Raw genomic sequence first — 54,210 nt, 5'->3', positions numbered from 1 at the left:
GGCGAGCTTCTCCACGCGGCCCCAGTCGCCGGCCGCCAGCGCGTCGGCCGGGGTCAGCCAGGTGCCGCCGACGCAGCCCACGTTCGGCAGCGCGAGATAGCTGGGCGCGGTGTCGACCCGGATGCCGCCCGTCGGGCAGAACCGCACGTCGGGCAGCGGGCCGCCCATCGACTTCAGGTAGGGCACGCCGCCCGCGGCCTCGGCAGGGAAGAACTTCAGCTCCTTGATCCCCCGCTCGACCAGCGCCATCACCTCCGACACGGTCGCCGCGCCCGGCAGGAACGGGACACCGCTGGAGTCCATGGCCTCGACCAGCGACAACGTCGTGCCCGGCGAGACCAGGAACTTCGCTCCCGCCGCCACCGACGCCGCGATGTCGTCCGACGTCCTGATCGTGCCGGCCCCGACGGTCGCCTCCGGCACCTCGGCGGCGATCCTGGCGATGGCCTCGCGCGCGGCAGGCGTGCGCAGGGTCACCTCGATGACCGGCAGGCCACCGGCGACCAGCGCCCTGGCCAGCGGGACGGCGGTCTCGACGTCCTCGATCACCACGACGGGGACCACGGGGGCGAGATCGAGCAAGCTCATGAGTTCCTTCTCCTCGTCGGCCAGTCACGGCCGTCTAGTCCTGTACGAACGGGCCGGCCCGGAAGCGCCGCAGGCACACCCGCGCGGGGCGGCGCGGCCGGGCCCGGCGGCTTCATCCCACCAGTTCCGTCCGGGCGCGCTGGCTCAGCCAGGCGGCCGCGCCGGTCAGGGCCGGCTGGGCCGCGACGATCAGCGCGGTCCCGATGTCGCCGAGATAGTGGGCCATGTCGGGATTGCTGGTGAACCGGGCACGGAAGTTGCTGGTGCGCACCCGTTCCACGATACGGGGCAGCACTCCGCCGCCCAGATAGACCCCACCCCGAGCGCCCATGGTCAGCGCCACGTTCCCGGCGAAGCCGCCCAGCAGCCCGCAGAACACCTCCACCGTCTCCGCGCAGAGCGAGTCGTCCAGCCGGGCCACGATGTCGGAGGCGTTCAGGTCGGGTGCGGCGACGCCGTTGACCTGGGCCAGCGCCCGGTGCAGCCGGACGAGCCCCGGCCCGGACAGCAGGTGCTCGGCCACCACGTGCGGCAGCCCCTGGGACCGCAGCACCCGGACGATCTCCACCTCGCGCGCTTCCACCACCGGCACCGTGACGTGCCCGCCCTCGCCGGGGACGGCCGTCCAGCCGTCCCGGGACGGCACCAGCCCGCCGACGCCGAGCCCTGTGCCCGGTCCCAGCACGGCCTTGACCCCGTGGCGGAGCTCGGGGCCGCCCAGCGACACCAGGTCACCGGGGTCGAGGTGCGGCAGCGACACGGCCAGCGCCTCGAAGTCGTTGAGCAGCCGGACGTAGGGCAGGTGCAGATCGCGTACGGTCCCGGCCCACGGGGAGTTGGTGAGCTGGTAGTGCTCGCCGTCGATGGGGCCCGCCACGGCCAGGCAGGCCGCGCCCGGCCGCACGCCGCCCGCGTGCTCGGCGAGATAGGCGGTCACGGCGTCGCCGAGGGTCGCGTAGTCGGCGCCGGCCAGCACCGCGACGTTCGACGGCCGTGCTCCCGGCGAGGTGACCAGGCCGAACCGGGCGTTGGTCCCCCCGATGTCGGCCACCAGCCACGGAAGGTCAAAGGCACTCACCGCATACCTCCGGCGTTCAGGGCGGAGTCAAGATCGCTCGCCATATACCGAAGGATGCCACGGACGATCACAGCGCCTGATCGGGGGGCGTGAGCACCCACCGGCACAGGGCATGGTAGAGAACCGGTCACCGCACCAGTCCGGCCGATCGTGCGCCGCTGACGGCGCCTGCCTCCAGGTGCGAGGCGCCGGCCTCGGCGGGGAAGCCGAGGCCGGGCCCGTGGTCCGGCGACTCGGCGCCGCTCACCCCGAAGATCCCGGCGCCCTGCTCGGCGTGTCCCGCCATGCGGCGGAACGTCGCGAACAGCTCGCGGCCCGTCCCGACCCACTGCGCGTCGCTCAGCGGCCGGCCCTCGGGCCGGCGCCGGGCCAGCTCCTCGGCGGGCACCAGCAGCTCCAGCGTCCCGGCCGTGGAGTCCAGCCTGATCACGTCGTTCTCGCGCACCAGCGCGAGCGGCCCGCCGTCGGCGGCCTCGGGCGACAGGTGGATGGCCGCGGGCACCTTGCCGGAGGCTCCGGACATGCGCCCGTCGGTGACGATCGCCACCCGCTGCCCCCGGTCGAGCAGCACGGACAGCGGCGGCGTGAGCTTGTGCAGCTCCGGCATGCCGTTCGCGCTGGGCCCCTGGTAGCGGATGACGGCCACGAAGTCCTGCCCGTCCAGCTTGCCCGCCTCGAACGCGCTCAGCAGGTCGAGCTGGTCGTCGAAGACCTTGGCCGGCGCCTCGATCACCAGGTGCTCGGCCTTGACCGCGGACACCTTGCTGACGGCGCGGCCCAGGTTGCCCGTGACCATGTGGATCCCGCCGTCGGCGGAGAACGGCTCGGCGACCGGGCGCAGCACGTCCAGGTCCGAGCTGCCGCCCGTGACCGGCGACCACACCAGCTCGCCGTCCACCAGGGCCGGAGCCTCGCGGTAGCGGTCGAGCCCGCGCCCGGCCACGGTCAGCACGTCGGCGTGCAGCAGCCCCTCGTCGAGCAGGTCGCCGATGAGGACCTGCATGCCGCCGGCGTCGCGGAAGTGGTTCACGTCCGCCTGGCCGTTCGGGTACATCTTGGTCAGCGACGGCACGGCGCCCGAGAGCCGGGCCAGGTCGTCCCAGGTCAGCACGAGGCCCGCGGCCGCCGCCATGGCCACCAGGTGCAGCGTGTGGTTCGTGGAGCCGCCGGTGGCCAGCAGGGCCACGCAGGCGTTCACGATCGACTTCTCGTCGACCAGCTCGCCGATCGGCGTGTACTCCGAGCCGTGCGCGGTGATCTCCACCGCCCGGCGGCCGGCCGCTCCGGTGAGCGCGTGGCGCAGCTCGGTGTGCGGGTTGACGAACGTCGAGCCCGGCAGGTGCAGGCCCATGACCTCCATCAGCGCCTGGTTGGAGTTGGCGGTGCCGTAGAAGGTGCAGGTGCCGGGGGAGTGGTACGACTTCGACTCGGCGTCGAGCAGCTCGTCCCGGCCGACCTTGCCCTCGGCGAAGAGCTGGCGGGTGCGGGCCTTGACCTTGTTCGGCAGGCCGGAGGTCATCGGGCCCGCGGGCACGAAGATCGCGGGCAGGTGCCCGAAGTGCAGCGCCCCGATGAACAGCCCCGGCACGATCTTGTCGCACACGCCCAGCAGCAGCGTCGCGTCGAACATGTCGTGCGACAACGCGATCGCGGCCGCCATGGCGATCACGTCGCGGCTGTAGAGCGAGAGCTCCATGCCGGCCCGGCCCTGCGTGATGCCGTCGCACATCGCGGGCACGCCGCCCGCCACCTGCGCCACGCCGCCGGCCGCGCGCACGGCCGCCTTCAGCTCCGGCGGGTACGTCTCATACGGCTGGTGCGCGGAGAGCATGTCGTTGTAGCTGGTCACGATCGCCACACCGGGCTTGGCCGAGCCCGTCAGCGCCGGCTTGTCCGCGGCCGGGGCGGCGGCGAAGCCGTGCGCCAGGTTCGCGCAGCCCAGGTGGGCGCGGGCCGGGCCCTTGGCGCGGGCGGCGGCGCCGTCGCGGCGGATCCGCTCCAGGTAGGCGGCCCTGCTGGCCGCGCTGCGCTCGGCGATCCTGTCGGTGACTTCCTGAATGACGGGGTTCATGGACCCTCCTTCGCCGCGTCTGCTGATTCGCTCGTTCACGCTTCCTCCTCGTGCCAGGCGCGACCGCTGCGACCGAGCAGCTCGTGGGCTCCGGCGGGGCCGGTGCTTCCGGCGGGGTAGGGCTCGGGCAGGCCGGCCGAGGACTCCCAGGTCTGCAGGATCGGGTCGATCCAGCGCCAGGCCGCCTCCACCTCGTCCCGCCGCATGAACAGCGTCGGGTTCCCGGCCAGCACGTCGGTCAGCAGCCGCTCGTACGCCTCCGGCACCCGCGCCGTGAACGTCTTGCCGAAGCTGAGCGACAGCGGCACAGGCTTCAGCGCCACCTCGCCCGCGCCCGGCTCCTTGGCCATGATGTGCAGCTCGATGCCCTCCTCCGGCTGCAGCCGGAGCACCAGGCGGTTCGGCGTGCCGCCGGGGAAGATGGAGTGCGGCACGTCCTTGAACTGCACCACGATCTCCGAGCGCCGGTGCGGCAGCCGTTTGCCGGTGCGCAGGTAGAACGGCACCCCCGCCCACCGCCAGTTCTTGATCTCCGCCCGGATCGCGGTGAACGTCTCCACCCGCCGCGAAGCCTCGGTCGTCGGCGTGGACGCGGGCTCGTCGAGGTAGCCCGGCATGCCATCGGCCTCGACGTACTGGCCGCGCACGGTGAACCGGTCGACCTCCGTGCCGGTGATCGGCCGCAGCGCCTGCAGCACCTTGACCTTCTCGTCGCGGATGGACTCGCGGTCGTTGCGGGCCGGCGGCTCCATCGCGGTCAGCGTGAGGAGCTGGAGCAGGTGGTTCTGCACCATGTCACGCAGCGCGCCGGCGTCGTCGTAGTAGCCGCGCCGCCCGGGCGTGCCGACGGTCTCGGCGGCGGTGATCTGGACGTGGTCGATCCACAACGAGTTCCAGATCGGCTCCAGGAAGGCGTTGGCGAAGCGCAGGACCAGCAGGTTCTGGACGGTCTCCTTGCCCAGGTAGTGGTCGATGCGGAAGATCTGGCGCTCGTCGAAGATGGCGCCGACCTCGTCGTTGATCCGCTGCGCGCTCGGCAGGTCGTGGCCCAGCGGCTTCTCCAGCACCACCCGCGAGCGCGGCGTCACCAGCCCGGCCTCCGCCAGCTCCCGGCAGAAGGGCCCGAACGTCCGGGGCGGGCTGGCCAGGTAGAAGACCCGGTCGCGCTGCTCGTGGCCGGCCAGCAGCCGGGTGAGCGCGCTCCAGCCGGAGGGGTCCGCGCCGCCGACGTCGACGGACACGTGGTGCAGGCGGCCGAGGAAGCGCTGCCACACGGCGGGATCGTCGGTGGGGACCTGGTCGCGTACCTCGGCGTCCACCTTGCCGCGGAAGTCGGCGTCGGTCAGCCCGCCCCTGGACATGGCGATGACGCGGGTCTCCGGAGAGAGCCGGCCGTCCCTGTCGCTGTGGTACAGCGCCGGGAGCAGCTTGCGCATGGACAGGTCGCCGGTGCCGCCGAAGACGACGAGGTCGGCGGTGTAGGTGGGGGTGGCTGGCGGGTGGGTGGACACGGTGGATGCTCCGATGATCTACCAAGCAGGGACAGAACGGACACTAACCAGAGTTTCGGTCATACACAAGCGGAGTTTTGCTATTTGAGATGAAAAAGTCGTGACTTTTCATGACACAAGCCGTGTGGTTCACTTAGCCGATGGCACGACGTACCGCCGCGACCCTTGCCACAAGTGGCGAGGTGCTCCGGCTCATCCGCACCGGCGAGGCCGTGACGCGAGCCGATCTCGGCCGGGTCACGGGCCTGTCGCGCCCCGCGGTGCAGTTGCGCGTCGGTGAGCTGCTGGAGCGCGGCCTGGTCGTGGAGCGCGACGACGCGCCGTCCACCGGCGGGCGGCCGCCGGTCCGGCTGGAGTTCAACGCCTCGGGCGGCGTGGTGCTGGTGGCGGCGCTCGGCGCCAGCCGGACCCGGGTGGCCGTCTGCGACCTGGCCGGGAACGAGCTGGCCGGCCGCGAGTTCACGATGGACGTGGAGCTGGGTCCCGGCAGCGTGCTGCCGCTGATCATGGACACCTGGGACGAGCTGCTCGGCGACCGGCCGCGCTCGATGCTCAGAGGCGTCGGGATGGGCGTGCCCGCGACGGTCGAGTTCGCGCAGGGCCGCACGGAGAGCGCCCGCGTGATGGCGTCGTGGACCGGCGTGGTCATCCCGCCGATCATCCGGGCCCGCTTCCCCGTCCCCGTGCTGGTGGACAACGACGTGAACGTGCTGGCCATGGGCGAGCACCGCGGCGCGTACCCCGACCTGGACGACCTGATGTTCGTGAAGATCTCCACCCGGATCGGCGCGGGCGTGATCGCCGGGGGCGGCATCCTGCGCGGCGCGATGGGCGCGGCCGGCGAGATCGGGCACATCCCGGTGCTGGACGGCGGCGCCGTGTTGTGCCGCTGCGGCAACACCGGCTGCGTCGACTCCGTGGCCAGCGGCACCGCGCTCCTGCGCGACCTGCGGGCGGGCGGCAAGGACGTCAAGACGATCGCGGACGTGACGGCGCTGGTGCGGGCCGGTGACGCCGAGACGATGGCCATGGTGCGTGAGGCCGGGCGCCGGATCGGCGAGGTGCTGGCCGGGGCGGTCAACATCCTCAACCCGTCGGTGGTGGTGCTCGGCGGCGACATGGCGGAGGCGTTCGGGCCGCTGGTGTCGAGCATCCGCGAGGTCGTCTACCGCCGCTCCACGGCCCTGGCCACCCGGCGGCTGCGCATCGAGCCGAGCCGGCTGGGCGCGGGCGCGGGCATCAGCGGCTGCGCGGTGATGGTGCTGGACCACGTGTTGTCGCCGGACGCGGTGGACGAGACCATGACGGTCACGGCGCTGCGCCGCGACCGCGTCGCCACCAGCTGACCGGCACCAGTTGACGGCCACCGGTTGACCGCCGCCTTCTGACCGGCGCACGCCACCGGGGTGCCCTCGGCTACCTGCCGGCCGGCAGGGGCCTGGCATGCCGAACCGGCCGGCCCGGATGAGCCGGCCGGTCGATCGGGATCACTGCTCGCGCGTCTCCCTGGGCAGCAGCAGCCCCACCGCGAACGTGACCGCCATCATCCCGGCCGCCAGCGCCAGCGTGACCTCGACGCTGCCGGTGCCGAAGTAGACCGTGCCCAGCAGCGCCAGCCCCAGCGCGCCGCCGACCTGCTGCAGCGCCGAGAGCGTCCCCGAGGCCGAGCCGGTCTCCTGCGGCTCGACGGCGGTCATCACGATGCTGAAGTACGGGCTCATGATCAGGCCGCTGCCCAGCCCGGCCACCACGAGCGCCGGAGCGAGCTGCCACGGCGTCACGCCGGGCGAGGCCACCACGATGACGCCCGCGATCCCGGCGCCCATGACCAGCGCGCCGGCCAGCAGCACCTTGCGCCCGTGCCGCCTGGTGGCTTGCGCGACCGCCATGCCCGCGATCATGCCGAGCGAGGAGGGAACGCCGGTCAGCGCGGCCTTGAGCGGCGAGTAGTGCAGGCCGAGCTGGGTGTAGAGACCGATCACCAGCAGGAACCCGGCGAAGGCGGCGAAGTAGATCATGCCGGTGGCCATCCCGGAGACGAACGCCCGCTTGGCGAACAGGCTCGGCGCCACCAGAGGGTCACCGCCGCGCCGCGCCCTGCGCCGCTCGTAGGCCGCGAAGCCCGCGAACACCACGGCGGAGGCGGCCAGCATCGCGAACGTCCACGCGGGCCACCCGCTCTCGCCGCCCTGCACCAGCGGGAAGACGGCCAGCACGGTGCCCGCGGAGGCCAGCAGCGCGCCCGGCAGGTCGAGCCGCACGCCCTTGACGGGCTGGGAGGCGGGCAGGAAACGCAGCGCGGCCAGCGCCGCACCGGCGCCGATGGGCAGGTTGATGACGAAGATCAGCCGCCAGTCCACCGTGGTCAGCGCGCCCGCCAGGATGGGGCCGCCGACCGCCGACAACCCCATGACCGGCCCGAACAGCCCGAACGCGGTCTGCAGCTCCTTGGGTGGGAACATCTCCTTCATCAACCCCATGCCCTGGGGGATCATCGCGGCCCCGAAGAGCCCCTGCACGACCCTGGCGGCGATGATGGTCTCGGGGGAGAAGGCGAGCGCGCACAGCAGCGACCCGACGGTGAACCCGGCGACGCCGATGAGGAACATGCGCCGGCGTCCCACGATGTCACCGAGCCGCCCGCCGGTGAGCAGTCCGGCGGTCATGGCCAGCGTGTAGGCCGCGCCCAGCCACTGGATCAGCGAGGTGCCTCCGCCGAGCTCGGCCCGCATGGTGGGCCCGGCGACGTTGGTGACGGTGGCGTCGAGCAGCTCCATCACGGACCCGGCCAGGATCACCGCCAGGGCCGCCCACCGATGGCGGTAGGGCTGCGGAGCGGTGGTAACCGGACGGATGTCAAGGGCGGTCATCGCTGCCTCCTATCGGAATGGCGTGTTCTGTTCCAGAATAACAGAACGGAACGCTTTATTCCACTAGAAGTCCGGCAACCCACGTTGGGATGACACCGGCAGAGCGGCGGACCGGTAAGGGGCGGCGGCGCGTGACGGCGGCGGCGCGGACAGGAGTTACGGGTTGGCGCCGGGAACCCGGCCGCCGGGGCCGCGGGTCCGGCGGGAGGCGCGCGGAGCGGCCGGAGACGGCTCGACCGCGGACTGCGTGGCCGTCGCGAGCGTGCGGGTGACGGCGGGGGCCGGGGAGCGGCCGGGCTGCGGCGTCACGCTCTCGGTGGGGACGGCCGCCGGGGTGCGGCTCGCGGCGGCGGCACGCGGCGACCGCGAGGCGGTGGGCGTGGGCGAGTGGGCGGGCGCGGTGAGGGCCGACCGGATGGGCGCCGATGAAACGGGCACGGACGGCATGACCGGCGCGGACGAGGTGGGGGCGGGGGAGGCGGTGAGCGTGCGGGATCCGACGGCGGCCGAGGTGATCCCGTTCAGGGGGGCGGCGGCGCCGGGCAGGCGGAGCGCGTCCAGCGTGCGGCCGCCGAACGCGCCGCCCACCAGCAGTGCGGCCGCGGTCAGCATGACCGTCCCGAGCAGAACGCCACTCGCCATCAGCACGCGCCGGCCCCGCCCGCCCTGGTCGGCGGGTGTGCCGGGGTGGCTCGGCGGCGCAGGCGTTCCACTCACGCCTCAAATGCTAGAGACGCCCGCGCACTCGTGGAGCCGATGCGACGGCAAGTCCCGATAATCACAGGCAAATGTGATCATTTCCCAGAGCGCCGGCCCGGTTGGTGCGGCGCCGGGCCCGCAGATGTGGCCCGCCGCGTCAGCGGGTGCGGAGCGGCCCGCGCAGCGCCGCGTCAGCAGGCGCAGAGGAGTCCGCGCAGCGCCGCCGTCAGCAGGTGCAGAGCAGGCCGCGCAGCGCCGTCTCCAGGGACAGGTCCGAGCGTGCCGGCGTCGGCCACGGGAAGCGCACCAGCGACTCGTCCACCCGAACCGTCGCCCCGAACCGGTCCAGCTCCCACAACCACACGTCCCCGGGCTGCTCCCCGAGCTGCTTCGCCACGCCCGCGGCGAGCTGCGCCCGATGGGAGGCGTTGACGTGGGCGAGCACCCGCTCGGCCGTCTCGGTCAGCGGGTCGGGCACCGCCTCCAGGTAGTCGTCGGCGTCCAGCAGCCCCGACTCCTGGCCGGTCAGATAGACCACCTGGGCCACGTCCATCCGCAACAGCCGGGGCGCCCCCGGCTCCCCGAACCGCTCCAGCGCCGCGAACAGGCTCTCGTCCGGGCAATGGGCGGCCACCGCCACCGCTGCCGAGCGCGCCTCGTTCTCCGGTACGGCCTCGGCCCAGCCCTGCACCTCGATCAGTCCGCGCGGATGCGAGGCGGGTCCCAGTTGCCGCATCGCGGTGAGGTTCACCGCCACGACGGCATCCGTGCTCAGGCCGTGCAACGACTCGCCGGGCAGCACCAGCAGCACGGGCCGGCCGCGCTCGTCCACCCCGCCCCGCGCCCGTGAGGGGGCGCCGTCCACGGACAGCTTGGCGACGCTCGACGTCGCGGCGAGAGTGCGCACCCGCTCGGGTATCGACAACATGACGCCTCCTTGAGATCAACGTAAGTGATAGGTTAGGCTTACCTAAGTAAGGACTACCTAATCACATTGAGGTGAACGTGCGCTACACCGGCCCGAAGGTGCGATTGTCACGTCGTGCGGGCGTCCCGCTGACCAAGAAAGCCATCCGCTACTTCGAGCAGCGCCCCTACCCGCCGGGCGAGCACGGCCGCAAGACCAACCGCCGCACCACCGGCGACTATGGGCTGCGGTTGATGGAGAAGCAGAAGCTGCGCTGGTACTACGACGTGTCCGAGCGTCAGCTCCGCCGCTACTGGGACCTCGCCGTGCGCAAGTCGGGCGCCTCCGGCGCCGAGCTCGTCACGCTGCTGGAGAGCCGCCTGGCCTCGGTGGTGCTGCGCTCGGGGCTGGCGCCGTCGATCTACGCGGCCCGGCAGTACGTCAACCACGGGCACATCGCCGTGGACGGCCGCAAGGTGGACATCCCCAGTTACCTGGTCAAGCCGGGTCAGGTGATCACGGTCAGGGAGCGCTCCCGCCGGATGCAGCCGTTCGTGGCCGCAGCCGAGGGGGTCAACGCCGACGAGCGCACCGCGCCGTACCTCTCGGTCGACCTCGCCGACCTGCGCGTCATGCTGACGGAGCGGCCGGCCCGCGAGCACATCATCATCCCCGTCGACGAGCAGCTCGTCGTGGAGTTCTATTCTCGGTAGCCGTGAGCGCGGCAGAGCGTCATGTTCCCGGCGCGCACCTGCACGGCGGCGTCGGCTGGGCGCTGGGCTGCTGCTCGTCGTGACCCTGTGGCGGATCAGCTACCGGCCGCGCCGCGGCTCAGTCGAGGACGTCGCGCCCGCGTAGCTCGGCGACCTCCTTGCGCAGCGCGGCGAGCTCGTCGAGGATGAGCCGGGTGTGGGCCGGGCCGTCGGCCAGCGCGGCGCGCTCCTCGGCGCTCTCCTCGTCCATGGCGCTGACCACCACCGCGAGGAACAGGTTGAGCACGACGAACGTGCACACCAGGATGAAGATGGTGAAGAAGATCCAGGCCGACGGATGCTCGCTCATCACCTCCCTGGCGATGTTGCCCCAGTCGTCGCCCGTCATCGTCTGGTAGAGGGTGAACAGCGAGGTCGGCAGGCTGCCGAAGCGCTCGGGCGCGGTCTGGCCGTAGAGCTTGGTGGACATGACCGCGGCCACGTAGAGCACCAGGGAGAGCAACACCACGATCGAGCTCATCCCGGGCATCGCGCGCAGCAGCGCCGACACCACGCGGCGCAGGCTCGGCACGACCGACAGCAGGCGCAGCGCGCGCAGGATGCGCAGCGAGCGCAGCACCGACAGGCCACCCGTGGCGGGGGCCAGGGCGATGCCCACGATGACGGCGTCGAAGATGTTCCACGGGTCCCGGACGAACGCGGACCGCTCGGCGTAGATCTTGGCCAGCAGCTCGGCCACGAAGATGTAGAGCGCGACGTGGTCGATCGCGGTGAGCAGAAAGCCGTGGCGCTCGACGATGGGCGGGAAGGTCTCCAGACCGAGGGTGCCCGCGTTGACCAGGATGACACCGACGATGAATCGCTGGAAACGCCGGTGGGCGAGGAAGGCGCGGGTGCGGTCACGCACGGTGGCAGACTCCTAAAAGATCGATCAGGTGCCTGCCATGATGGCGTAAGATGATCAAGGGGAAGACTGTGGTATAAATCCCACCTGACCGCGAATGGCTAGGGGGGCCGAGCGAGCAATGTCTTATCCGAACTACGGTCCGTCCTACTACGGTCCGCCGCTCCAGACCCACCCCAATGGCACCACGATTCTCGTGCTGGGCATTCTCAGCCTGGTGGTCTGCGGCTTTCTCGGCCCGTTCGCGTGGGTGATGGGCAACAAGGCGCTGAGCGAGATCGACGAGAGCGGCTACGCCTACGACAACCGCGGCATGGTGCAGGCCGGCCGCATCTGCGGCATGATCAGCTCGATCCTGATGATCCTCGGCGTCGGGTTCTTCGTCCTCATGATCGGGCTCGGCATCGTCACCGGCGGCTTCTCCTCCTAGCGACGCGCAGACGCGCCGGCGCTCTGACGGCCGGCGACGATCGTCGGCGGCCCTAGCGACCGCCGACCCCCGACTCCAGCAGGTCGAACGCCTCCTCCGCCTGCGCTCTGAGGTCGGGCTCGATGCTCGCCCACTCCTCGCCGGCCAGCCGCCGGCGCACCGAATGGTCGGTCAGGATCAGGGTCGTGTCGAGGAGGTGGGAGGCGATCAGCAGCGGCGTGAGGTCGTCGGGGCCCGCCTCCCACTCCTCGGCCAGCGCCCGCGCGAGCGCTCCCACCCGCGCCTCATGGAGCTCGCGCATCCGCGCCACCAGTGACGGGCTCTCGCCGACGATCCGGGCGAACAGATCGGCGCCCGGGTTGAACCCGTAGCGCCAGTCGCGCGTGTCGATCGCGTCCAGGAAGTCGCGGCGGAACGCGGCGACCACGCCCTCTCCCGGCCCGCGCTCGGCCAGCGCCCGCGTCGCCGCCCCGACGGCCAGGTCCTGCCGGTCGGCGAACAGGTCCTCCTTCGTCGCGAAGTAGTTGAACACCGTGTTGACCGACACGTCGGCGGCCCGCGCCACCTCGGCGACGGTGACGTTGTCGAACCCCTTCGCCATGAACAGCCCCATCGCGATGTCCGCGACGCGCTGCCGGGTCTCGCGCTTCTTCCGCTCCCGCAGCCCCTCTTCCATGCCTCCATCGTACCAAGTTTGCAGTGACACCAAATTTGTAGTTACTCTAATTTTGGAGGCGATTAAATGATCAACACTTCGGGTCTGAGCAAGACCTTCGCCGGCGGCGTGGCCGCCGTTGACGGCGTGGACATCGCGGTGGAACCCGGCGAGATCGTCGGCTTCCTCGGCCCCAACGGCGCGGGGAAGACCACGACCATGCGCATGCTGACGACTCTGCTGCGCCCCACGTCCGGCACCGCCACGGTGGCCGGCCACGACCTGCTCGGCGACGCCAGGCAGGTGCGACGGCGCATCGGCTACGTCTCCCAGGGCGGCGGGGTGCCGCCCGCGGTGCCGCTGCGCGGGGAGCTGGAGCTGCAGGGCATGCTCTACGGCCTGAGCCGCCAGGAGGCCGCAGCCGCGACCGCCGGGGTGCTGGCCAGGCTGGGGCTGACCGGGCTGGACGCCAAGCCGGGCGCCGCGTTGTCGGGCGGTCAGCGCCGCCGCTTCGACATCGCGTTCGCCCTGCTGCACGAGCCCGTCCTGCTCTTCCTCGACGAGCCCACGACCGGGCTCGACCCGCAGAGCCGGGCCGGCCTGTGGGACCACATCCGCTCGCTGCGCGCCGAGCAGGGCACGACGATCTTCCTCACCACCCACTACCTCGACGAGGCCGACGCGCTCTGCGACCGGCTGCTGATCATCGACCACGGCCGCATCGTGGCCGAGGGCACGCCGGCGGAGCTGAAGAGCGGCGGGCGCACGCTCGACGACGCGTTCCTCGACATCACCGGCAGGTCGCTGCGCGAGGGGGCGGGGCTGTGATGCTGAGGGACACCTGGATCCTGTTCCGCCACGGAGTGGGCGCCACGCTGCGGCAGAAGGCAGGGATCGTCTTCGGCGCGATCCAGCCGCTGCTCTTCCTGGTGCTGTTCGGGCCGATCTTCACCACGTTCGGCACCTGGGAGACGCTCGTCCCGGGATTGATCATCCAGCTCGGGCTGATGAGCATGGGGCTGGCCGGGTTCGGGGTGGTGTTCGAGAAGCGTTCGGGCGTGCTGGAGCGGATGCGCGTCACCCCGGCCAGCCGGGCGGCGTTGCTGCTCGGGCGGGTGCTCAACAACGCGGTGACGCTGGTCGTCCAGACGCTGCTGCTGCTCGCCGTCGCGTTCGCCTTCGGCCTGCGCGCCCCCGTGCTCGGGCTGGTGGCCGCGTTCGTGCTGGTCGTCGTGCTCGGGATCAGCCTGGCGGCGCTCTCGTACGCCGTCGCGCTGACGATGAACGAGCAGCTGTTCGCGCCCGTGATGTCCACGGCCGTGATCCCGCTGATCCTGCTGTCCGGCTCGTTCCTGCCGATGTCGATGGCGCCGGGCTGGCTCGACGCCATCTCCCGCGTCAGCCCGTTCAGGTACGTCCTGGAGGCGATGCGCGACCTGTTCCAGGGCCACTACCTGACGAGCACCGTGGGCGCCGGGGTGGCGGTCACCGCCGTCTTCGCGGTGATCACCCTCACCTTCGGGACCCGGGTGTTCAACCGGGAGAACGCCTGAGGGCGCGCCGGGCCGGCGGGGGGTGGCCGGCCCGGCGATCGACGGCCCTCCGGCTCAGGCCGCGCTCTTGGCCCGGCGCTGGAGCGCCGCGATGATCCCCGCGGGATCGACGGTCCCGTAGCCGTAGTCGTAGTCGAACCCGACCTCGCTGCGGTCCTCCGCGGTGCGCCGCAGCAGCGCCCGCAACTGGGCCGGCGACAACCTCGTCGACGGCCAGAGCGTGCGCACGGCCGCCACGAGCCCGGCGGCCACCGGCGTGGCCGCCGACGTGCCCGAGTCGGGCTCCCCGTCGCCGAACGCCTTGGAGCCGGAGAAGTGCGTGTAGGCGCAGATGTCCGGCTTGCGGGCCGTCAGCCGCCCCGGCCCCTGCGAGGAGTAGCCCACCCGCGCCCCGTTGACGTCGATGCCGCCGATCGACAGCGCCTTCGGATGGGAGTTGGCGCCCACGATGGGCCTGCGCGGATAGACACAGCGGCCGTCCGGGCACTCACGCCCGCAGTTGCCCGCCGCGAACAACACGTCCGCGCCCGCCCGATCCAGGCTGGCCACCATCAGGTTGAACGGGTGGGCGGCGTTGTCGGAGTAGTTGCCAGGATGCCCGACGGGGAAGTCCCACTCGGGGGAGAACGACCCCCACGAGTTGTTCACCACCAGCGCCCTGGTGGTGGCCGGCTGGGCGTCGAGCACCGTGCGCAGGTGCGCGAACGCCGAGACCGCGTCCGACAGCAGCCCGTCCAGCGCCGAGCCCCCCGGCCGGGTGGACAGCAGCAGCGGGATGTCGATCAGCGTGGCCTGCGGAGCGACGATGAGCGTGTCGAACGCGCACATCGTCCCGTGGTCGACCTCGAACTCGCCGGGTCTGCCCACCACGCCGGCCGGGCTCCAGCTTCGCGGGGCGTCCAGCGTGACGCCCCGGCCGAGCTGCCTGGCCGTGTGGGCCGCGTTGATCCCGGTGTCGAGCACCGCCAGCGCCACGCCGGTGCCGTCGAGTCCTTCGGCGTGCAGGCCGGGCACGTTCAGCAGGCGCTCCAGGTCGTGCCAGTCGCCGACCGGCGGATCGCCTCCGCACGTCGGCGTGGACTCGATGACCGGGTCGGAGAAGACGCCCACCACGTCGGGCCTGAGCGTGGGCAGCAGGGTGACCCGGGAGGCCAGCTCGTCGTCCGAGATCGTGCCGCGCACCAGCACGGAGGCGTCCTCGGCGGCGAGCGAGAAGTCGAGCGGCTGGTTGAGCGAAAGGGGGTCGCCGCCGGCCGTGGGCACCGGCCGGGGCAGGGCCACGGGCACGAAGCCCAGGTCGAGCTCGACGCCGGGCAGGCCGTCGGCGACGTCGGCCGTGGTGGCGGTCTGGCCGGGATCGGCGACTGCCGCGACCAGGTCTGGAGAGGGGCGGAGCTGGATGAGAACCCGCATGTGTCACCACCGAGCGTTTTGGAGGGAATGAACCTCCCAACATTCCTTCATCCGGCGGTGCGCGTCCAGTGCATCTCGGGGGTTTTGACCTGCGAGAATGCCGCATTCGCCGCGAAGCGGACGACATTTGTTCTGGGGCGTCAGACTTCCTTGTTTTCGGTCTGTTCACTACGGTGAATCCTCATGACGCTCCAGGCGCAGAAGCCGGTCACTGGCGGGGAGAAGGATCACTGGCTGGCGGTGCGGCCGAGGCTCATCCTCGCCAGCGCCTTCATGCTCTTTCTCGAGCTGGCGCTGATCCGGTGGACCGGATCCAACATCGTCCACCTCAGCTATTTCACCAATTTCGTGCTGCTCGGCTCGTTCCTGGGCATCGGGCTCGGCTTCCTGCGGGTGGGGCGCTCCCGGCGGCAGCCGTACTACTCGCCCGTCGTGCTCGCGGTCCTGGTCATCGTGGTGCTGACCTTCCCCGTGACCGTCGACCGCAACACCGAGGGCGTCCTGTACTGGACGAGCCTGTCCACCAGCGGCCCGCCCGCCTGGCTGATCCTGCCGGTGATCTTCGGCGCCGCCGCGCTGATCCTCATGGGGCCCGCCGAGCTCGTCGGGCGCTGCTTCCCCGAGCTGCCGCGCCTGGAGGCCTACCGCTACGACCTCATCGGCAGCCTCTCCGGCATCGCCGCGTTCACGGCGCTGTCGTTCCTGAGCGCGCCGCCGGTGTTCTGGGGCCTGATCGCGGCCATCTGCTACGGCGTGCTGCTGCTGCCCAGGCCGCGGACCCTGTACGTGGCGCTGGTGACCGTGCCCTCCCTGGCCGTCGTCGGGCTGCTGCTGGCCGAGACGCTGACCGCCGGGGCGATCTGGTCGCCCTACTACAAGGTCACCACCCGGCAGCTCCAGCAGCTCGGCATCCTCGTCACCGACATCGCCGTCAACGGCATCCCGCACCAGCAGGCCGTGCCCGCCGCCGCCCGGCTGCAGTGGGAGCGCCAGTACGGCCTGCCGTACGAGCGCACCGCCAAGCCCCCGCAGAACGTGCTCATCGTCGGCGCGGGCAGCGGCACCGACGTGGCGATCGCGCTGTCCAAGGGCGCGGGCCACGTGGACGCCGTGGAGATCGACCCCAAGCTGCGCGAGCTCGGCGGCTCCGTCCACCCCGACCGGCCCTACGACGACCCGCGCGTCACCACCCACGTCACCGACGGCCGCGCCTTCCTGGAGCGGGCCGACGAGAAGTACGACCTGATCCTGTTCGCCCTGCCCGACTCGCTCACCCTCGTCTCCGGAGCCAGCTCGCTGCGCCTGGAGAGCTACCTGTTCACCGAGGAGGCCATGCGGGCCGCCCGCGCCCACCTCAAGCCCGGCGGCACGTTCTCGATGTACAACTACTACCGCGAGAGCTGGCTCGTCGACCGCCTGGCCCTGACCATGCAGAACGCGTTCGGCCACAAGCCGTGCGTCGACGTGGTCAGCACCGCCGGCCAGCAGGCCGTCATCACCGCGGGCGTGACCCCGGCGGACCAGCGCTGCGCGAGCGAGTGGCCCGGCGCCGCCGCCGGCACCCCGCCGCCCGCCGACGACGACCGTCCCTTCCTCTACCTCAAGGACGCGACGATCCCGTCCCTCTACCTCATCACGCTCGGCCTGATCCTCATCGTCAGCCTGCTCGCCGTCCGCGCCGTCGCGGGCCCCTACGCCCGGATGCGCCCGTACGCGGACCTGTTCCTGCTGGGCGTGGGCTTCATGCTGCTGGAGACCAAGAGCGTGACGGGCTTCGCGCTGCTGTTCGGCACCACGTGGGTGGTCAACGCGATCGTCTTCGCCGGCGTCCTGGTCGCCGTCCTGGCCGCCGTCGAGGTCACCCGCCGCTTCCGCGTCCCGCCGCTGCCCGTCATGTACGCCGTGCTGCTGGCGGGCCTCGCGCTGGCCTGGCTGGTGCCGAACGCGTGGTTGTTGTCCCTGCCGCTGCCCCTGCGCGCGGTGGCGGCGGTGACGGTGGCCTTCCTGCCGATCTTCGCCGCCAACGTCGTCTTCGCCAAGCGCTTCGCCGACACGGCCGACGCGACCACCTCCTTCGGCGCGAACCTGCTGGGGGCCATGGTGGGCGGCTGCCTGGAGTACGCGGCGCTGGTGATCGGCTACAAGGGCCTGCTCATCGTGGCGGCCGTCCTCTATGTCGGAGCCTTGGCGCTGCTGCCGCGAAAGAACGCCTCGGTGGTGTGAAAAAAGTCTCCTGAGGAATGTGAATAGCGAAAATCGGTGATCCGCGGGCGCCGGTCCGCATTGTGCTCCCGCGCGCTCCCCGGCCCTGCGTAACGCCTTGACGCACGGTCAGGTTAATTGTTCTTGACGTGGGTTGATTTGTCGCGAACCGCGAGGTGAGCTAGAGAGATGAGCACGCCTTGATCGCGATGTTCGTTGAATCTAAAAAGGGAAATTCATCTTCCCGAACAGGAGGTCCGAAATCGGGGGTGACGTCCGGTAAACCCACGAAAAAAGGTGAAAAATCATGGCGAGACAAGGGGCAGCCAGGATAGATGTTGAGCACGTCCTGCCGCAGGAGCCGGCGCCGGTGCCCGCCGGTCGCGCGGAGCAGGTCGCCGGAGTCCTTCCCCGAGGAGTCCTGTTCTCGATCCTGGCGCCCGGAACGCCCGGACCGGCGCGGGTGCCCGACGCCGAGTGGACGCTGACCTCGGCCTGGCCCTACCGGGGCCGCAGCGCCACCGGCACCGCCGCCGTCCACTACGGCACGGGGCACCGCGAGCTCGTCCGGCCGATGATCTTCGCGGACGAGTTCGGGCACGGGCCCAGCGACCTGCCGGGGCTCTGGAGCAGGCTCAACGCGCCGTACCCGCCCCACCAGCACCGCCTGCTGGACCAGCTCCTGGCCCAAGGCGTCGACGTCGTGCTGCTCGGCTTCGGCGTCCGGCACACCTACCTCCAGGCCAACGCCGGGGTGGCGGCGACCTGCGTGCGCCGGGCCGTCTCCGAGCGCATCGGCGGCGCGCCGCTCGTCGTCGGCGGCCTGGGCATGGGCGGGCTGATCACCCGCTACGCGCTGGCGGAGATGGAGAACCGCGGCGAGGACCACCAGACCGCGACGTACCTGTCGTACGACGCGCCGCACAACGGCGCGTGGATCCCGCTCATCCTGCAGCAGCTCGCGTACTTCTCGCAGAGTCTCGGCGCGCCCGGAGCGCCGGGACCGGCGGATCTGATCAGGAGCCCCGCCGCGCAGCAACTGTTGTGGGCGTGGGTCGAGAGCGGGCGCTACTCCGGGCCCGTCGCCACGGCCAGCCCGTTACGCGGCGAGTTCATCGACGACCTGCGGCGCGTCGGGTGGTTCCCGGTCAGGCCGCGCAAACTCGGGGTCTGCAACGGCGCCGCCGACGGGACCGGCAGGAACATTCCGCCGGACGAGCTCGTGTTCGAGTGGAACGCGCTCGGCGGCGTCGTCGGCGCCACGGTCCGCACCCAGCCCGATCGCGGCACCAACCGGCACGTCGGCGGCATGCGGGCGGCGCCGATGTGGGGGAGCAAGAGCTACACCAGCGACGTGGGCCCCTTCGACGGGGCGCCGGGCGGGACGCTGGCGTCGTACGGGATGGTCGCCGACGAGCTCGGCGCGCCGATCCAGAGCCGGTACCGCTCGGCCTGCTTCGTCCCGTCGGTGAGCGCCGTCGCCCTCCAGTACGACCCGGTGGAGTGGACGGTGGATCTCTACACCGACATCACCTCGCTGTCGCCGGAGCACAGCCAGCTGGACGACTTCCAGTGCGACGCGGACAACTCCGAGCACGGCTCGGTGACGCCGACGCTGGCCGAGTGGATCCTGGGTCAGCTCGCCAAGTAGGGCACCCCCGGAGGCCGCTCCCGCACCCCGGGGGCGGCCTCCGGGCCTTCGGGCCCCGGCGCTCCCGCTAGAGGCCGCAGAGCTCGTCGAGGGACTTGGCGGCGGCCTTCTGGGTGTTGCGGGTCGGCGTCTGCGTGGGCGTGGCGGCCCGGGTCTTCGACGGCGTCGCGGTGGCTCCGGCGGTGGCGCCGGGGGAGGCGGTCACGTTGGCGGTCTGCGCCCGGGACGGCCGGACGGAGTCCTGGACGGCCTTGCGGGCCGCCAGGCGGATCTTGGCCCAGTCGGGACGGCCCGAGTAGAACTCCGGCGGCACGAACTGCAAGCTGTTGATCTTGGCGTCCTTGACCTTCAGGGCGAGCGCGGCCAGCGGCTGCAGGAGCTGCTGGGGGATGTTCGTCTGCGCCAGCCGCTTGGCCGCGTCGGCGATCTTGCCGAACTTGGTGAGGATCACCCCCGGCGTGGCCTGCTGGGCGAAGGCGCCGATGACGCAGCGCTGGCGGGCCATGCGGGAGAAGTCGTCGCTGTTGACGCGGGAGCGGCCGTACCAGAGGGCCTGCTCGCCGGACAACGTCCGATAACCGGCCTTGATGGTGCCCGCGGTGCCGTAGAGGCCGCCCCACTTGACGTCCTGGTCGACCCGGATCTTGATGCCGCCGATGGCGTCCACGAGGTCGGCGAAGCCGTACATGCTCATCATCGCGTAGTAGTCGATCTGCAGGTTGAGCGTGTAGCCGATCGCGTCCATCAGGGCCCGCGGGCCCTTGTCCTTGCCGCCCATGAGCTGCGGGTTGTCGGTGGCGTACTGCCAGACCTCGTTGAGCAGGCCGCCGTTGGGCAGCTCGGCCATGAAGCCGTTCGGGAACTGCCTGTGCAGCGGCGAGGACGGGGGGAAGCGCACGTGCTGCAGGTTGCGCGGCAGGCTGAACAGCACCGTGGTGCCGGTCTTGACGTCGATGCTGGCCACGTTCATGCTGTCGGTCCGCACGCCGGTACGGTTGCCGGCCGCGTCGCCGCCGATCAGCAGGAGGTTCACCCGGGCCTTGCCGTGCCACGGGTCCTCGCCGGCCTTGGCCACGGGCGGCGCGTCGGTGTCGACCACGGAGGGGAAGATCTTCTGGACCGTGTCCCGGACCTCCACCACGGCATTGGCCACCAGCGCGAACGGGGACATGACCGCCACGCACAACACCCCGACGAGGATGCCGGTGACCACCTGGCCCTGCTGGTTCAGCTTGTTGGGGTTGAGCGTCACGTAGGAGGTCACCAGGAGCGCGAACCAGGCCAGCGCGCCCAGCGCCGCGACGACGATGACCCAGACCATCATCCCGGGGTCGGCGAACGCGGTGAGGTCCTCGGACTCGTAGGCGGCCAGCCAGTAGGCGAGGCCCGCCAGCAGCAGCACCGCGTACACGCCGATGAGGATCAGCCCGGTACGGCGGCGCCCGGCCCGCAGGTGCGCGGCGCCGGGCACGACGGCGGACAGCACGGTCCACCCCAGCACGGAGGCGGTGCCCATCGGCTTGGCGAAACGCGGTGCGGACGACCCGGCAGGCCCGGCAGGCCCGGAAGCCCGGGGCGGGCGACGAGTGGGACGCCGTTTCCTGCCTCCGGACACGGTGTCGTCCCCATCGCGTGTGCTCACACCCGGCTCCTTCGCATGCCTACCAGGCAAAACCGACGTCTGCCCCCCGTGGGGCACAAGATTGCCAGGAGTCTAGTCCCCATATACGGACATCAGAGACATGTGCCCAAGCTGAGATGAACACCACGTGCTCATCAGGAGACCGTTGAAGAGGGCGCCAGCCACGTGTTGCACTGGAATGTCTTGCTCTTCTCCCACCCCTGCCGGAACCACCGATTGTTGTTCGCCGGGGTGCCGTGGTCGCGCGGCCAGCCGGGATAGTCGCCCACCTGGCCGTAGAACGAGTACAGCCTGCTCCGCAGGGACATGCTCACGGGGTAGGACGACGCCACCGACCGCATCCACATGCCGCCGAAGCAGGTGGCCTGCAGCTCCAGCCGCCTGCTGAGCCCCAGCTTGCCGCTCTGGCTGCCGGAGCTCAAGGTGCCGCGCCACCAGGAGTCCATCAGGCCGGTGACGTTCTGGACGTGGTGGCCGTACTCGTGGGCCATCATGCTGATGATGCCGCCGTGCCAGGAGATGATCTGGCCGTAGCCGCGGGCGTTGCCGTTGCCTCTGGCCATGGCCGAGGTGGAGGCGTAGATCGTGTTGTTGCGCGGGCAGTAGTACGGCACCATGCTCCCCGCCGACGGATAGTCGCCGCACGCGCCCCTGCCGCGCTTGGCCACGATGGCGTAGCCGGGCGGGCTGAAGTCGATGCCCTGCTTCTCCAGGATCGGCTGCCACGCCTTGTCCATGCACGCGCCCGTCTTCAGGATCAGCGCCTTGAGCTGGCTGTGACTGAAGATGTCGGCGTTGCCCGCCCGGCAGTTGAGCCGGGGCAGCGTGCCCGCCTTGTACATGGTGTTGTTCTTCAGGCTCCGGTTCACCGTGACCCGGGTGGGCGGGGTGACGGTGGTGCTGGGCTCGTCGTCCTGACTGGGCCTGGACTCCCGCGTCCGCGTGGGGACGGGGTCGTCGTCGGAGGAGCGGTCGGGCAGCGACGAGTACGTCGGGATCGCGACCGGCGTCGTGCTCTCCGTCCTGGACGAGCTCTTCAACATCGCGGCCCCGATGACGATCAGCACGAACAGCGCCGCGATCCCGCCGAACACGGCACTGAGCACCCCGAGGACGCCCATGCCCGACTTCCTGCGCCGCGGCGCGGGCTGCCACTGCCGGGGCGGCATCGGCGGCGGCGGGGGAGGAGGCGGCGGCTGCTGCCGATACGGCCCCCCGTGGGGCGGAGGAGGCGGCGGCTGCCGGTACGGCTGCCCCTGCGGCGGGGGCGGCGGCGGATACTGCGGATACTGCGGGGGTTGCGGCAGCGGATACGCCGGCCCCTGCGGCGCCGGATACGCGGGCCCCGGCGGCGCCGGATACGCGGGCCCCTGCGGGGGCGGCGGCGCGTAGGGGTTGCCGCCCTGCGGTTGCGGCTGCCGTTGGCCGGCTGGCGGCCAAGGCAACGAGGGTGGCCTCTGGGGCTGCCCGGGTCCCTGCGGCGGGGGTGGATATTGCCCGTTCCCTGTCACCGTGTAGCCCCGTTCACGCGGTTGTCTGGAATGTATGGCTTTGCGGCGCGACTAGTCGGACCCTTGCCAAATTTGGGGCAAAAGCATACTCATTTACCACCCGTCACGGATGTAGCAGCACTCGGTTACAGTCCGAAATCATTCGAGGTGATCTCGGTTATCTCCCGGTCCGCGCGGCGGGCGGTGTCCTAGCTTTCTTGGCATGAATCTCCAGCAGCTCCGCTATGTGGTCGCGACTGCGGAGCACCGCACCATGACCGACGCGGCCAGGTCGCTCTACATCGCGCAGCCTGCGCTATCCCGCGCGATCCGCGATCTGGAGCGAGAGCTCGGCATGACGCTCTTCGCTCGTTCCGGCCGTGGCGTGGTCGTCACCGCGCAGGGTCGCCGGGTGGTCAAACTGGCGAGGGAGGCACTCGACGCCGTTCACGAGATCGAGGGTCTGGCCAGCCATGGCGCCATCACAGAGGCGGAGCTCCGCATCGCCTCCACGCCCAGCCTCGAACCCGGACTCGCGGGGCGGCTGCTGCCGGCCTACGCGGCCGAGCATCCGGGGGTGCGCGTGCACATCGTGCGGTGCGACGGCCGGGACGGCGTCGTCACCGCCATCAGGGATCAGCGGGCCGATCTCGGGCTCACCGATCTCCCCGTGCCCACCGATCTCATCACCCACCCGCTCGAACGCCAGGAGATCGTGCTGATCTCCCCGCCCGGGCTCGAACTGCCCAATCCGGTGCCGATGGGCAAGCTGAACGGCATGCGCCTGGCGCTGCCCGCCCGCGGCAGCATGCGGCGCAGGGAGCTCGACGCGATGTTCGGCAAGTACTCCGTGACCCCCGTCGTCGTGCTCGAAACCGATGAGCGCAACGGCTGGCTCAACGCGGTACGCGCCGGGCAGGCCTCACTGCTGTGGTACCGCGGCATGGCCGAACAGGCCGGCCGGGCCGGCCTCGTGGTGCGCTCGCTCGAACCCGCCGTGCGCCGCGTCATCGCCGTCGTGCACGCCAGGCGCCGCCTGCCGCTCATCGCCCAGGACTTCCTGGCCACCGCCGAAAAGGGGACAGCCGCCTGACCCGATTCGGAACGCTCCATGATCTGCCTACCGCACCAGCGCATCAGGGCCCGGAACACACGGAGCCCAGGGGGCCCGGCGACGAGGCCGTGCCCCTGAGGGTCGCCTCCATCGGACGCGCCCCGGACCACCCCCCGATCCCCAGCACCTCGCCCGAGCCTGCCGGCGTGCCCTCGTCCGGCACGTGGCGGGCCCCGACCCGTGCCACCCGCGAGCCGCCCTCGTGGGTGCCGGACACGTGGCAACCGCCCTCGTCGGTGCCGGACACGTCGCAACCGCCCTCGTGGGCGCCGGACGCGTCAAGGGCGTACCGGAAGCCGCACCACGGCACACAGTCCCGGTGCGGCGTCCCGCAACGTCACGGTCCCGCCGTGCGCCCGCACGGTCTCGCGCACGATGGCCAGCCCGAGCCCGGCGCCGCCCTCATCGCGGCTGCGCCCCGAGTCGAGCCGGGTGAAGCGGTTGAACACCCGCTCCCGGTCCTGCGCGGGAATCCCGGGGCCGTCATCGGTCACCGTCAGGACGCCGTCGGCGGTCAGCGCCACCTCGACCTTGGAAGAGGTGTGGCGCACCGCGTTGTCCATCAGGTTCGTCAGGACCCGGCTCAGGTCGAGCGCGTCGCCCTGGACGACGACGGGCTCGCAGACGGTCAGGCGGGCCTCGGCGTACCGGTCGACGGTCTGGCGCACCACCTCGTCGAGATCGACCGGCTCGCGCCGGGCGGGCACGCCGCCGCGCTCCTCCAGCCTGGCCAGCGCCAGCAGGTCCTCGGCCAGCCGGGACAGCCGCAACGTGTCCTCCAGCGCGCCTTCGGCCGTCTCCTGCCAGTCCTGCCCCTCGGGATGCCCGAGCGCCACCTCCAGCTGCAGCCTGATGCTGGCGAGGGGGCTGCGCAGCTCGTGCGCGGCGTCGGAGACCAGCGCCCGCTGGCGCTGCTCGGCCTCCTCCAGCCGGGCCAGCATGTCGTTGAGCGTGGTGGCCAGGGAGTGCACCTCGTCACGCGAGGCGGGCACCGGCAGCCGCCGCGACCTGGCCGTGTGCGTGATGTCGGCGGCGCCCCTGCGCAGCGCGGCGATGGGCCGCAGCGTACGCCCGATCATGAGCCAGCTCGCCACCGCGAGCAGCACGATCAGCGCGGGCGTGCCCACGAGCAGCACTCGCCCCGCCGTGCCCAGGCTGGTCTGGATCTCGCTGATCGGCCGGGCCGCCATCACCGTCTGCCCGTGGTCCGCGCGGAGCACGACCACCCGCAGGAACCCCGGGATCGCGTACGGCCGCCCGTCCAGGAGCGTGGCCTGCCCGCTCTTCAGCACCGCGGCCCTGGCCCCGGCGTCCAGCAGCGGCACCAGCCGGTCGGTGCCGTAGGTGACGTGCGTGATCCGGCCCTGCGCGTCGAGGACCTGCACGATCGTGCCGTCGTGAGTGGTGAGCGGGCTCGTCAGCGTGCCCGCGTCGGCAGCCACCCGCACCGTCTGCGCCTGCTGCCTGGTGCTGTCGTCCACCGTGGCCATCAACGCCTGGTCGAGCACACTCAGCAGCACCGTCGCCGACAGGGCCAGGGCCAGCGCGAGCACGGTGGCGGCCGCCACCGTGAGCCGGAACCGCAACCCCTGCCGCCGCCACCACGTCAGCGGGGAGTCAGCCACCGTCGCCCGCCAGCCGGTAGCCCGCGCCGCGCACGGTCTGGAGCGCGTTCCTGCCGAACGGGACGTCGACCTTGCGGCGCAGGTAGCCGACGTACACCTCGACGACGTTCGGGTCGGTGTCGAAGGTGTCCCACACGTGCTCCAGGATCTCCGCCTTCGACACGACCTCGTCGTGCCTGCGGATCAGGTATTCCAGCAGCGCGAACTCCCTCGGCGTGAGCTCGATCACCTGGCCGCCCCGCTCGACCCTGCGCCGCGCCGGATCCAGCGACAGGTCGCCCGCCACCAGCACCGACGGCCGCCGCCCCGAGTCGCGCCGCAGCAGCGCCCGCAGCCGGGCCACGAGCACCACGTACGAGAACGGCTTCGTCAGATAGTCGTCGGCGCCCAGGTCGAGCCCGTCGGCCATGTCGTACTCGCCGTCCTTGGCCGACAACATGAGGATCGGCACCCAGTTCTCCTCCGCGCGCAACTGCTTGCACACGTTGTATCCCGACAGTCTGGGCAACATGATGTCCAGCACCACGATGTCGTAGTCGCCGTGCCTGGCCGCGTGCAGCCCCTCCTCACCGTCGTGGGCGAGGTCCACGGCGAACCCCTCGGCCTGCAGCCCCCGCTGGAGCGCCGCGGCCATGCGCCGCTCATCCTCGACCACAAGTACTCTCATGTGGTGATTCTCCCGTTCCTCCCCTGAGACGACGCTGAGAAGGCTGAGAGCCGTCTCAGACATTCTCAGGCTTGCCACAGGATGCATGACGCAGGCTCTGGGCATCGACATACCGTTAAGGAGTGAGATGCGTAGAGGCACATTCGTGAGGTGGGGAGTCCCGATCGCGGCGGCGGCCGTGATCGGAGCCGCGATCGGCGCCGGCCCCGTCATCGCCGCGGTCAGCGGGGAGCCCGCGCTGCCGGAGCGCTCGGCCGAGCAGTTGCTGGCCGACGCGGTGGCGGCGACCGGCGACGGAGGCGGCATCGCGCCGATGTCCGGCACGGTGCAGCAGACGGCCTCGCTCGGCCTGCCGGCGCTGCCGGCGACCGGCGCGGCGTCGCCGCTCAGCCTGCTGTCCGGCTCGCACGAGGTGAAGGTCTGGTACGGCGCCTCCGACAAGGTGCGGGTGGCCATGCCGACCCAGCTCAACGAGACCAACCTGATCGTCAACGGCGACCAGGCCTGGTACTGGGACAGCTCCACCAACACCGCGACCAAACTGAAGATCAACGCGAAGGCCGGCCAGGAGCACACGCCGCCGACGCCGCAGCCGACCGACGTGACGCCGCAGCAGGCGGTGCGCCGGGTGCTGGCGGGGGTGGACGAGCACACCGGCGTCCGGGTGATCAACACGGCCGAGGTGGCGGGCCGCCCGGTCTACCAGCTCGTGTTGTCGCCCAAGGACGAGGGGTCGCTGGTCCAGGAGGTGCGCATCGCCCTCGACGGCGAGACGTACGTTCCGCTGCAGGTCCAGCTCTTCGCCAAGGGATCGGCCGAGCCGGCCTTCCAGGTCGGGTTCACGCAGGTGACGTTCACGCCGCCGGCGGCCGAGAACTTCGCCTTCACCCCGCCCGCGGGCGCCAAGGTGGAGGAGGCGGTGATCGGCGAGAACGGCTTCGGCGAGAACGCCTTCGGTGACAAGGCCGAGGAGCGCGCCGAGCACGCCAAGGACGTCGCGGGCGCCGCCAAGGTCGTCGGCAAGGGCTGGACGACCGTGGCCGTCCTGCCGTTCTCGGCGGCGGACCTGGGAGGCGAGCCGGCGCAGGGACAGAAGCAGGGACAGGGGCAGGGGCAGGGGCAGGGCGCGAGCGGCCAGGCGCTGCTCGACAACGTGCTCAAGTCCGCCACCCCGGTGAGCGGCACGTGGGGCTCGGGCAAGCTGATCAAGACCAAGCTGGTCACCGCCCTGCTGACCGACGACGGCCGCCTGCTGGTCGGCGCGGTCACCCCGGAGGAGATCATCGAGGCGGCGGGCACCAAGTGACCATCGTCACGACAGAAGCGGGGGCGCCCTTCGGGGCGGCCCCGCCCTCCGGGGACGGCACGGAGGACGGCACAGACGACAGCGCCATCGTCACGCGCGGCCTGACGAAGCGTTTCCGCGGCGGCCAGATCGCGGTGGACACGCTGGACCTGGCCGTGCCGCGCGGCTCGGTGTTCGGCTTCCTGGGGCCCAACGGCTCCGGCAAGACCACCACGATCCGCATGTTGCTCGGCCTGGTCGCGCCCACGGCCGGCGCGTCCTCGATGCTCGGGCTGCCGCTGGCCCAGGCGCTGCCCAAGGTCGGGGCGCTGGTCGAGGGACCCGCCTTCTACCCGTACCTGTCGGGCACCGCCAACCTGCTGCGCTTCGACGCCGCCGATCCGACCGCCGCCGGCGCCACCGCCAGGCGGCGCGCGGCGCTGGCGCTGGAACGCGTGGGCCTGTCGGCCGCCGCGGGCAAGCGCTACCGCAACTACTCGCTCGGCATGCGCCAGCGCCTGGCCATCGCCGCCGCGCTGCTCGGGCCGCGCGACCTGCTCATCCTGGACGAGCCGACCAACGGGCTCGACCCTCAGGGCACGCGCGAGGTGCGCGCCCTGGTCAAGGAGATCGCGGCCGAGGGCACCACGGTGTTCGTCTCCTCGCATCTGCTGGCCGAGGTCGAGCAGATGTGCACGCACGCGGCGATCATGCGGACCGGCCGGCTCGTGGCGCAGGGCACGATCGCCGCGCTGCGCGGCGGACTGGTGACGCGGGTGAGGGTCGAGACGCCCGACGCGGCGGACGCGGCGCGGGTGCTCGGCACGCTGGGCCTGGACGACGTGCGGGCCTTCGACGGGGAGGTCATGGCCGAGCTGGGCGGCCACGCGCCGGAGGCGATCAACGCCACGCTGGTGGGGGAGGGCGTGGCCGTACGCGGGCTGGCCGTGGTGCGGCCGAGCCTGGAGGACGTGTTCGTGGGACTGACAGGGGAGGGATTCGATGTCGACGGCTGAGACCCGGACCCGAGCGGGCGACCCGGCACCGGACGCCGTGACACCGGACGCCGTGACACCGGACGCCGTGACACCGGACGCCGTGACACCGGACGCCGTGACACCGGACGGCGAGACACCGGACGCCGTGACACCGGACGCCGTGACACCGGACGGCGAGACACCGGACGCCGTGACACCGGACGCCGTGACATCGGCCGGTGTGGCGCGAGTCGCCGACGGGAAGCCGGGTGCCGACGGGGCACCGGTCGCCGAGACGCGGGCGGCGCGGCGGATGCCCGGGCTCGTGCCGGTGACCGAGAGCCTGCGCAGCGCCGAGCGCCACCCGCCCGAGCGCGCCGGAGCAGCCGGGGCCGCGGAGGCCGCTGGGCTTGCCGGACCCATTGCCGGGCTGGGCGGGCATGGCGGGCGTGGCGGGGCCGCCGTGTCCGCCCTTCCGGCCGTCAGGGTCGCGTGGGCGTTCTGGCGGCTGCTCGGCTCGGAGCTGGGCCTGACCTTCCGCCGGCCGCGCAACATCACGATGCTGGCCGTGCTCGCCGCCGTTCCCGTCATCGTCGGTGTCGCGCTGCGGCTCTTCACGGGTGCCGGCGACGACGGCATGAGCGGGATGATCGCCGACGTCGCGGGCAACAGCCTCATGCTGACGTTCGTCTCGTTCTCGTTCCTCGTGCTGCTGCTGATGCCGGTCGCGGTCAGCGTGGTGGCGGGCGACGCGATCGCGGGGGAGGCCGGAGCGGGGACGTTGCGCTACCTGCTGGCCGCGCCGGCCGGACGCACCCGGCTGCTGCTGGTCAAATACCTCAACGCGGCCGTCTACGCCTACGCGGCCACGGCGGTGGTCGCCCTGTCCGGGCTGCTCACCGGGCTCGCCCTGTTCCCGGCCGGGGACGTGACGCTGCTGTCGGGGACCACCGTCACGATGGCGGACGGGCTGCTGCGGATCCTCATCGCGGTCGGGTACGTCGGCGCCGGCATGGCCGCCCTGGCCGCGATCGCGGTCGCGCTGTCGACGTTCACCGAGGTGTCCATCGGGGCCATCGCGGGCACCGTGGTGCTGGTCGTCGTCTGCCAGGTGCTGCGGGCGATCCCGGCGCTCTCGTCGATCACGCCGTACCTGCTGCCGAGCAAGTTCATGGGCTTCGACGCCGTGCTGCGCAGCCCGATCGACACCGCGGCGCTGCGCGACGGGCTGCTGACCTTCGGGGCCTACATCGTGCTGTTCGGGTCCATCGCCTGGGCCCGCTTCTCCGGCAAGGACATCACGTCCTGACAACCGCGCACCTTCTCGGGGCGGCCACCCACGTCCGGGGTGGCCGTGCACGTCAGCGAGGGCGGCCATCCACGTCCGGGTGGTCGCGCACGTCAGCGAGGGCGGCCATCCACGACGGATGGCCGCGCGCATCAGCAGGGGCGGCCATCCGACGTTCGGACGGCCGCCCCCGGGCGTGTCAGGCGGAGGTGCGGCGGCGCAGGCCGAGGAAGCCGACGATGACGCCGATGACGCCCACCGCCAGCCCCGCGCCGCCCAGGAGCCGGGCCGTGCCGTCGGACGTCGCCGCCTCCTGGGAGACCGCCACCACCGACGGTGAAGCGGCCGCCGGGGCGGCGGAGGCGGAGGCCGAAGCGGCGGCGTGCGTGTCGTCACCGCTGGCCGGCACGAGCTTGAGCAGCGGCGCCGGGTGCTCCGCCTCGGTCCCGTCCGCCTTGGCCGCCTCCGACCAGTCCACGACCTCGCCGCCGGAGTAGGTCTGCTTGGTCGGGAACGTCAGCGAGTCCACGTCCTTGGGCAACTGCCCCATGGACACCTCGAACTCCTGGAACTCGCCCGGATTGATCTTGCCACCGGACCAGACGACCTTGGTGACGGCCTCTTCCAGGTCGCCGTACTCGGTCTTGACGGGCGCCGGCAGCTTGCCCTCGGTGACCTTGACGTCCCATCCGGGCACGGGCTTGACCGACACGAACGCCAGGGGATGGTCGGCGGGGAAGGAGACCTCGATCTTGGTGGTCGAGGCGTTGTCGCGCTCGTTCGGGACGCGGAAGGCGACCTTGGTGAATCCGCCCTGCTCGGCGGTGCCCGGCTGGATCGTGACGTGGGCCAGGGCGGGCAGGGCGAGGCCGGCGGTGAGGGCGGTGGCGGCGGCGAGCACGGTCGCCGTACGACGGATGAAGGACATGCGGAACTCCACTGGGGTGAACGGGAAAGGGGCGTCAGAGATCAGGCGGGAAGTGGAGGACCCCGCCTGGCCACGCTGTGCCGGAACCCCGGCTGAAGCGGAACCGCCCTGGTGAAGACGATGGGTGCGGCCGGCCGCACGACCGGCACGGTGATCTGCGGCAGCGGCGTGAGACGGCGGCCGGCGCGGCGCAGCAGCGACCAGAGCGCGCCCTCGCCGCGCGCCAGCCACAGGCCCGTGATGAGGGTGGCCGTCAGGTGCGTGAGGAGCATGCCGGTGCTGACGGCGAGCCCGCCCTGCCCGTGGCCGTGCACCGAGACGTAGGCGGCGCCCTCGCCCGCGAACAGCTCGTGCAGCCCGAGCTGCACCGCGACCAGCACGAGAGTGATCGTCGCCGGGGAGCGCTCCGCGCCGCACAGCGCCAGACCCAGCACCGCCACGCCCGCGAGCCCGAGGCCGGCGGCCTGCGGATCGGGAGCCGCGCCGCCGCCCAGCATGTGCGCGAGCGCGGCGAGGGTCACGCAGACGGCGGCGAAGGCGGCCGTCCGCGCGAGCCTGAGGGGGAGTTGCGCGCGCATGGGTGTGCCCCATGCTCTCACGGGGCAAGGGGTGTTGAGGCCCCGAGTGAGAAGCTGCGCAATGTCTGGTCCGAAATTGCCATTTATCGCTAGGGTCGTGCCGATCGCGTTGATATACGTGCCGGTCGCGTTGATATAGAGGTGAGAACGTTGCGGCACTTAGCTGGTTTGCTCATCGGGCTTGTGGTGACGGTGGCCCTGCTGGGAGGCGGCGGCTGGGCCGTGCAGCAGGCGCTGGCCAGTGTGGCGGCGGCTCCGCCCGACAATAAGAAGATGTGGATCGCCTTGGGCGCCATGGCCGCCGTCGGCCTGGTCTTCGGCTTGGTGGTGGCGGGACGGATCTCGCCGCTGGCGACGTTCATCCCGTCCATGGTGTTGCTGGCCTGGACCGTCATGTACGCGCTTGACGTGAACCGGGCGCTTTCCCTCATCCCGTCCCAGGCGTCGGTCCACCAGATCGTCAGGGACGCCGGCGCGGGTGACAAGACGCTGCTGACCACGGGCGTGTTCGCCCTGCTCGGCGTGGCCATGTTCATCCCGGTGCTGATGCCCTCGCGCTGGTCGCGGCAGCGTGACGACGATGACGACGAGGACTACGAGAGCGAGCAGGGCGGCTACTACTAGCCGGGGTGGCGCCGGCCGGCGCGCCCGGCCTGGCCGGCGTCGACCGCGCCGACCTGATGACGCGCGTCCGTCGCACGCGTCCCGACGAGAGCGTGCGCCGGACGATCACGGCCACTGCGAAGCTGCTGATCTTGTCGTCGCGCTCGGTTCATCGCATGTTGGCGAGATCCAGTTCCACAAAATCCCAGTATCTGCTGTCGTCCTTGAGACCGGTACGCTCGTCGTAGGACGGCACCAAGGGGGACGTCGGGACATCGGGCACCAAAGTCTCGATCTGCTTCGGCAGCATGTTGTAAGCGGTGGCCAGGTGGGTGTTCAGCTCGCGGAGGTACTCGCGGGCCCGGTCGTGCGCGCCGCCGCCGGAGGGCAGCATCCAGTTGGGCAGGTCGTCGTCGAACTCGTGGTCGCCGAGCTTGACGGTGTCCTCGAAGCCCAGCTGGTACTGGTGCAGCACGCCGGCGAGCCAGGAGAGGGTGCCGCTGGTGGTCCCGGTGGCGTAGGCGAGCGTCCGGTAGGTTGCCTGCAGCTTGCGCAGTGCGTCGAGCGCGAACTCGGACGTCTGCCCCGGCCAAGCGCCGGCGAGCTGGCGGGCCCGCCCCTCCACGGTCTCCTGGAGGTCGGTGAAGTGCTCGGCCAGTCGGGTGCAGTAGCCGGCCTTGTCGTTCAGCTTCGCCACGTGGACGGCGTTGAGGCACTCCTTGACCAGGGGCGCGTCAAAGGGGGAGGTGTCCTCCTCCTGCCAAGGATATTTACTCGTGATCGAGTACGTCTCGTGAGTGGTGCCCCGGCCGAGATTCTCTTCGGTGAGGTCGGGAAGATTTTTGTCGAAGATGCCCTCTGCGCGGTCGTAGTTGACCCCCGAAGCGAAGACCAGGTAGCCGAGGGCCACGTAGTCGCAACTGAGGTTGTAGGCGCCGTTCTGGACAGCATCCGCGAAGCGCTCCACGGCGTCCTCCACGGCGTGTATGGACTTCCATATCCGCCCGTCGAGGGGTCCGGAGGCAGAAGAATCGCCGTAGAACCCGGCGCCGAAAGTGTCGGAGCCAGGCGGCAGACCGGTCTGCGGGGGGAGGCCCCCCTTCACTTCCGACTCGCTCAGCCCGCCCGTGTCCGTCTGCATCTCGAGGCCGACCCGTTTCAGCCGGTCGCGGTGGACGTCGACGTCCGCCTTCGGAGAAGGCCACGAACGGGCCGGCTTCGGGCCGTCGTTCCAGTCGTACCACGGTGGCGCCGACGTTGCGGGGTCCGGAATCATGCAGTTCCTTCGCTGACGTCGTGGGATGAACCCCACATGATCACTGAGAACATGCATGGTATTCAGCTGCGTTGCGCACATGTCAAGATCAGCCGTGAACCGGGCGCTCTTCTTCATCCCGTCCCAGGCGTCGGTCCACCAGATCGTCAGGGGCGCCGGCAAGGGTGACAAGACGCTGCTGACCACGGGCGTGTTCGCCCTGCTCGGCCTGGCCGGCGTCCGACCGCGCCGACCTGATGGCGCGCGTCCGTCGCACGCTCTCCGACGGGAGCGTGCGACGGACGATCACGGTCACAAGATGAGGTTGTCGACCTTGTGGTCAGTGTCGGTTTTTTGCAGTTTGTTGAAACCGCTTTCCAGCGACGACCAGAATCCGCTGTCGTCCTTGAGACCGTCCGCCTCGTTGTAGTCCGGCGCCGAGGCGGAGTCGGGGACACCGGGCAGCAGAATCTCGATCTGGTCCGGCAGCATGTCGTAGGCGATGGCCAGGTGGGTGTTCAGCTCGCGGAGGTACGCGCGGGCCCGGTCGTGTGCGCCGCCGCCGGAGGGCAGCATCCAGTTGGGCAGGTCGTCGTCGAACTCATGGTCGCCGAGCTTGACGGTGTCCTCGAAGCCGTCCTGGTACTGCTGCACCACGCCGGCCAGCCAGGAGAGGGTGCCGCTGGTGGTCCCGGTGGCGTAGGCGAGTGTCCGGCAGGATGCCTGCACCTTGCGCAGTGCTTCGAGCGCGAACTCGGACGTCTGCCCCGGCCAGGCGTTCGACAGCTGGCGAGCCCGCCCCTCGACGGTCTCCTGGAGGTCGGTGAAGTAATCGGCCAGTTGGGTGCAGTAGTCGGCCTGGCTGTTCAGCCCCGATATGTTGACGGCGTTGAGGCAGTCCTTGATCAGGGGTGCGTCAAGCGAGGAGACGTCCTCTTCCTCCCAAGGATACTTGCTCGTGATCAGGCGCGTCATGTGAGTGGTGCCCCGGCCGAGATTCGATCCGGTGAAGGAGGAAAGATTCTTGTCGAAGATGCCCTCTGCGCGGTCGTAGTTGACGCCCGTGGCGAAGACCATGTCGCCGAGGTTCTCGTAGCTGCCTCTGATGAGACGGGCGCACCCTTGGACGGCCTTGGAGAAGCGGGACACGCTGCCGGCCAAGGCCGTCATGGACCCCCACGCCCACGTGGTCACGGGTTCCCTCCAGATATGGCCGGCGTAGAAGTCGGCGCCGAAATAGTCGAAGCGAGCCGGCAGACCGGACAGCGAGTCGAGGCCCATCTCGACTTGCTCCTTGTTATGCACGCCCGTGTCCGTGAGCATTTCGAGGCCGACCCGTTTCAGCTGGTCGCGGTGGACGTCGACGTCCGCCTTGGGAGAGGGCCACGAACGGGCCGGCTTCGGGCCGTCGTTCCAGGCGTACCACGGCGGCACCGACGTTGCGGGGTCCGGATTCATGCTGTTCCTTCGCTGACGTCGTGGGATGAACCCCTCATGATCACTGAGAACATGCATGGTATTCAGCTGCGTTGCGCGTATGTCAAGATCGGCCGTGAACCGGGCGCTCCCCGGACGGCGGGCGCTCGGCCTGGCCGGCGTCGACCGCGCCGACCTGATGACGCGCGTCCGTCGCACGCGTCCCGACGAGAGCGTGCGACGGACGATCACGGTCACTCGGTGACGATGCTGACCTTGTCTTCACGGTCGGTTTTTTGCAGGTCGTCGAAACCCATTTCCAGAAAATCCCAGAATCCGCTGTCGTCCTTGAGACCGTCGCCCTCGTTGTAACTCAGCGCCGAGGCGGTCCTGGGGACACCGGGCAGCAGGGTCTCGATCTGCTGCGGCAGCATGTTGTAAGCGGCGGCCAGGTGGGTGTTCAGCTCGCGGAGGTACGCGCGGGCCCGGTCGTGTGCGCCGCCGCCGGAGGGCAGCATCCAGTTGGGCAGGTCGTCGTCGAACTCATGGTCGCCGAGCTTGACGGTGTCCTCGAAGCCGTCCTGGTACTGCTGCACCACGCCGGCCAGCCAGGAGAGGGTGCCGCTGGTGGTCCCGGTGGCGTAGGCGAGTGTCCGGTAGGTTGCCTGCACCTTGCGCAGTGCTTCGAGCGCGAACTCGGACGTCTGCCCCGGCCAGGCGCCGGCGAGCTGGCGGGCCCGCCCCTCGACGGTCTCCTGGAGGTCGGTGAAGTGCTCGGCCAGTCGGGTGCAGCAGCCGGCCTTGTCGTTCAGCTTCGCCACGTGGACGGCGTTGAGGCAGTCCTTGATCAGGGGCGCGTCAAGCGGGGAGGTGTCCTCCTCCTGCCAAGGATGCATACTCGTGATCAGGTACGTCTCGTGAGTGGTGCCCCGGCCGAGATCCGATCCGGTGAGGGAGGGGAGATTCTTGTCGAAGATGCCCTCTGCGCGGTCGTAGTTGACGCCCGAAGCGAAGACCATGTCGCCGAGGTTCTCGTAGCTGCGTCTGATGTTGAGGGCACCGCTGTGGACAGCGTTCGAGAAGCGCTCCACGGCGTCGTCCACGGCCGTCATGGATCTCCATAGGAACGTGGCCACGTAATCCGAGGAGGAGACCGCATAATAATCGCCGTAGAACTTGGCGCCGAAACCGTCGACGTCGGCCGGCAGACCGGTCAGCGGGTCGTAGCCCTGCTTCGCGTCCCACTCGTTCACCACGCCCGTGTCCGTGTGCATCTCGAGGCCGACCCGTTTCAGCCGGTCGCGGTGGACGTCGACGTCCGCCTTCGGAGAGGGCCACGAACGGGCCGGCTTCGGGCCGTCGTTCCAGGCGTACCACGGTGGCACCGACGTTGTGGGGTCCGGAATCATGTAGTTCCTTCGCTGACGTCGTGGGATGACCCCACACGATCACTGAGCAGAGGCATGGTATTCGTCCGCCTTGCGGGCATGTCAAGATCAGGCGAATTCGACGGGTACGGACGGTGTCACCGTCGATCGAGGCTCGATCTGCGGTGGCCGGGTGAGGCCCAGCCGGGCGGCGTGTCAGGCGGGCCCGAAATATGCGCGTAAGGAACGAGATACTTACTGGCCGGTAGAACGATCCGCTAAGGGGAAGAAAAGTCATCGGAGGACCCATATGCGGATCGACAGGGATGTGGTGCCCGACTACCCCTTGAGCTGGCAGGCTCGCGCGCTGACCGGTCTCATGCGCGGGACCTTGAAACCGGCCTCCAGCCTGCTGATGCGTCATCCGCTCGCGCTGGCGGGCGCGGCGCGGCTCGGCGATCTCGCCCGGCTGGTCCAGGTGCCGCATCCCGAGCAGGTGACGATCGTGCCGGCGACGTTCTCGTCGTGCGGGGGCGAATGGGTCCGCGGCGGTCAGGGGCTCGACGAGAGCAAGGTGGCGCTGTACTTCCACGGCGGCGGCTACTTCTCCTGCTCGCCGCGTACGCACCGGTCGATCACGTGGCGGCTCTCGGTGGCGGCCGGGCGGCCGGTCCTGGCGCTCGACTACCGGCAGGGGCCCGTGCACAAGCTGGCCGACTCCCTGGCCGACGCGCTGGACGCCTACGACTGCCTGCTGCGGCGCGGCCACGCGCCCGAGGACGTCGTCTTCGCGGGTGACTCGGCCGGCGGTCATCTGACCCTGGCCACGCTGCTGGCCCTGCGTGACGCGGGGCTGCCGCGACCGGCCGCGGCGATCTGCCTGTCGCCCTGGGCGGATCTGACCGACTTCCCGCGCCGCGCGAACCGGTGGCAGGATCCGCTGCTTCCGGCGAGCCGGGTGCGATGGCTGGCCCGCCGGTGGACCTCCGGGCTGGATCCGCGCGATCCGCTCGTGTCGCCGGTGCTCGGCGACTTCACGGGGCTGCCGCCACTGATGATCGTGACCGGGTCGACCGAGGTGCTGCGGGACGAGGCCAGGCGCGTCGCCGAGCGGGCGCGGCAGGCCGGGATCCCGGTGCGGTACGAGGAGTGGCGGCGGATGCCGCACGTGTTCCCGATCCTGGCCGACGTGCTGCCGGAGGCGCGTCAGGTGTTCCGGCACATGTGTCATTTCCTGGGCGCGGTGTCCGTCAGGCCCGCGTCGCAGCAGGACTCCGCGGCGGCCTGATCGCCGGATACTTGGGTTGTCCCTTTTGCTGTTAGCGGCGTACTCTTTCCCTTCATGGGGCGTGTAAGGTTAGGTATACCTAACTTCAGGGGGCTGCTCGATGGCTGAGAAGAACAGGGACGCTCACCGGGGTGTCGTTCTGCGGACCGAGCGGATCTCCCCGCACATGGTCCGTGTCGTGTTCGGCGGTGACGGGCTGGCCGACTTCGCCACCTCGGGACTCACCGACCACTATGTGAAGATCGTCTTTCCGGTCGAGGGCGTCGAATATCCCGAGCCGTTCAGCGTGAAGACCTGCCGCGAGACCATGCCGCGTGAGCACTGGCCGCGGCTGCGGACCTACACCGTGCGCGCCTGGGACCCGGACGCCGGGGAGCTGACCATGGACTTCGTCGTCCATGGCGACTCGGGGCTGGCCGGGCCGTGGGCCGAGCGGGCCGAGCCCGGGGACGTGCTGTTCCTGCTGGGGCCCGGCGGCGGATACGCGCCCGACCCCGCGGCCGGCTGGCATCTCCTGGTGGGCGACGAGAGCGTCATTCCGGCCATCGCGGCCGCCCTTGAGGCGCTGCCCGAGGGCGTGCTCGCGCACGTGCTGGTGGAGGTGGACGGGCCCGAGGAGGAGCAGAAGCTGGGAACGGCCGCGGACGCGCACATCGTGTGGGTGTACCGAGGCGACGGTCCGGTGGGTGAGAAGCTGGTCGAGGCGGTGCGGGGGCTGGAGTTCCCCGAGGGTGAGGTGCACGCCTTCGTACATGGGGAGGCGGGCTTCGTGAAGGAGCTCCGGCGCTTCCTGCGGGTGGACCGGGGGATCTCGCTCGACCGGTTGTCCATCTCCGGCTATTGGCGGATCGGTGTGGACGATGAGGGCTGGCGGGCCGTCAAGGGCGACTGGAACCGCCAGGTGGAGGCCGAGGAGGCCGTCCACACCGGATGACCGCCCTCGTTCACGTCAGCCGAGGAGGTCGCTCGCACCGGATGACCGCCTCGTTCGTGTTGGGGCGAAGCGCCGGGTGACCGGCCGTCTGCGGGTAGAAAAGGGGCCGCGCCAGTGCTGGGGGGAACTGGCGCGGCCCTTCGCCGGGGGAACCGTCCCATGCCCTGGAGGTGGCCGGCGAGTCTGCGGAAACTAGTGGGCGAACTGCTCCTCTTCCGTCGACCCCTTGTACGCGGTCGTCGAGGAGTCGGGCGCCACGGCCGTGCTGACGAGGTCGAAGTAACCGGTGCCGACCTCGCGCTGGTGCCGGGTGGCGGTGTAGCCGCGTGCCTCGGCGGCGAACTCGGCCTCCTGCAGCTCCACGTACGCCGACATGCCGTCCGCCGCATACCCCTGCGCGAGGTCGAACATGCCGTAGTTCAGCGAGTGGAACCCGGCGAGCGTGATGAACTGGAACTTGTACCCCATGTGCCCCAGCTCCCGCTGGAACTTGGCGATCGTGGAGTCGTCGAGGTGCTTCTTCCAGTTGAACGAGGGCGAGCAGTTGTAGGCCAGCATCTGGTCCGGGTACTCGGCCTTGATCGCCTCGGCGAACTCGCGCGCCACGTCCAGGTCGGGCGTGCCGGTCTCCATCCAGAGCAGGTCGGAGTAGGGCGCGTAGGCCCGCCCGCGGGCGATGCACGCCTCCAGCCCGTTCCGGACCCGGTAGAACCCTTCGGCGGTGCGCTCTCCGGTGGAGAACGCCTGGTCGCGCGGGTCCACATCACTGGTCAGCAGGGTCGCGGCCTGTGCGTCGGTCCGCGCGATGATCAGTGTGGGGACGCCGCAGACGTCCGCGGCGAGGCGGGCGGCGTTCAGCGTCTTGATGTGCTGGCCGGTCGGGATCAGCACCTTGCCGCCCAGGTGGCCGCACTTCTTCTCGGAGGCGAGCTGGTCCTCCCAGTGCACGCCGGCGGCCCCGGCCGCGATCATGCCCTTCATCAGCTCGAAGGCGTTCAGCACTCCGCCGAACCCCGCCTCCGCGTCGGCCACGATCGGCGCCAGCCAGTGCGGCGCGTCCGCGTCGCCCTCCGACCAGGTGATCTGGTCGGCGCGCAGCAGCGCGTTGTTGATGCGGCGCACGACGGCCGGCACGGAGTTGGCCGGGTACAGACTCTGGTCCGGGTACGTATGCCCGCCCAGGTTCGCGTCCGCGGCGACCTGCCAGCCGGACAGGTAGATCGCCTGCAGACCGGCCCGCACCTGCTGCACGGCCTGGTTGCCGGTCAGCGCGCCGAGGCTGTTGACGTAGTCCTCGGTGTGCAGCAGGCGCCACAGGCGCTCGGCTCCGAGCCGGGCCAGCGTCTGCTCCTCCTGCACGCTGCCACGCAACCTGACCACGTCTTCCGCGCTGTAGGTGCGCTCGATGCCCTCCCATCGAGGGTCGTTGTCCCACTCTTCCCGCAGTTGCTCCGCGGCTCCCTTGAGGCGATCCGTCATTTCGGTTCACTCCTTCGTCGTCCCCTGGGGCTCACGCCGAGTCTGTGCCCCCACGGGGCATGGCCAATAGGGCGCAATCATGAGAAGAAACGCCGAAATTTCCGATCTGGGCATTACTTATGGGTATTCAGCAGTGAAGAATTCGCGTCTTTTACCGTTGGACTAGACCAATCGCCTGAGTGGAACGGGCCCGGGGTGCGGTCGCCGGCGTCCTCGGGACACGCCCCCCGCAGAGGCTAGAAAATGGGCCGATTTTCTGTCTAAGATGCCCGCATGGCCTCGTTGCTAGGCGAAGAACCGCTGTCTTTGACGCAGGAGCTTGATCTGATCGCGTTTGGTCAGCGCCTTCGCCACCTGCGCAAACAGCGCGGCCTCACCCTGTCGGACCTCGGCTCGCGCGTCAGCAGGGCGCCCAGCCAGCTTTCGCTGCTCGAGAACGGCAAGCGGGAGCCCAAGCTGTCGCTGCTCAAGTCGCTGGCCGCCGCGCTCGGGGTGCCCGTCGAGGAGTTGCTGCGCCGCCAGCCGCCCAACCGCCGCGCCCAGCTGGAGATCGCACTGGAGGAGGCGCAGCGCGACCCCATCTACACGGGGCTCGGCCTGCCGCGGCTGAAGGTCTCCGCGCGCGTGCCCAACGACGTGCTCGAACACCTCCTCGGCCTGTACGGCGAGCTGCGCGCCAGGCAGGCCCGCGGCACCGCCACCCCCGAGGAGGCCAGGGTCGCCAACGCCGAGCTCCGGCGCAGGCAGCGCGAGGTGGGCAACTACTTCCCCGACATCGAGAAGGCCGCCGCGCAGGCCCTCGACGCGGTCGGCTACCGCACCGGCGCGCTCTCCCAGAGCACGGTCCAGAGCCTGGTGACGCACTTCGGCTACACCGTGCACACCGCCCAGGACCTGCCCCGATCCGTACGCTCCATCACCGACCTGCGCAACCGCCGCATCTACGTCAAGCACGAGCAGCTCGGCATGCACACCCCGCGCACGATCCTGCTCCAGACCCTCGGCCACCTCGCGCTCGGCCACGACAAGCCCCGCGACTTCGCCGACTTCCTGCGCCAGCGCACCGAGGCCAACTACTTCGCCGCCGCCGTCCTGGTCCCTGAGAAGGCCGCCGCGCTCTATCTGCAGGAGGCCAAGGCCGGGCGGGCGTTGTCGGTGGAGGATCTGCGGGACGTGTTCGCGGTCTCGTACGAGATGGCCGCCCACCGCTTCACCAACCTGGCCACCCACCACCTGGGCCTCGTCTGCCACTTCGTGCGCAACGACGCCGGCGGCACCATCTACAAGGCCTACGAGAACGACGGGATCGTCTTCCCCGCCGACGAACAGGGGGCCATCGAGGGGCAGCGGATGTGCCTGCAGTGGTCGGGACGGCAGGTGTTCGCCTCGCCGGACCGGTTCTCGGTGTTCTACCAGTATTCCGACTCGCCGACCGGGACCTACTTCTGCGTGGCCCACGTGGATCCCTCGCGCGAGCGGGACTTCGCGATCACGCTCGGGGTGCCGTACAAGGAGTCGCGCTGGTTCCGGGGGCGCGAGACCACCAGCCGCACCAAGTCCGGCTGCCCGACCGGCGACTGCTGCCGCCGCCCGCCTGCCGAGCTGGCCGAGCGCTGGGAGGGCTACGCCTGGCCGTCGGCGCGCGCCAATTCCCACATTCTGGCCGCGCTGCCGCCCGGGTCGTTCCCGGGCGTGGACGAGGCCGACGTCTACACCTTCCTGGAGCGGCACGCCACCACCGCATAAGCTGGCAGGTGGGGAAGCGGGGGTGGTGGCATGCTGCCTGAAGTGTGCGGATGGTTGCGGCGCCGTACGTCGTCCGCCGTGGACTGGCCGATCCGGGACCTGATGGCCGCCAAGGGGAGCACCACGGTGAGCGTGGTGCTGCCGGCCCGCGACGAGCGGGACACCGTGGGGGAGATCGTCCGGACCATCCGGCGGGAGCTCGGCGGGCTCGTCGACGAGGTCGTGGTCATCGACTCACGCTCCTGCGACGACACCGCGCGGGTCGCGTCGCTGGCCGGGGCCGAGGTGTACGCCCAGGACGAGATCCTGCCGCGGCTCAAGCCGCTGGACGGCAAGGGGGAGGCCCTGTGGAAGTCGCTGGCCGTCACGTCGGGGGACGTGGTGGTCTTCGTCGACGCCGATATCCGGAAATTTCACCCTTCTCTGGTCTTTGGCCTGCTCGGCCCGCTGCTTGCTGACCCCACCGTCGCCTACGTCAAGGGTTGTTACGACCGCCCGCTGAACGGCGCCCCCAACGGTGGCGGCCGCGTCACGGAGCTGGTCGCCCGGCCGCTCATCAACCTGCACTGGCCGCAACTGGCCGGTTTGGTGCAACCGCTGGCCGGGGAGTACGCCGGCCGGCGCTCGGCCCTGGAGCGGGTGCCGTTCCTGACCGGCTACGGGGTCGAGCTCGGGCTGCTGATCGACCTCCTGGAGCTGGCGGGCCTGGACGCCTTCGCCCAGGTGGACCTGGGCTCACGCGAGCACACCCCGCAGTCGACGGAGGCGCTCGGGGGGATGGCGTCGCAGATCATGCTGGCCGCCTGGTCGCGGCTGCGGCGTCAGGGGATGATCGAGACGGCCCACGAGCCGGCGGACCGGCTGGCGCAGTTCCGTCGCGGGGCGGACGGCCATGACGTCCTGTCGAGGGACGTCGGGATCGCGGAACGCCCACCCATGATCACGATGGCCACCTGACCCGGCTCACGTGAGGGCGGCGGCGACGAAGGTGGCGATCTGGTCGCGCATCGCGTCGTGGTCGTCGGCGTGCTCGCCCAGGATGATCCGCCCGAGCTGCGGCATCATCGCCGGGAACAGCGCCAGCCCCGTCAGCATGAACAGCGCCCGCGCCGTCGCCGCCGACGGCTCCTCGCCCCGGCCCTGCGCCAGTGAGGCGGCCTTGCGGGCGCAGCGCTCGACCCGTTCCTCCTGCCCGGCCAGCAGGTCCTGACCGCGGTAGTTGAGCGCCTCCCACATCAGCAGCCGCACCAGGTCGGGGTGGGTGTGGTAGTAGTCGGTCAGCTTGGCCACGTAGTCCACCGGGTCGCCGCCGGGCAGGGCCATCTGCGCGGTCAGGTCGTCGAGCGCCTCCTTGATGACGGTGTCGAACAGCTTCTCCTTGCTGCCGAAATGGCCATAGATGCGCTCCTTGTTGACGCCGGCGCGTTCGGCGATGCGATCCACGCGGGCGCCCGCCACGCCGTACGCGGCGAATTCCTCGCGCGCGGCCTCCAGCAGGGCGGCCCGGGTGGCGGCGGTCGAGACCTTGGGTGCCATGGTCGTCATCATAGCCACCAACAACCAGTTGGTTGTAAACCAACTACCCAGTTGACATCCAACTGGTTGGTTGGCTACCGTCCCGCCTCATGACACTTACCGCTTCTCGCCGGCCGCACCCGCCGGCGGACACCGCCGCCGAGCCGGCCCTGTTCGGCCGCACCTTGACCGTGTTCACGCTCACCGCCGTGCTGGTCAGCGGCCAGCTGTACGTCGTGATCCCGCTCTTGCAGGACATGGCCACCGGTTGGGGCGCCTCCGCCGGCGGCCTGACCTGGCTGGTGACCGCCTTCGGCATCGGCTACGGCCTCGGCTTCCTGCTGTTCGGGCCGCTGTCCGACCGCTACGGGCGCCGCAGGCTGCTGATGATCGGATTGCCGCTGGCCGCCGTCACCACGGCGGCGGTGGCGTTGAGCCCGTCGCCCGAGGTGGCGCTCGCGCTGCGGGCGGTGCAGGGCGTCGCGGTGGCGATGTTCCCGCCCGCGGGCATGGCGTACCTGGCCGAGCGGATCGAGCCGCGCCGCCGCGTGGTCGCGATCGCCTCTGTGACCGGCGCCTTCCTCGCCTCCGCGGTGTTGCTGCAGGTCGCCGCCCAGCTCTTGGTGGACGCGATCGGCTGGCGCGGGCTGTTCCTGCTCTCGGCGGCGGGGTTCGCACTGGCCGCCCTGGGCCTGCGCGCCATCATGCTGCCCGACCTGCCGCGCGAGGGCGCCGGATCCCCGCTGTCGGCCTACCGCGCGCTGCCCGGCCTGCTGTTCGACCGCGTCCTCGTGCTCCGGTACATCGCCACGATCATGCTCATGGTCGGCTTCGTCGCCGTGTACACCGGCCTGCAGATCTACGGCGTGGCCTCCGCCGCCGAGCTGCTCACGCTCCGCGCGGCCGGGCTGCCGTCGATCGTGCTGGTGCCCATCGTGATGCCGTGGCTGGGCCGGGTGTCCGCGACGACCAGGGCGATGGTGTTCCTGTCGCTCGGCGCGCTCGCGCTGGCGGTCGTGGGCCTGGCCGGCGGCGCGGCGCTCATCCTCCTGCTCGCCCTCTACGTCGGAGCCACCGCCGCCGGCCTGCCCGCCATGAACGAGGCCATCTCGGCCAGGGCGGGGCAGGCGCGGGGGACGGCGCTGGCGCTGTTCTCCTTCGCCCTCGCGGTCGGGGGCAGCGTGGGCCCGCAGGTGGCGGCCGCGTTCGGCGCCTTCACCCCGCTCATGTACGGCCTCGTGGCCGGCCTGGCGCTGGCCGTGGCCGCCGTACTGGTCTCCACCTGGGCCGCCAGGACCACGCGATAACCCGCCCAGCCGGATCGCGGCGCGAGCCGGCGGCCGGCCGGGTCGGCGACGTGAGCCGGAGGGCCTGGTCAGGGCCGCAGCAGGCCGCCGAGCGTGAGATCGGGGCGATCGACATGGACGTCGGGCAGGAGCCACGACGTGTCGATCGCCCCTTTGCCGGCCGCCCGCCCCGCCGGGTTCAGCGGGCCGAGCAGGGACTCGCAGCCGTCCTCCGTGGCGTCGTGGAGCAGCGAGCAGAGCCACCTGGCCAGGTCGTCGGTCTGGCCGTTGAGGTCGAGCCGGGCGCAGAAGGTGCCGCTCGTGGCGTCGTAGGCGTTGCCGGCGTTGTTCAGCCCGAGCGGGGCCACGTCCAGGAACGCCTCGATCGACGCGCGCTGGCGTACCAGCAGCTCGGTGAGGTGGGCGAGGTCGCGCGTGCCGGCCGCGACCTCGCCCCGGTTGTCCTCGACGAAGTCGGCGACCTGCGTGAGCGTGCCCGACAGGCCCTTGAGCACCGCCCGCAGCTCCTCGCGCTCGCCGTCGAGCTGCTCGGACACGCCCGCCAGATCGCGCATGAACATCCGGATCCGCGCGTCGTCCCTGGCCATCGCGCCGGTGATGACGGCGAGGTGCCGGACCGTCCGGGAGGTGTCGTCGCCGCCCGCGGCCAGTGCGGAGGCGGCGTCGGAGAGCCCGCGGACGGTGGCGCCCACGGTCTCGCCCTGCCCGCCGAACGTGTCGGCCGACACCCGCAGCAGCCGCGACAACGCGCCTTCCTCCTCGGCCCCGCGTGGTCCGAGCGCCGCCGCGAGCTGCGAGAACCCGCTGAGCGCCGTGTCGATCTCCACGGGCGAGCGCGTGTCGCGCAACGTCGCGCCGTCCGCCAGCGCCGGACCTCCGGTGTACGGGGGCGTGAGCTGGAGGTAGCGGTCGGCGATCACCGAGCGGGCGACGATGACCGCCTGCGCGGACGCCGGGACCCGGCGGTCGGCGTCGTAGGCGAGCTCGACCCGAACCTTGCCGCCGGCCGGCGCGACCTCGGTGACCTGGCCGATCCTGACCCCGAGCACCCGCACGTCGGAGCCCGGGTACAGGCCCACCGCGGAGTCGAAGTACGCCGTCGCGCCGACCGTCGCCGCCGGCCGCAGCAGCAGATAGGCGGCAGCGGCGGCGAGGGCGGCCAGGAGCGCGACGAGCCGGCGGTCCACGCGGACTCCTCCTGCGAGACGATCGGAGAGTGACCATGATATTACCCGCAGTTGACGGGCTCGCAGGGCGTTCCGCAAGGGCCTACCGGCCGGTAAGGTGTTACCGCTGGTAACTACCGAGGGGTGCGGCGCATGTTCTGTCCGGAGCTCAGTGACGATGTGATCGAGGTACGTGACTGGGTGCACGCCTTCGCCCGCGACGTGATCAGACCAGCGGGCGCCGAATGGGACGAGCGCGAGGAGACCCCGTGGCCCGTCATCCAGGAGGCGGCCAAGATCGGCCTGTACTCCCTCGACTTCTTCGCCACCCAGTGGTTCGAGGAGAGCGGGCTGGCGCTGCCCGTGGCGTTCGAAGAGATCTTCTGGGGTGACGCGGGCATCGGCCTGGCCATCGTCGGCACCGGCCTGGCCGCCGCCGCGCTGTCGGCCAACGGCACTCCCGAGCAGATGGGGGAGTGGCTGCCGCAGATGTTCGGCTCGGAGAACGACGTCAAGCTCGGCGCCTTCTGCGCCTCCGAGCCCGACGCCGGCTCCGACGTCGGCGCCATCCGCACCCGCGCCGTCCACGACCGGGGCGACTGGATCCTGAACGGCGTCAAGACCTGGGCCACCAACGGCGGCATCGCGGACGTCCACGTGGTGGTCGCCTCCGTCGATCCGGCCCTGGGCACCAGGGGCCAGGCGACCTTCGTCATCCCGCCGGGCACGCCCGGGTTGTCCATGGGCCAGAAGTTCCGCAAACACGGCATCCGCGCCTCGCACACGGCCGAGGTCGTCCTGTCCGACGTCCGCGTGCCGGGCTCGTGCCTGCTGGGCGGCAAGGAGAAGCTGGACGCCAGGCTGGCGCGCGTACGCAACGGGGAGCGGGCGGGGGAGCAGGCCGCGATGCGCACGTTCGAGACCACCCGCCCGTCGGTCGCCTCGATGGCCGTCGGCATCGCCCGGGCCGGCTTCGAGTACGCCAGGGACTACGCCCGCGAGCGCGAGCAGTTCGGCCGCAAGATCGGCGAGAACCAGGCGATCGCCTTCCTGCTGGCCGAGATGGCCACCCGGGTCGACGTCGCCCGGCTGCTGACGTGGCGGGCCGCGTGGATGGCGCGCAAGGGCCGGCAGTTCGAGCAGGCGGAGGGGTCGATGTCGAAGCTGGTGGCGGGGGAGACGGCGGTCTGGGTGACCGAGCAGGCGATCCAGATCCTGGGCGGCGCGGGCTACACCAGGGAGCACCCGGTGGAGCGCTTCCACCGCGACGCCAAGATCTACACCATCTTCGAAGGCACCTCGGAGATCCAGCGCCTGATCATCGGCCGCGCGGTCACGGGGCTGCCTGTGCGCTGACGACCTCGCATGCCAGAAGGGTGGCGTGCCCGCAAGTGAATCTTCGGCGCCACGCCTCGCGTACCCGGTCGTGTGAGGCGGGTCGGCGCCGCGTGGGAGAGCGGCAAGACCCGCACTGCGCTGCTCGCCCGTAAGGCCCAGCCCGAGAACCAGCTTGAGTACGACCGGGCGCAGATCGCCGGCGCAACCGAGGCGGGCGAGTACGTCGAGTGGGGCAAGCACAACGGGCACGTCGGCGACGTCGTGCACTCCTGGGGCCTTCGGGTGCTGCGATCCAGCGCCAAGGCCGCCCCTGGGCCGTACACCTTCCTCCTGGTGTGCGGCCCGAGGGACGGCCCGTTTCGTGTCCTGGGGGTTACTTGCGGGGCGACGAGCGACAGGCCTGACGCGCAGCCGGCGCACTAACACGTCCCACCTAGCAGGAGAGGCTCACTGGTCGGCCACTGCGTCCAGGCTCTCTGGCAGGAGGGCGTCGTTGGCGTTGTCGGCGTTATCGGCGTTGTCCTGCATGCGCCGGCGTCGTTCGAAATCGACTCTGATGTCGCATTTGATCTCGATGCGGACGTGGGCAGACCGGTATACCGGACCGGTGCCGCACACCGTGACCCTGCTCGGCGTCGGACGATCATCGGCCATCGCCGCGCCGGAACCTGTGATCGCCCCGGTCGTGAGCAGGGCGATGGCGACAGCGCATGCTCCGCCCATCTGACGTGCCTTCATGTTGGACTCCTCTATTTCTTGCGACCCGATCCAGCTCGATCGAAGTTACAAAAAGTCTTATTCCAGCTACTCTCTGTAGTTATGCTGTCTAATGTCTCTGCATATCGAAAAGGTCCCTCTATGGGGATATTTGATCCACTCCGCCGCATCCGGCACAGGCGTCATCGCGTCACCGGGCGCGACCAGGTTCGGCATCGGGCGGGCCCGGCAATCAATCGACTCTCCTTCCGTTGACGGTGCTGCGCGACAGCCTGCCGAGAGGTGGCAAGTGACAGACCCGCAGCTCAGCCGCGCGGCGCGTACATGATCACGGCGACACCGGCCAGACAGATCAAAGCGCCGATGACGTCCCACCGATCGGGCCGGAATCCGTCGACGACCATGCCCCACACCAGGGATCCGGCGACGAAGACGCCGCCATAGGCGGCCAAGATGCGGCCGAAGTTCGCGTCCGGCTGGAGCGTGGCAACGAACCCGTACAGGCCAAGCGCGATGACGCCGGCCCCGATCCACAGGAGGCCGCGCTGCTCGCGTACACCCTGCCAGACCAGCCACGCTCCGCCGATCTCGGCGAGTGCGGCCAGGGCGAACAGCAGGAGGGAGCGGGCGATCGTCATGACGAGTAGTACAGCGCATCCCGGCAGCAGGGCCGCCGTCGGGCCGCCACAGTGTGGAGTGCGCTAGTAGCGCAGGGTCTGGAGGTTGACTCCGGCCCGCTCGGCCACCTGCCCGCTGCGCAGGTGCAGTCCGTCGATGTCCTGTCTCACACCGGCCGCCTCGCTCCGGCGGCCGCGCCTGCGCGTGCCTGCAGCGCGTCCAATACCTCGACCTGCTCCACCGGCACCGTCACCTCCAGCGCCAGGCCGCCGTCGGCGATGGTGAGGGTGAAGACGAAGAACGAGCAGCAGCCGCTCTCCCGCGCCATCAGCTCGGCGGCCCGAGCGGCATTGTCCGGGCTGACGACCAGCTCCAGCCGTAGCCGCGTCCGATCCGGGCGCGACAGGGCCTGCACCGCTTCGGCGAACAACGCATCGAACTCGGCCACCCGAAGCGGCTGCTCAGCGGTGGGCAGCGTGCACGCCGACGGTACCCATTCCTGGTCCAAGGCGATGTCTGGTGTCATGCCTCGACGGTAAGCCTGTACCTGGGTACCGGATGCAAGCCCAGCCGACGAACTCTTTTCTTGCCTGGCAACAGGGTCCGATCCACCCGGCATACCGGATCAGCCGAATGATCGTTACCGCAGCGGGCCGCCGCTGGACATGTTCGAGCGGCACCTTGACCGGATGCCGTGGGCGATCTACGACGTGCGCCGCGCCGCTGGAACCCGAACACCAACGAGGCGGTCAACGTTCCCGGCAGGGGGCATGCGGTTCCGCCCGGCCAAGGACGTCAACAAGTAACCACCCAAGCTCGTCGGCGATCCGCTGCGGGGGCGCGGACCGCCGAAGCTCATTCTGCGGCTCAGCAGGGCGTGAAGAAGACTTTCAGCGTGCCGTCCAGCATCCCCCACTGGCCCGGCGGTTGACCGCACCCGAACCAGCGCTGTCCGATGACTTGTTCGCCGCTGTAGTAGCTGAAGACGATGAGGAGGTCGCCCCCTGGCGGGGGAGGAGGGATGGCGTGAGCCGGGATGGCGCCGAGAGCGAGTGCGCCGGCGATCAGCACCGCCGCTGAAACCCCTCGCTTGAATCGCATGGAGATACCTCCAAGGCCGATGGGGCGGTCCGGCCAGAGCAGACCGGGCCATATGCACATTCGACGTCAGAGTAAGCGCGCTTGATCAATGCGGCCAGTGGCAATCAACGCCCGGCGGCGAGGGGGATCGGAGGCGCGCCTCATCCGAGTGCGACTGAACGCCGGCCGGGGGTGGGCTGCCGGCGGACGCTGTCGGGCATGCATGGCTGACTTGCGACGCCAGCCGGGTCAGGTGCGCACCGCGAGCTCCAGAGAGGTATCCCCATCGCTCAAGTGAGCGGCCCACGTTGTAGGGCCGACAACGCCGTCGGTCAGAAGGCCGCGCCACTCTTGGAAAGCCTCAACGGTCCTTGTCGTCCTGGGACCGAACACGCCGTCCACATCCCCTGGTGTGGTCTCCCATCGGCCCGGTGCGTAATTCGTCAGCACGGCTTGGAGTCGCTCGACGTTGTCGCCCGTGGCGCCCTCACGGAGAATAGGAAGATCTTCCCCGATGGGCAGTGCTTTCCGGGTCGCCAACCCATATCTGCCATCCGCGACCAACCCGTTGGCCTCTTGGAACGCACTCAATGCACGCTCGGTCTCACGCCCGAACAGCCCATCCACAACGATCGCAGTCTCGTCGGTCCGGACAAGGGCCGATTGCAGCCGTCGCACCGCCGCGCCTTGGTCGCCGAACTGCAGCAGGCGCCGCGGGGGCGAGGAGATCGACTCTGCAGGAGCCGTCTGACCCAGTTGGCCGCTCTGCAGGAGTCGGAGCATGTGGAGATTGAAGAGATAGACCTGATGGCTGAGATGGTCAAGTCGCCGGCCGATCGGCGGGATCCGACCGGTGAACCGGGAGCGCGCGCTGGGGTTCGGCGCAGCATCGTGAGGTTGGCGCGGTGAGGCGCCGCCGAGATCGCGCATGAACTGGTCGAGCGCGCGTCCGATGGCCGCGTAATCCTCATACAGCGCCTCAAGTCGCTGGCGGGTGCCCGTGCCGAAGTACGTCTGCGTGAGAGCCGAGTTGCGATTGAGATTGTCGTTCCAGGTCAGCAGGACTTCGCGATAGCGTTCACGTGCCTCGGCGAGCCCATCGTGCGCACCGCCCCGGGCCTGCCGCTTGGCCGCCCAGAACACCAGTCGCATGCGGTAGAGCCGCCTATCGAGCAGGCTGCTGACCTCCTCGAATACCTTGCTCGCCTGCTCGCGTTCCCGTTCACGCTGCTGGGTCTCGTGCTGGTGTGCCCATGCACGCCGCTGGAAGCGGGAACCGAGTGCACCGCCCAGGACGGTCGTCAGTACAAAGCTAAGCGCCAGCAGAACCAACTGATCAGTCACCGCTATTCACCTCAGGGCAGGCTGGGGCACTGGACCAGACATATAGAGATATCGCCTGATCGGCCGGAAGCGTTAGCCGCTGTGCAGCGGTTCATTCTGGTGAACGGCAAGAAGCCCTCTGGTCTGCGGAAACAATGCCGACGGTGAGCATGCGGGTCGAGAGGGGTGGGCATATTGTGCTGTGCCTGGCAGTCGCAGCGACAATACACTGTCTCGCCCACTATGGAGGTCATCAGCATGGCCGTCAAAGCCGTGGTAAACAAGGTCTGCCCGTCTGGTCATATCTATCTGGTTCCCGGGCGGCTTGCCGTAAGAAACGTCGGACCCTACTACAAGCCCGACACCGAAGAAATCATCATAGATATCATGCCGACCGGCAGTGAATCAGTTGTATTCAGGAATCCGACTGCAAAACTGCGCCTGACGGCGCCTGCGGGTTGCGTGTTTGAGCTGCCGAACAAGGATTTGCCCAACTATTTCCATTGGAGCCACCCCGTAGCCGGTGACAAGACCCAGATCCAGGCCGTTTACGCGCACCCCGAGCCGAGCACCCTGACGCGGAACAATTCATTGAGCTACAGATTTCCGATCACTGGTCGTGAAGGTCGCGACTGCACCGTTGAAATCGTCATGTCGGCTGAACCCGTCCAGGTTGTATCCGACTCGTGCCGGTGGACCGTAGCCAGTCTCGGCACCGACACCACGAACCTGGGGAGTCATCCCCTCGATGCCGTACCACCGGGCTGATAGAGCACGAGACCGAGGTCGCCGCCGCCCGCGCCACCGTCGGACTAGCCGGACCGGCGATGCCTGTTCTTCCGCCCGTACTTCCGCTCGTACCGCCTCATGTACTTGTTGTCGGCGCTCCCGCTGGTGCCGCTCCCGCTGGTGCCGCCGGAGTTGCCTGACGCCCAGATGATGAATGCGATGATCGCCAGCACCGCCAGTACTTCCACGGTCCACCTCCTCCGGCCGCCGAGTCAGCGGCTTTGCACCGGGTTGGTGCCCGCATCATCACACGGGCGCGCCTGGGGACAGGGTCAGCCGGCGCTCGATGAGGCGGACGCGCAGCGGGTCCGCGATGCGGCGTAGCAGCTCGTAGGTGCGGCCGCCCTGGTCTTGGACGGTGCGGGTGACGTCGAAGATGGGCGCTGCGGCGCCGGGCGCCGATCGCTCCCGCACCGCGACAACGTCGTCCTCGCGCGCATGTCCGAGGTTCTGAGAGACCGGCGGCCTGTCCGCCTGGAGTCGACCTTCCTGCTCCGCCGCGATGACGACGGCATCCGCATCCTGGCCTACCTCAACCACAAAGACATCGTCGCGATGCTGACTACCGGCTCCTGACCTCACCACCCGCCAGGCGGTCAGGTGATCTGCATGACGACGGCCTTCGGCTCGGTGAAGAACTCGCGGCTGAAGGTGCCGCCCTCGCGGCCGACCCCCGAGTCGCCCACCCCGCCGAACGGGGCGCGCAGGTCGCGGACGAAGAAGCAGTTCACCCAGACGGTGCCGGCCCGGAGGCGGGCCGAGACGCGGTGCGCGCGGGACAGGTTCTCGGTGAACAACATCGCGTTGAGGCCGTAGCGGGTGTCGTTCATCAGCGCCACGACCTCGTCCTCGGTGTCGAACGGCGTCACGGTGACGACCGGGCCGAAGATCTCCTCGCGCTGGTGGCGGCCGGTGGCGGGCATGCCGGTGATCACGGTGGGGCGCACGAACCAGCCGTCGCCGAGGCCGCCGGAGTGGACGGCGCCGCCCTCGCCGGCGATGGTCTCGACGTAGCCGCGGACCTTGCGGTAGTGGGTCTCCGAGGCCAGCGGGCCGATCGCGGTGGTGTCCAGCTTGGGGTCGCCCAGGCTCATCGCCTCGGCCGCGGCGGTGAAGCGGGCGAGGAACTCCTCGAACACCGGGCGCTGGACGTACAGGCGCGAACCGGCCAGGCACACCTGGCCGGCGTTGGTGAAGATCGCTCTGATGGACCAGCTCACCGCGTTGCCGAGATCGGCGTCGGCGAAGACCGCGTTGGCGCCCTTGCCGCCGAGCTCCAGGCTGACCGGCACGAGGTGGGCCGCGGCGGCGGCCGAGATGACGCGGCCGGTCCCCGACTCGCCGGTGAACGTGATGCGGTCGATCCCGGGGTGCTCGGTCAGCGCCTGGCCGGCGGAGCCGGGGCCGTACCCGTGGACGACGTTGAGCACGCCGGGCGGCAGGCCGGCCTCCAGCGCGAGCCGGGCGAGGATCGTCGCGGAGGCCGGCGTGTCCTCGGCGGGCTTGAGCACGACCGTGTTGCCCCAGGCCAACGCGGGCGCGATCTTCCAGCTCTCCAGCATCAGCGGGAAGTTCCACGGGGCGATGGCGGCGGCCACGCCGACGGGCTCGTAGCGCGTGTAGGCGTGGTGGCCGGAGTCCATCGGCAGCGTCTCGGCGGTGGCCAGGCGGGCGTGGTCGGCGAAGAAGCGGAAGTTGTCGGCGGCGCGGGGCACGTCGTTGCCGCGGCTCTGGGTGATCGGCTTGCCCATGTCACGGGTGTCGGCCAGGCCGAGCGCGTCCGCGTGCTCGATGATGAGGTCGGCCAGGCGGTGCAGCAGCCTGCCGCGCTCGGCGCGGCCCATGCGCGGCCACGGCCCCTCGTCATACGCCCGCCGCGCCGCCGCCACGGCGCGCTCCACCTCGGCCGCGCCGCCGAGCGCCACCTCAGACCACGGCTCGCGCGTATAGGGGTCGACGCTGGTGAACGTCTCGCCGCCGGCGGACTTCACCTCCGCGCCGTCGATGACGTGTCCGAAGAATTCCATCTCAACCACCCCTGTTGCTCTCGTCGCGCTCGGCGAGCGTCTCGTCCCCGGCCGCCCAGTGGGTACGCGGCACCTCGCGTACGATGACCCGGATGCTCTGCGAGGGCGCGCCGATCGAGCGTTCGACGGCCGCGTGCACCTCGTGGATGAGCGCCCGGATGGCGGCCGGATCGCGACCTTCGGACAGCGTCACCTCGACCAGCGGCATCTCACACCCCCGCCACGGACACGGTGCCGAGCCCGGCGAAGGCGAAGCGCACGGCGGCCTTCTTCCGCGCCGGCAGCGCGTCCTGCGCCCGGTAGGCCGTGCTCAGGTCGAGCCCCGGCCACTCCTCGGTGATGGGGTCGCGGTCCGTGCGGCTGCGTTCGGCCTCCAGCAGCACCTCGGCGGTGCGCTCTGCCGTCCGTTCACTCATGCGTTCGATCACTTTCCTGTGGCCGCCGTGCGGGGCCGGGGCGGTCGCGCTCAGCTCTGGTCGAGCGGGCGGCGGATCTGCGGCTGGGTGTGGACGCGGCGCGTCACGCCCTGCCACATGTCGATGGAGCCCGGCTCGTCCGGGTCGAAGTAGCGGGGCCGCCAGGCGTCCTCGTCGGTGATGAGCCGTACGCCCCAGGAATACTCGTAGGTGATCCCCTCGGGCCCCTTGAAGTAGACGAAGACCGCCGTGGACTGCGGGTGGCGGCCGGGCCCCATCTCGATCTCGACCCCGCGCGCCTCCAGGAAGTGCCAGTTGCGCATGACCGCGTCGAGGGAGTCGACCTGGAAGTTGATGTGACACAGGCCCGGCCGGCTCCCCTGGAACACCGCCAGCTTGTGGTGGACCGGGTCGATGCGCATCAGGCAGGCCCAGTCGCCGATCCAGTCGGAGACGCGGGCGTTGAAGTGGCCGTTCCAGAAGCGGTAGGCCTCGCGTACGTCGGGGGCGTCCAGGCACAGGTGGCCGAACTCGGTGATGCCGGCCTCGCGGCCGTAGCGGACCGGGGCGGTCAGCGTCACCTGGTCGGTGACCAGCTCGACGCGGTTGCCGAACGGGTCGTCGAACGCCAGGAAGTCCCTGACCCGGCGCGAGCGGGCCCCCTTGGCGTCGCCTCGTACGACGGTGACGCCGGCCTGCTCCAGCTCGGTCTCGGCGGCGGCCAGCGCGTCCTCGTCGCGCACCGTGAACCCCGAGCTGATCACCCCGGACTCGCCCTCGACCAGGGCGAGACAGTGGTGGCGCCGGTCGGCGCGCAGGTAGGCGACGCCGTCCTCGCGGGCGGTCAGCTCCATGCCGACGATGTCCACGGCGAACCGCAAGGCGGTGTCCAGGTCGGCGGCGCCGGACCGGACGTAGGCGATGTCGGCGAGCTCGATCATGACGACTCCTGGAGATAGGACCAGATGCGGCCGGACAACTCGGACC

The 54,210-nt window shown here is 70.5% G+C and carries 57 protein-coding genes (1 of these 57 only partly in view); 22 read left to right on the top strand and 35 right to left on the bottom strand.

Annotation, left to right across the window (positions count from 1 at the left end):
• From eda to zwf, 4 genes are all read right to left on the bottom strand, one after another.
• On the bottom strand, positions 1 to 612 hold the 5' portion of the coding sequence (gene eda, locus ACWD0F_RS15680; RefSeq protein WP_449876317.1) for a bifunctional 4-hydroxy-2-oxoglutarate aldolase/2-dehydro-3-deoxy-phosphogluconate aldolase. The gene continues 24 nt to the left of window position 1, outside the view; the window shows 612 of its 636 coding nt (coding positions 1-612); the start codon lies at positions 610 to 612; its stop codon lies beyond the left edge, outside the window.
• Positions 613 to 700: 88 nt separating this feature from the next.
• A complete protein-coding gene (gene glk, locus ACWD0F_RS15675) occupies positions 701 to 1,666 on the bottom strand; it encodes a glucokinase (protein ID WP_449875846.1) in 966 nt (321 codons plus the stop codon).
• 127 nt (positions 1,667 to 1,793) lie between these two features.
• Positions 1,794 to 3,737 (bottom strand): phosphogluconate dehydratase, encoded by a 1,944-nt coding sequence (gene edd / locus ACWD0F_RS15670; protein WP_449875844.1) that lies wholly within the window; start codon positions 3,735 to 3,737, stop codon positions 1,794 to 1,796.
• A gap of 35 nt (positions 3,738 to 3,772) precedes the next feature.
• On the bottom strand, positions 3,773 to 5,248 hold the full coding sequence (gene zwf, locus ACWD0F_RS15665; protein WP_449875842.1) for a glucose-6-phosphate dehydrogenase: 1,476 nt from the start codon (positions 5,246 to 5,248) through the stop codon (positions 3,773 to 3,775).
• A 140-nt stretch (positions 5,249 to 5,388) separates the two neighbouring features.
• Here zwf and ACWD0F_RS15660 point away from each other — a divergent pair, with 140 nt between their 5' ends.
• Positions 5,389 to 6,594 (top strand): ROK family transcriptional regulator, encoded by a 1,206-nt coding sequence (locus ACWD0F_RS15660; RefSeq protein ID WP_449875840.1) that lies wholly within the window; start codon positions 5,389 to 5,391, stop codon positions 6,592 to 6,594.
• 141 nt (positions 6,595 to 6,735) lie between these two features.
• Here ACWD0F_RS15660 and ACWD0F_RS15655 read toward each other — a convergent pair whose 3' ends face one another.
• From ACWD0F_RS15655 to ACWD0F_RS15645, 3 genes are all read right to left on the bottom strand, one after another.
• A complete protein-coding gene (locus tag ACWD0F_RS15655) occupies positions 6,736 to 8,118 on the bottom strand; it encodes an MFS transporter (protein ID WP_449875838.1) in 1,383 nt (460 codons plus the stop codon).
• A 156-nt stretch (positions 8,119 to 8,274) separates the two neighbouring features.
• Complete coding sequence (locus ACWD0F_RS15650) at positions 8,275 to 8,835, bottom strand: hypothetical protein (protein ID WP_449875836.1); 561 nt, start codon at positions 8,833 to 8,835, stop codon at positions 8,275 to 8,277.
• 208 nt (positions 8,836 to 9,043) lie between these two features.
• Complete coding sequence (locus tag ACWD0F_RS15645; protein WP_449875834.1) at positions 9,044 to 9,745, bottom strand: DUF2470 domain-containing protein; 702 nt, start codon at positions 9,743 to 9,745, stop codon at positions 9,044 to 9,046.
• A 77-nt stretch (positions 9,746 to 9,822) separates the two neighbouring features.
• On the opposite strand from ACWD0F_RS15645, the gene rpsD reads away from it, so the two are divergent.
• Positions 9,823 to 10,437, top strand: coding sequence for a 30S ribosomal protein S4 (gene rpsD, locus ACWD0F_RS15640; protein ID WP_449876315.1), 615 nt, complete (start codon positions 9,823 to 9,825; stop codon positions 10,435 to 10,437).
• Between the two features lie 118 nt (positions 10,438 to 10,555).
• On the opposite strand, the gene ACWD0F_RS15635 is transcribed toward rpsD, so the two are convergent.
• The gene (locus ACWD0F_RS15635; RefSeq protein ID WP_449875832.1) at positions 10,556 to 11,344 is read right to left on the bottom strand and encodes an ion transporter; all 789 of its coding nucleotides are present in this window, start codon (positions 11,342 to 11,344) and stop codon (positions 10,556 to 10,558) included.
• A 118-nt stretch (positions 11,345 to 11,462) separates the two neighbouring features.
• On the opposite strand from ACWD0F_RS15635, the gene ACWD0F_RS15630 reads away from it, so the two are divergent.
• Entirely contained in the window at positions 11,463 to 11,771 is a 309-nt protein-coding gene (locus tag ACWD0F_RS15630; RefSeq protein WP_449875830.1) for a DUF4190 domain-containing protein, read from the top strand.
• A gap of 52 nt (positions 11,772 to 11,823) precedes the next feature.
• Here ACWD0F_RS15630 and ACWD0F_RS15625 read toward each other — a convergent pair whose 3' ends face one another.
• Positions 11,824 to 12,447 carry a TetR/AcrR family transcriptional regulator gene (locus ACWD0F_RS15625; protein WP_449875828.1) on the bottom strand — a complete coding sequence of 208 codons (624 nt, stop codon included), beginning with the start codon at positions 12,445 to 12,447 and terminating at the stop codon, positions 11,824 to 11,826.
• A 66-nt stretch (positions 12,448 to 12,513) separates the two neighbouring features.
• Here ACWD0F_RS15625 and ACWD0F_RS15620 point away from each other — a divergent pair, with 66 nt between their 5' ends.
• Positions 12,514 to 13,254, top strand: coding sequence for an ABC transporter ATP-binding protein (locus ACWD0F_RS15620; RefSeq protein ID WP_449875826.1), 741 nt, complete (start codon positions 12,514 to 12,516; stop codon positions 13,252 to 13,254).
• Entirely contained in the window at positions 13,254 to 13,979 is a 726-nt protein-coding gene (locus ACWD0F_RS15615; RefSeq protein WP_449875824.1) for an ABC transporter permease, read from the top strand. Before ACWD0F_RS15620 ends, ACWD0F_RS15615 begins: the two co-directional genes overlap by 1 nt.
• Before the next feature lie 54 nt (positions 13,980 to 14,033).
• Here ACWD0F_RS15615 and ACWD0F_RS15610 read toward each other — a convergent pair whose 3' ends face one another.
• Positions 14,034 to 15,392 carry a S8 family serine peptidase gene (locus tag ACWD0F_RS15610; RefSeq protein ID WP_449875822.1) on the bottom strand — a complete coding sequence of 453 codons (1,359 nt, stop codon included), beginning with the start codon at positions 15,390 to 15,392 and terminating at the stop codon, positions 14,034 to 14,036.
• A gap of 183 nt (positions 15,393 to 15,575) precedes the next feature.
• On the opposite strand from ACWD0F_RS15610, the gene ACWD0F_RS15605 reads away from it, so the two are divergent.
• Both ACWD0F_RS15605 and ACWD0F_RS15600 read left to right on the top strand, forming a co-directional pair.
• On the top strand, positions 15,576 to 17,615 hold the full coding sequence (locus ACWD0F_RS15605; RefSeq protein WP_449875820.1) for a spermidine synthase: 2,040 nt from the start codon (positions 15,576 to 15,578) through the stop codon (positions 17,613 to 17,615).
• A gap of 286 nt (positions 17,616 to 17,901) precedes the next feature.
• A complete protein-coding gene (locus ACWD0F_RS15600; RefSeq protein WP_449875818.1) occupies positions 17,902 to 19,245 on the top strand; it encodes a hypothetical protein in 1,344 nt (447 codons plus the stop codon).
• 67 nt (positions 19,246 to 19,312) lie between these two features.
• Here ACWD0F_RS15600 and ACWD0F_RS15595 read toward each other — a convergent pair whose 3' ends face one another.
• Together ACWD0F_RS15595 and ACWD0F_RS15590 are read right to left on the bottom strand one after the other, a co-directional pair.
• The gene (locus tag ACWD0F_RS15595; protein WP_449875816.1) at positions 19,313 to 20,761 is read right to left on the bottom strand and encodes an LCP family protein; all 1,449 of its coding nucleotides are present in this window, start codon (positions 20,759 to 20,761) and stop codon (positions 19,313 to 19,315) included.
• A 260-nt stretch (positions 20,762 to 21,021) separates the two neighbouring features.
• On the bottom strand, positions 21,022 to 22,008 hold the full coding sequence (locus ACWD0F_RS15590) for a neutral zinc metallopeptidase (RefSeq protein ID WP_449875814.1): 987 nt from the start codon (positions 22,006 to 22,008) through the stop codon (positions 21,022 to 21,024).
• On the opposite strand from ACWD0F_RS15590, the gene ACWD0F_RS15585 reads away from it, so the two are divergent.
• Complete coding sequence (locus tag ACWD0F_RS15585) at positions 22,007 to 22,279, top strand: hypothetical protein (RefSeq protein ID WP_449875812.1); 273 nt, start codon at positions 22,007 to 22,009, stop codon at positions 22,277 to 22,279. The two genes, ACWD0F_RS15590 and ACWD0F_RS15585, sit on opposite strands and share 2 nt — an antisense overlap.
• Before the next feature lie 321 nt (positions 22,280 to 22,600).
• The gene (locus tag ACWD0F_RS15580; RefSeq protein ID WP_449875810.1) at positions 22,601 to 23,470 is read left to right on the top strand and encodes a LysR family transcriptional regulator; all 870 of its coding nucleotides are present in this window, start codon (positions 22,601 to 22,603) and stop codon (positions 23,468 to 23,470) included.
• 43 nt (positions 23,471 to 23,513) lie between these two features.
• Here ACWD0F_RS15580 and ACWD0F_RS15575 read toward each other — a convergent pair whose 3' ends face one another.
• From ACWD0F_RS15575 to ACWD0F_RS15565, 3 genes are read right to left on the bottom strand one after another with little or no spacing between them, the layout of a single operon-like run.
• Positions 23,514 to 23,738 (bottom strand): hypothetical protein, encoded by a 225-nt coding sequence (locus tag ACWD0F_RS15575; RefSeq protein WP_449875808.1) that lies wholly within the window; start codon positions 23,736 to 23,738, stop codon positions 23,514 to 23,516.
• Between the two features lie 31 nt (positions 23,739 to 23,769).
• A complete protein-coding gene (locus ACWD0F_RS15570) occupies positions 23,770 to 25,116 on the bottom strand; it encodes a sensor histidine kinase (RefSeq protein WP_449875806.1) in 1,347 nt (448 codons plus the stop codon).
• Positions 25,109 to 25,783: a response regulator transcription factor gene (locus ACWD0F_RS15565; protein ID WP_449875804.1), complete on the bottom strand. Its 675-nt coding sequence runs from the start codon at positions 25,781 to 25,783 to the stop codon at positions 25,109 to 25,111. The genes ACWD0F_RS15570 and ACWD0F_RS15565 overlap by 8 nt, the downstream gene beginning before the upstream one ends.
• 127 nt (positions 25,784 to 25,910) lie before the next feature.
• Here ACWD0F_RS15565 and ACWD0F_RS15560 point away from each other — a divergent pair, with 127 nt between their 5' ends.
• The 3 genes from ACWD0F_RS15560 to ACWD0F_RS15550 are packed head-to-tail and all read left to right on the top strand — an operon-like array spanning position 25,911 to position 29,354.
• Complete coding sequence (locus ACWD0F_RS15560) at positions 25,911 to 27,089, top strand: LolA family protein (RefSeq protein ID WP_449875802.1); 1,179 nt, start codon at positions 25,911 to 25,913, stop codon at positions 27,087 to 27,089.
• Positions 27,086 to 28,084 carry an ATP-binding cassette domain-containing protein gene (locus tag ACWD0F_RS15555; protein WP_449875800.1) on the top strand — a complete coding sequence of 333 codons (999 nt, stop codon included), beginning with the start codon at positions 27,086 to 27,088 and terminating at the stop codon, positions 28,082 to 28,084. The genes ACWD0F_RS15560 and ACWD0F_RS15555 overlap by 4 nt, the downstream gene beginning before the upstream one ends.
• A complete protein-coding gene (locus tag ACWD0F_RS15550) occupies positions 28,071 to 29,354 on the top strand; it encodes an ABC transporter permease (RefSeq protein WP_449875798.1) in 1,284 nt (427 codons plus the stop codon). The genes ACWD0F_RS15555 and ACWD0F_RS15550 overlap by 14 nt, the downstream gene beginning before the upstream one ends.
• A gap of 178 nt (positions 29,355 to 29,532) precedes the next feature.
• Here ACWD0F_RS15550 and ACWD0F_RS15545 read toward each other — a convergent pair whose 3' ends face one another.
• Both ACWD0F_RS15545 and ACWD0F_RS15540 read right to left on the bottom strand, forming a co-directional pair.
• Entirely contained in the window at positions 29,533 to 30,261 is a 729-nt protein-coding gene (locus ACWD0F_RS15545; RefSeq protein ID WP_449875796.1) for a YcnI family copper-binding membrane protein, read from the bottom strand.
• Between the two features lie 41 nt (positions 30,262 to 30,302).
• Entirely contained in the window at positions 30,303 to 30,839 is a 537-nt protein-coding gene (locus ACWD0F_RS15540) for an MFS transporter (RefSeq protein ID WP_449875794.1), read from the bottom strand.
• Positions 30,840 to 31,007: 168 nt separating this feature from the next.
• Here ACWD0F_RS15540 and ACWD0F_RS15535 point away from each other — a divergent pair, with 168 nt between their 5' ends.
• Positions 31,008 to 31,463 (top strand): hypothetical protein, encoded by a 456-nt coding sequence (locus ACWD0F_RS15535; RefSeq protein ID WP_449875792.1) that lies wholly within the window; start codon positions 31,008 to 31,010, stop codon positions 31,461 to 31,463.
• Between the two features lie 148 nt (positions 31,464 to 31,611).
• On the opposite strand, the gene ACWD0F_RS15530 is transcribed toward ACWD0F_RS15535, so the two are convergent.
• The 4 genes from ACWD0F_RS15530 to ACWD0F_RS15515 form a co-directional block, all read right to left on the bottom strand.
• Positions 31,612 to 32,718, bottom strand: coding sequence for a hypothetical protein (locus tag ACWD0F_RS15530; RefSeq protein WP_449875790.1), 1,107 nt, complete (start codon positions 32,716 to 32,718; stop codon positions 31,612 to 31,614).
• A gap of 88 nt (positions 32,719 to 32,806) precedes the next feature.
• Positions 32,807 to 33,013, bottom strand: coding sequence for a hypothetical protein (locus ACWD0F_RS15525; RefSeq protein WP_449875788.1), 207 nt, complete (start codon positions 33,011 to 33,013; stop codon positions 32,807 to 32,809).
• Positions 33,010 to 34,371, bottom strand: coding sequence for a hypothetical protein (locus ACWD0F_RS15520; protein ID WP_449875787.1), 1,362 nt, complete (start codon positions 34,369 to 34,371; stop codon positions 33,010 to 33,012). Before ACWD0F_RS15520 ends, ACWD0F_RS15525 begins: the two co-directional genes overlap by 4 nt.
• The gene (locus ACWD0F_RS15515; protein ID WP_449875785.1) at positions 34,368 to 35,522 is read right to left on the bottom strand and encodes a hypothetical protein; all 1,155 of its coding nucleotides are present in this window, start codon (positions 35,520 to 35,522) and stop codon (positions 34,368 to 34,370) included. Before ACWD0F_RS15515 ends, ACWD0F_RS15520 begins: the two co-directional genes overlap by 4 nt.
• A gap of 268 nt (positions 35,523 to 35,790) precedes the next feature.
• On the opposite strand from ACWD0F_RS15515, the gene ACWD0F_RS15510 reads away from it, so the two are divergent.
• Positions 35,791 to 36,768 carry an alpha/beta hydrolase gene (locus ACWD0F_RS15510; protein WP_449875783.1) on the top strand — a complete coding sequence of 326 codons (978 nt, stop codon included), beginning with the start codon at positions 35,791 to 35,793 and terminating at the stop codon, positions 36,766 to 36,768.
• Positions 36,769 to 36,868: 100 nt separating this feature from the next.
• Positions 36,869 to 37,702 (top strand): siderophore-interacting protein, encoded by an 834-nt coding sequence (locus ACWD0F_RS15505; RefSeq protein WP_449875781.1) that lies wholly within the window; start codon positions 36,869 to 36,871, stop codon positions 37,700 to 37,702.
• 192 nt (positions 37,703 to 37,894) lie between these two features.
• Here ACWD0F_RS15505 and aceA read toward each other — a convergent pair whose 3' ends face one another.
• Positions 37,895 to 39,181 carry an isocitrate lyase gene (gene aceA / locus ACWD0F_RS15500; protein WP_449875779.1) on the bottom strand — a complete coding sequence of 429 codons (1,287 nt, stop codon included), beginning with the start codon at positions 39,179 to 39,181 and terminating at the stop codon, positions 37,895 to 37,897.
• 273 nt (positions 39,182 to 39,454) lie between these two features.
• Here aceA and ACWD0F_RS15495 point away from each other — a divergent pair, with 273 nt between their 5' ends.
• Both ACWD0F_RS15495 and ACWD0F_RS15490 read left to right on the top strand, forming a co-directional pair.
• Positions 39,455 to 40,927 (top strand): helix-turn-helix domain-containing protein, encoded by a 1,473-nt coding sequence (locus tag ACWD0F_RS15495; protein WP_449875777.1) that lies wholly within the window; start codon positions 39,455 to 39,457, stop codon positions 40,925 to 40,927.
• Positions 40,928 to 40,957: 30 nt separating this feature from the next.
• Positions 40,958 to 41,884 carry a glucosyl-3-phosphoglycerate synthase gene (locus tag ACWD0F_RS15490; RefSeq protein WP_449875775.1) on the top strand — a complete coding sequence of 309 codons (927 nt, stop codon included), beginning with the start codon at positions 40,958 to 40,960 and terminating at the stop codon, positions 41,882 to 41,884.
• Between the two features lie 6 nt (positions 41,885 to 41,890).
• Here the strand turns inward: ACWD0F_RS15490 and ACWD0F_RS15485 are convergent, their stop codons facing one another.
• The gene (locus ACWD0F_RS15485) at positions 41,891 to 42,463 is read right to left on the bottom strand and encodes a TetR/AcrR family transcriptional regulator (RefSeq protein ID WP_449875773.1); all 573 of its coding nucleotides are present in this window, start codon (positions 42,461 to 42,463) and stop codon (positions 41,891 to 41,893) included.
• Between the two features lie 89 nt (positions 42,464 to 42,552).
• Between ACWD0F_RS15485 and ACWD0F_RS15480 the strand changes: the two genes are divergently transcribed.
• Positions 42,553 to 43,749 (top strand): MFS transporter, encoded by a 1,197-nt coding sequence (locus ACWD0F_RS15480; RefSeq protein WP_449875771.1) that lies wholly within the window; start codon positions 42,553 to 42,555, stop codon positions 43,747 to 43,749.
• Between the two features lie 68 nt (positions 43,750 to 43,817).
• Here ACWD0F_RS15480 and ACWD0F_RS15475 read toward each other — a convergent pair whose 3' ends face one another.
• Positions 43,818 to 44,936, bottom strand: a complete 1,119-nt coding sequence (locus ACWD0F_RS15475; RefSeq protein WP_449875769.1) for an MCE family protein — start codon at positions 44,934 to 44,936, stop codon at positions 43,818 to 43,820.
• A 132-nt stretch (positions 44,937 to 45,068) separates the two neighbouring features.
• Between ACWD0F_RS15475 and ACWD0F_RS15470 the strand changes: the two genes are divergently transcribed.
• The gene (locus ACWD0F_RS15470; protein ID WP_449875767.1) at positions 45,069 to 46,271 is read left to right on the top strand and encodes an acyl-CoA dehydrogenase family protein; all 1,203 of its coding nucleotides are present in this window, start codon (positions 45,069 to 45,071) and stop codon (positions 46,269 to 46,271) included.
• A 72-nt stretch (positions 46,272 to 46,343) separates the two neighbouring features.
• Positions 46,344 to 46,676 (top strand): hypothetical protein, encoded by a 333-nt coding sequence (locus tag ACWD0F_RS15465; RefSeq protein WP_449875765.1) that lies wholly within the window; start codon positions 46,344 to 46,346, stop codon positions 46,674 to 46,676.
• A gap of 24 nt (positions 46,677 to 46,700) precedes the next feature.
• On the opposite strand, the gene ACWD0F_RS15460 is transcribed toward ACWD0F_RS15465, so the two are convergent.
• The 5 genes from ACWD0F_RS15460 to ACWD0F_RS15440 form a co-directional block, all read right to left on the bottom strand.
• Positions 46,701 to 46,991, bottom strand: a complete 291-nt coding sequence (locus ACWD0F_RS15460; RefSeq protein ID WP_449875763.1) for a hypothetical protein — start codon at positions 46,989 to 46,991, stop codon at positions 46,701 to 46,703.
• Positions 46,992 to 47,275: 284 nt separating this feature from the next.
• Positions 47,276 to 47,608, bottom strand: coding sequence for a YnfA family protein (locus ACWD0F_RS15455; RefSeq protein ID WP_449875761.1), 333 nt, complete (start codon positions 47,606 to 47,608; stop codon positions 47,276 to 47,278).
• A gap of 146 nt (positions 47,609 to 47,754) precedes the next feature.
• A complete protein-coding gene (locus tag ACWD0F_RS15450; RefSeq protein ID WP_449875759.1) occupies positions 47,755 to 48,114 on the bottom strand; it encodes a hypothetical protein in 360 nt (119 codons plus the stop codon).
• Positions 48,115 to 48,455: 341 nt separating this feature from the next.
• A complete protein-coding gene (locus ACWD0F_RS15445) occupies positions 48,456 to 48,689 on the bottom strand; it encodes a hypothetical protein (RefSeq protein ID WP_449875757.1) in 234 nt (77 codons plus the stop codon).
• 228 nt (positions 48,690 to 48,917) lie between these two features.
• Positions 48,918 to 50,012: a peptidoglycan-binding domain-containing protein gene (locus ACWD0F_RS15440; RefSeq protein WP_449875755.1), complete on the bottom strand. Its 1,095-nt coding sequence runs from the start codon at positions 50,010 to 50,012 to the stop codon at positions 48,918 to 48,920.
• 222 nt (positions 50,013 to 50,234) lie between these two features.
• Between ACWD0F_RS15440 and ACWD0F_RS15435 the strand changes: the two genes are divergently transcribed.
• A complete protein-coding gene (locus ACWD0F_RS15435; protein WP_449875753.1) occupies positions 50,235 to 50,759 on the top strand; it encodes a hypothetical protein in 525 nt (174 codons plus the stop codon).
• A 44-nt stretch (positions 50,760 to 50,803) separates the two neighbouring features.
• Here ACWD0F_RS15435 and ACWD0F_RS15430 read toward each other — a convergent pair whose 3' ends face one another.
• Positions 50,804 to 50,968 (bottom strand): hypothetical protein, encoded by a 165-nt coding sequence (locus ACWD0F_RS15430; RefSeq protein ID WP_449875751.1) that lies wholly within the window; start codon positions 50,966 to 50,968, stop codon positions 50,804 to 50,806.
• Between the two features lie 58 nt (positions 50,969 to 51,026).
• Entirely contained in the window at positions 51,027 to 51,194 is a 168-nt protein-coding gene (locus tag ACWD0F_RS15425; RefSeq protein WP_449875749.1) for a hypothetical protein, read from the bottom strand.
• A gap of 24 nt (positions 51,195 to 51,218) precedes the next feature.
• Between ACWD0F_RS15425 and ACWD0F_RS15420 the strand changes: the two genes are divergently transcribed.
• Complete coding sequence (locus ACWD0F_RS15420; RefSeq protein WP_449875747.1) at positions 51,219 to 51,356, top strand: hypothetical protein; 138 nt, start codon at positions 51,219 to 51,221, stop codon at positions 51,354 to 51,356.
• Positions 51,357 to 51,376: 20 nt separating this feature from the next.
• On the opposite strand, the gene ACWD0F_RS15415 is transcribed toward ACWD0F_RS15420, so the two are convergent.
• From ACWD0F_RS15415 to ACWD0F_RS15400, 4 genes are all read right to left on the bottom strand, one after another.
• Positions 51,377 to 52,807, bottom strand: a complete 1,431-nt coding sequence (locus ACWD0F_RS15415) for an aldehyde dehydrogenase (protein WP_449875745.1) — start codon at positions 52,805 to 52,807, stop codon at positions 51,377 to 51,379.
• A 1-nt stretch (position 52,808) separates the two neighbouring features.
• On the bottom strand, positions 52,809 to 53,015 hold the full coding sequence (locus ACWD0F_RS15410) for a tautomerase family protein (RefSeq protein WP_449875743.1): 207 nt from the start codon (positions 53,013 to 53,015) through the stop codon (positions 52,809 to 52,811).
• A 1-nt stretch (position 53,016) separates the two neighbouring features.
• Positions 53,017 to 53,223: a hypothetical protein gene (locus ACWD0F_RS15405; RefSeq protein WP_449875741.1), complete on the bottom strand. Its 207-nt coding sequence runs from the start codon at positions 53,221 to 53,223 to the stop codon at positions 53,017 to 53,019.
• Positions 53,224 to 53,273: 50 nt separating this feature from the next.
• The coding region (locus tag ACWD0F_RS15400; RefSeq protein ID WP_449875739.1) for a VOC family protein at positions 53,274 to 54,210 on the bottom strand (937 nt) is incomplete at its 5' end.

It is taken from the genome of Nonomuraea sp. NPDC002799, from assembly GCF_053592075.1.
Note: the sequence above shows the minus strand (reverse complement) of the source record. Positions and strands in the feature narration are given on the sequence as shown.

What these genes read in the sequence shown, in the direction of transcription:
- edd (WP_449875844.1), bottom strand. Translation starts at nt 3,737, where the DNA reads ATGAACCCCGTCATTCAGGAAGTCACCGACAGGATCGCCGAGCGCAGC.
- ACWD0F_RS15660 (WP_449875840.1), top strand. Translation starts at nt 5,389, where the DNA reads ATGGCACGACGTACCGCCGCGACCCTTGCCACAAGTGGCGAGGTGCTC.
- ACWD0F_RS15655 (WP_449875838.1), bottom strand. Translation starts at nt 8,118, where the DNA reads ATGACCGCCCTTGACATCCGTCCGGTTACCACCGCTCCGCAGCCCTAC.
- ACWD0F_RS15645 (WP_449875834.1), bottom strand. Translation starts at nt 9,745, where the DNA reads ATGTTGTCGATACCCGAGCGGGTGCGCACTCTCGCCGCGACGTCGAGC.
- ACWD0F_RS15630 (WP_449875830.1), top strand. Translation starts at nt 11,463, where the DNA reads ATGTCTTATCCGAACTACGGTCCGTCCTACTACGGTCCGCCGCTCCAG.
- ACWD0F_RS15625 (WP_449875828.1), bottom strand. Translation starts at nt 12,447, where the DNA reads ATGGAAGAGGGGCTGCGGGAGCGGAAGAAGCGCGAGACCCGGCAGCGC.
- ACWD0F_RS15620 (WP_449875826.1), top strand. Translation starts at nt 12,514, where the DNA reads ATGATCAACACTTCGGGTCTGAGCAAGACCTTCGCCGGCGGCGTGGCC.
- ACWD0F_RS15615 (WP_449875824.1), top strand. Translation starts at nt 13,254, where the DNA reads ATGCTGAGGGACACCTGGATCCTGTTCCGCCACGGAGTGGGCGCCACG.
- ACWD0F_RS15610 (WP_449875822.1), bottom strand. Translation starts at nt 15,392, where the DNA reads ATGCGGGTTCTCATCCAGCTCCGCCCCTCTCCAGACCTGGTCGCGGCA.
- ACWD0F_RS15605 (WP_449875820.1), top strand. Translation starts at nt 15,576, where the DNA reads ATGACGCTCCAGGCGCAGAAGCCGGTCACTGGCGGGGAGAAGGATCAC.
- ACWD0F_RS15600 (WP_449875818.1), top strand. Translation starts at nt 17,902, where the DNA reads ATGGCGAGACAAGGGGCAGCCAGGATAGATGTTGAGCACGTCCTGCCG.
- ACWD0F_RS15595 (WP_449875816.1), bottom strand. Translation starts at nt 20,761, where the DNA reads ATGGGCACCGCCTCCGTGCTGGGGTGGACCGTGCTGTCCGCCGTCGTG.
- ACWD0F_RS15585 (WP_449875812.1), top strand. Translation starts at nt 22,007, where the DNA reads ATGCCCGACTTCCTGCGCCGCGGCGCGGGCTGCCACTGCCGGGGCGGC.
- ACWD0F_RS15590 (WP_449875814.1), bottom strand. Translation starts at nt 22,008, where the DNA reads ATGGGCGTCCTCGGGGTGCTCAGTGCCGTGTTCGGCGGGATCGCGGCG.
- ACWD0F_RS15580 (WP_449875810.1), top strand. Translation starts at nt 22,601, where the DNA reads ATGAATCTCCAGCAGCTCCGCTATGTGGTCGCGACTGCGGAGCACCGC.
- ACWD0F_RS15565 (WP_449875804.1), bottom strand. Translation starts at nt 25,783, where the DNA reads ATGAGAGTACTTGTGGTCGAGGATGAGCGGCGCATGGCCGCGGCGCTC.
- ACWD0F_RS15560 (WP_449875802.1), top strand. Translation starts at nt 25,911, where the DNA reads ATGCGTAGAGGCACATTCGTGAGGTGGGGAGTCCCGATCGCGGCGGCG.
- ACWD0F_RS15550 (WP_449875798.1), top strand. Translation starts at nt 28,071, where the DNA reads ATGTCGACGGCTGAGACCCGGACCCGAGCGGGCGACCCGGCACCGGAC.
- ACWD0F_RS15545 (WP_449875796.1), bottom strand. Translation starts at nt 30,261, where the DNA reads ATGTCCTTCATCCGTCGTACGGCGACCGTGCTCGCCGCCGCCACCGCC.
- ACWD0F_RS15540 (WP_449875794.1), bottom strand. Translation starts at nt 30,839, where the DNA reads ATGCGCGCGCAACTCCCCCTCAGGCTCGCGCGGACGGCCGCCTTCGCC.
- ACWD0F_RS15530 (WP_449875790.1), bottom strand. Translation starts at nt 32,718, where the DNA reads ATGATTCCGGACCCCGCAACGTCGGCGCCACCGTGGTACGACTGGAAC.
- ACWD0F_RS15515 (WP_449875785.1), bottom strand. Translation starts at nt 35,522, where the DNA reads ATGATTCCGGACCCCACAACGTCGGTGCCACCGTGGTACGCCTGGAAC.
- ACWD0F_RS15510 (WP_449875783.1), top strand. Translation starts at nt 35,791, where the DNA reads ATGCGGATCGACAGGGATGTGGTGCCCGACTACCCCTTGAGCTGGCAG.
- ACWD0F_RS15505 (WP_449875781.1), top strand. Translation starts at nt 36,869, where the DNA reads ATGGCTGAGAAGAACAGGGACGCTCACCGGGGTGTCGTTCTGCGGACC.
- aceA (WP_449875779.1), bottom strand. Translation starts at nt 39,181, where the DNA reads ATGACGGATCGCCTCAAGGGAGCCGCGGAGCAACTGCGGGAAGAGTGG.
- ACWD0F_RS15495 (WP_449875777.1), top strand. Translation starts at nt 39,455, where the DNA reads ATGGCCTCGTTGCTAGGCGAAGAACCGCTGTCTTTGACGCAGGAGCTT.
- ACWD0F_RS15490 (WP_449875775.1), top strand. Translation starts at nt 40,958, where the DNA reads ATGCTGCCTGAAGTGTGCGGATGGTTGCGGCGCCGTACGTCGTCCGCC.
- ACWD0F_RS15485 (WP_449875773.1), bottom strand. Translation starts at nt 42,463, where the DNA reads ATGGCACCCAAGGTCTCGACCGCCGCCACCCGGGCCGCCCTGCTGGAG.
- ACWD0F_RS15480 (WP_449875771.1), top strand. Translation starts at nt 42,553, where the DNA reads ATGACACTTACCGCTTCTCGCCGGCCGCACCCGCCGGCGGACACCGCC.
- ACWD0F_RS15470 (WP_449875767.1), top strand. Translation starts at nt 45,069, where the DNA reads ATGTTCTGTCCGGAGCTCAGTGACGATGTGATCGAGGTACGTGACTGG.
- ACWD0F_RS15460 (WP_449875763.1), bottom strand. Translation starts at nt 46,991, where the DNA reads ATGAAGGCACGTCAGATGGGCGGAGCATGCGCTGTCGCCATCGCCCTG.
- ACWD0F_RS15455 (WP_449875761.1), bottom strand. Translation starts at nt 47,608, where the DNA reads ATGACGATCGCCCGCTCCCTCCTGCTGTTCGCCCTGGCCGCACTCGCC.
- ACWD0F_RS15450 (WP_449875759.1), bottom strand. Translation starts at nt 48,114, where the DNA reads ATGACACCAGACATCGCCTTGGACCAGGAATGGGTACCGTCGGCGTGC.
- ACWD0F_RS15445 (WP_449875757.1), bottom strand. Translation starts at nt 48,689, where the DNA reads ATGCGATTCAAGCGAGGGGTTTCAGCGGCGGTGCTGATCGCCGGCGCA.
- ACWD0F_RS15435 (WP_449875753.1), top strand. Translation starts at nt 50,235, where the DNA reads ATGGAGGTCATCAGCATGGCCGTCAAAGCCGTGGTAAACAAGGTCTGC.
- ACWD0F_RS15420 (WP_449875747.1), top strand. Translation starts at nt 51,219, where the DNA reads ATGTCCGAGGTTCTGAGAGACCGGCGGCCTGTCCGCCTGGAGTCGACC.
- ACWD0F_RS15415 (WP_449875745.1), bottom strand. Translation starts at nt 52,807, where the DNA reads ATGGAATTCTTCGGACACGTCATCGACGGCGCGGAGGTGAAGTCCGCC.
- ACWD0F_RS15410 (WP_449875743.1), bottom strand. Translation starts at nt 53,015, where the DNA reads ATGCCGCTGGTCGAGGTGACGCTGTCCGAAGGTCGCGATCCGGCCGCC.
- ACWD0F_RS15405 (WP_449875741.1), bottom strand. Translation starts at nt 53,223, where the DNA reads ATGAGTGAACGGACGGCAGAGCGCACCGCCGAGGTGCTGCTGGAGGCC.